The sequence below is a fragment of the Brevibacterium sp. LAARM3_SD1 genome (assembly GCF_057364765.1).
Genome location: NZ_JBNFOL010000003.1, coordinates 1 through 57671 on the forward strand (window position 1 = coordinate 1; position 57671 = coordinate 57671).

Consider the following 57671-nt stretch of genomic DNA (forward strand, 5'->3'; position numbering starts at 1 on the left):
CCAGCAACCTCGCGCGAGGTTGCTGGGCCGCCGCTCAGGTAGTAATTGAGGGCTCAGAAGAGGCCGGTGATGTTGCCGTCCTCGGTGACGTCGATCTTCAGCGCTGAGGGTTCGCGCGGCAGGCCCGGCATCGTCATGATGTCGCCGGCGATGACGACGATGAACCCGGCTCCGGCCGACAGCCGCACATCCTTGATCTCGATGACGTGGTCGGTCGGCGCCCCGCGCAGGCTCGCATCAGTCGACAGCGAGTACTGGGTCTTCGCGATGCACACGGGCGCGTCACCGTATCCTTCGTCCGTGAACTGACGCAGCTTCCGTTTCACCTTGGCCGGCAGATCGACGTCCTTGGCCTGGTAGATCCGCTGCGCGATGGTGCGGATCTTCTCCTCCAACGGCCGGTCGAGGTCATAGCTGTATCGTGCCCGCGACGCCGGATCGGCAGCAGGAGCCTCGGCATCCCCGGAGGCGGTGCCGGCGACGAAGACCGAGCCGTCATCGACAGCGGCCCCGGCATTGCCGATGCCGCCCGCAGCCTCGACGACCGCTTCGGCCAAAGCAAGAGCACCCTTGCCGCCGTCGGCCCAGTGCGTGGACTCCACAGCCGCAACCCCAAGACCATCCAGGTGGTTGATCGCCGCGGCCATCTCCTCGTCGGTGTCCGTGGGGAACCGGTTGAAGCACACGACGGGCGTCAGTCCGTAGATCTCGCGCAGGTTCCGACAGTGCAGCTCGAGATTGCTCATCCCCTCCAGCACCGCTGACACATCGGGAGAGTTCACATCCTTCACGTCGACTCCCCCGTGGTACTTCAGCGCTCGCAGAGTCGCGACGACAACCGCTGCAGAGGGCCAGATGCCGGCCGTGCGGCACTTGATGTCGAGGAACTTCTCGGCTCCGAGGTCAGCACCGAAACCGGCCTCCGTGACCACCCAGTCCCCCAGCGCCAGTCCGGCCTTGGTAGCCAAGAGACTATTGCAGCCGTGGGCGATGTTCGCGAACGGTCCGCCGTGGATGAACGCCGGCGAATGCTCCAAGGACTGCACGAGGTTCGGCGCCAGTGCGTTGCGAAGCAGCGCCGTCATCGCCCCTGCCGCCCCGATGTCCGCGACGGTGATAGGTTCGCGCCCCCTACTGTGAGCGAGCACGATCCGTCCCAGCCGTTCCTTGAGGTCGGACAACGAGGTGGCCAGGCAGAACACCGCCATGACCTCGCTGGCGACGACGATGTCGAAGGCGTCCTCGCGCGGCACTCCCCCATTGAGCCCGCCGAGCCCGACGACGACGCCGCGCAGTGCCCGGTCGTTGAGGTCGACGACGCGGCGGAGGTGGATGCGTCGCGGGTCGACGTCGAGGTCGTTGCCGAAGTGGATGTGGTTGTCGAGCATGGTCGCGGCGAGGTTGTTCGCCGCAGCGATGGCCGCGAAGTCGCCGGTGAAGTGGAGGTTGATATCTTCCATCGGCACGACTTGCGCGTATCCGCCGCCGGCTGCCCCGCCCTTCATTCCGAAGACCGGCCCCATGCTCGGCTCCCGCAGCGCGAGCACGGCCTTGCCGACCTCGGATTTCGACCGCGCGAGTTCGTTGAGTCCGTCGGCCAGGCCGATGCTCGTCGTGGTCTTTCCCTCGCCGGCCGGGGTCGGGCTCATGGCGGTGACGAGGATGAGTCGCCCGTCCGTGGCGGTTTCGGCCGCTTGGTCGAGGACGTCGATGGGCACCTTGGCCTTCGTCCATCCGTGGGGAATGATGTCCTTCGCGTCGAGACCCAGCCCAGCGGCGATGTCGACGATGGGATCGAGCTCGGCGCTGAGCGCAATATCCATATCTGTGGTCATAAGGCCATCATGCCCGTTCCGCGAGATTTTGTGACCATCACCGACCCGAGAATTCGCGCAATGTGCACTGAGTTCCGCCCACCGCAACATCGACCTCGCCGAGGCGGCCCGCCGTCACGTCCGCGACTGAGCATTCCGTCGTTCTTCCGTCGTGCCTCAGCCCGCCCAGGTGTGTCAGCGGCGAGTAGTTCCTTAAATCAGCTGGGGCTTCATTCGGTTCTGCGCGAGATTCGGTCGATCATCAGGTCGAGGAGTCCGACCGCCTGCTGGGCGTTGACTCTGTTGAGGAGCAGGTCTGTGCGAAAGCCTCCGAGCGCTGCCAGCAGCAAAGCGATTTCGTTCGGACCGGAGAATGGCAGGTGTTCGGCGAGCAGATCAGCCAGTTCCGCGTACTGGGCTCGATAGGCTGCAGCCATTGCGTTGTCGTTGATTGCCATGCTTTCGAACGCGTATGCCACCAAGGCTTCTTCTCGCCGTTCTTCGTCGAGAGGCAGGTATTCCAGCAGAATCGCACGGACGACATTCCCCGGTCGCCCCGATCCCTGGTCGCGACGAGCACGCAGACGGTCAGCTGTGCGCTTGCCATGTGCTGCCAAAACGGCCAGCAGTAGACCGTTGCGGTTACCGAAGTGATGTTGGATGGCGCCCGTGGTCGCCCCGGCCCTTTGCGCAACAGTTCGCAGGGGCATCGAAATATGGTTTCCGTCGGTGATGACTTCGGCGGCCGCCGCAATCAATCGCCCGCGGGTTCCCCCACTGTCTGTTTCCCTCATCAGCGGGTCCGATCATTGCGGTTCATGAAAAGCCCGATTTGGTGTTCGATCCAGTTCGGCTCGTCTATCAGCACGGCATGGCTTGATTGGGGAAGAACATGGACCTCGGCCTGCGGAGCAACAGCGCGCAAGGTCTCAGTTGCTTTACCCGTTGGCACCATTCCGCTCTGTCCTCCCAGAACAATCGATGTCGGGAGGGAGAGACTTTGCCATTCTGCCTTGGTCAGTCGCATCGGACGAGGTGTTCCCCATTGCTGATAGTCCGCTCGAGACGACAACAGGACTTCGAGCATCGCTGATTCGGGCAGGCTGCCCCCTCGAGTCCGCTGCAGGTAGGCGCGATAGCTCTTCTCTCCACCTATGAGCATCCGAAACATTCTCCACCAAGCCCGCAGAGGCATGGGCGTGATTGCTGCGATCGGCTCTATGGCTGTGACGCTCAAGATCCGAGTAGGCGCTTTCGCGGCATGGTTGAGAGCAAGCCATGCACCATACGAATAACCGGCGATATGAGCGCGATCTACGCCGAGTCCCGCAAGAACCTGTTCAAGCCATTCGGCAGCTTGGCTGCCGTTGTCAACGGGCCGGAGCTGGACGCTGCGTCCGGCTTCCCAAAGCGTATCGACAGCAATGATCTGCCGCTCGCGGCTCCACGATCGAACGAACTCAGCCCAGGCAGCAATCGTACTTCCGCCACCCTGGAGGAGCACCAAAGGAGGGAGAACGTCCGTCGAGCTAGCATGGCCCGCCACTGAGGCCACCGTGTGCCCAAAATCGGTTTCCACACACCGATCTGAACGGTCCGGCCAGTGTTTCATCGCAGCGTCAAAGACCTGCATGAAGTGCTTCTCAGACGCTTCAGATCGGAATCCGCCTACGCGACCACCCATAAAAGGACCATAACAGATGTTATGTGATCTGTCTCCAGCCCCAAAGGACGCCGCCCCACCTCACCCCGCATACTCCGTACACTCCCGACACCGAGTCATGAGATCGTGCCGACAACCGCGGACGTGCAGGAGGAACTTCTCCGCTGAGTCCAGCGAGGTCCGCTGCGCACGAATCGCCGACAACCTGGCAGCGATCACCTCCGCGCGCCCTTCCTCGCCGCGATGCAGAATCGCCCGGATCTCGGCGAGGCTCATGCCCACGCTCTGACACGACAGCACGACCCGGCACCGACTCAGATGCTCGGCCGAATAGTCACGATGCCCGCTCGCCGTCCGGTCAGGCACGACGACGCGTTTGTCCTCCCAGTGCCTGAGCACATGCGCGGCCGTCCCCAACTGCGCGGCCGCATCCCCGATCTTCATGACTCCATGATGACACCTTGACTTCAGGTTGACCTGAAGTTCTACCGTCGTTTCATGAGCAACCCGAACATCCGCACCAGCACGCGCCGGGTCACCTTGAGCGACGGCCGCGAGGTCGCCACCACGACCATCGAACCGTCGAATGACGGAGGCCATGACCGCCAACCCGGTGGCCGCCTCGGCGAGGTCATCATCTGCCACGGAACCCCGTGGTCAGCACGGATGTGGCTGCCGCTTGCCCACGAGCTCGCGCAGACGAATCGCGTCCGCCTCTGGGACATGCCCGGGTACGGCGAGTCGATCCCTGATCTGACCGCCACGTCGGCACAGCCGACGGACAATCCCCTCGCCGAGGCGGCTCCCGCCGTTGATCTCGTCACCCAACGTCGTCGTCTGGCTGAGCTCATCGACTACTGGAACGTGGCGAATCCCCATGTCATCGCCCATGACATCGGCGGAGCCGTCGCACTCGGTGCGCACCTGCTCGAGGGCTGCGATTTCGCGTCGTTGTATCTGCTCGACATCGTCACTCTCGACCCGTGGGGCTCACCGTTCTTCCGCCTCGTCGCCGAAAACGAAAAGGTCTTCGCCGCCCTCCCACCTCGACTTCATCGCGCCCTGGTCCGCGAATACATCGCCGGGGCGGCGGCCACACCATCTGACGAATCTCGTTCGGGCGAAGTCCGCTCGAACCTCAGCGATGACTACATCACTGAACTCAGCGCCCCCTGGCGCACCGAAGCCGGTCAAGCTGCGTTCTACCGGCAGATCGTCGCGCTGCGCCCCGAGCACACGGCGCCCGTCGTCGACCGCCTCGGTGAGGTGCGCTGCCCGGTCCGTATCGGGTGGGGTGAGGACGATCCGTGGATTCCGGTCGACCAGGCCGATCGCCTCGCCGAGGCGCTTCCCGGAAACCCGCACGTGACCCGGTTCCCGCACTCGGGCCACCTCGTCCCGCTCGAGGCGCCGCACGATCTGCTCGTCGATGTGACCGCTTGGCTCGACGTGTGAGAGTCGTGTGCGCGAAGATGGCGGTATGCGCGCATTCGACGAGCTCGTCACCGAGGCACAATCCGCCGATGTCACCGGGTGGGGGTTCGGCTGGCTCGATGGGCGCGCCACCGAGGAGCGACCGCCCTGGGGTTACGCAAGACTCCTCGCCGGGCGGCTGTCGACAGCGACCGCGGCCCTCGACATCGATACCGGCGGCGGTGAGGTCATCGACGAGGCTCCGGTACTGCCGCCGCGCATGGCGGTGACCGAGTCGTACCGCCCCAACATCGCCGTGGCCCGTCACCGGCTCGGTCCGCGTGGCGTCGATGTCGTCGAAGCCGACCCGCATCGGCTGCCGTTCGCCAACGGCAGCTTCGACCTCGTCACCTCCCGACATCCCGTGAGCCCCGCATGGTCGGAGATCGCTCGTGTGCTTGTCCCCGGCGGCACCTATCTCGCCCAGCACGTCGGTCCGGCCTCGGCGTTCGAGCTCATTGAGTTCTTCCTCGGACCGCTGCCGGAAAATCGCCGCTCACGGCACCCGCAGACCGAATCCGACGCCGCCGAGGCGGCCGGTCTCACGGTCGAAACGCTGCGCACCGCGCGCTGCCGCATGGAGTTCTTCGACGTCGGTGCGATCGTGTGGATCCTTCGCAAATGTCCGTGGTGGGTGCCCGACTTTTCGGTTGCCGACTATCTTCCGCAGCTGCGTGAACTCGATGCAACATTGCGCAACGGCGAACCCTTCATTGCCCATTCGACGCGGCACCTCATCATCTCGTCAAAGCGCTGAGGCAATTCATCGCGACAGAACGCTGAGACACCACACCGCCCGATCACATCGTCGAAGCGCCGCCCACCCGGAACCGATCCGGCACCTCACCTGAACCCGTTGCGAGGTCGGCCGCGAACTCACCGAGCAGCGGCGCGAACTTCGCCCCGTGCCCCGAACAGGCAGACACGATGACCAGGCCATCCACCTCGTCGATGACGAAATCCTCGTTCGGTGTGTTCGTGAACAGACACGTGGTCTCCGCGTACGGTTCCGGAACGAGTCCCGGCAGGTTCCGCTTCGCATAGTCGATCATTCGGGTACGCATCTCCTCGGTGATCTGTCCGTCCTGGTCGAGCGCCGAACCGATGACCTTCCCGCCGTTGAATTGCGCGAACTTCTGCCCCGCGAAGCCGGCATCCCGCCCGCCGGGCAGTCCGTAGGTGAACATCTCACCGGATTTGTGGATGAACGTCGGCCAGGGTGTGCTCGGCCGTCCGTCTGCGTCGGCATCGCGGTAGGGCATGTGGAAGGCCTGCTCCTGCCGCACTTCGAACCTCGGCAGTGCGTCGAGGAATCCTTGCGGAAGGCCAAGATCGCCGAGGAGGTCGGGCAGCCACCCGCCCGCAGCGACGATCACGCGGTCGCCCTCCACGGATTCCCCCGTCGCCGAGGTGACACGGAAGCCGCCCGCGGGTCGTCGGGCCACCTCGGTGACCGTCCAATCGGTGAGTATCCTAGCCCGCCCGGTGTCCACTGCACGGTCGAGCATGGTCGTCACCGTGGTCTCGGCATCGATGACGCCGGCGTCGGGGTGCCACAGAACTTCGGTATCGAAGGCGAACTGCGGCCACCGTTCTGCGGCCTGTGCCGGATCGAGGACTTCGTATTCGACGCCGACGGCTTCGAAGATCTCGGCGAGGAGATCCGTGTGCCTGGCGTCGCCGAAGTCGAGAGCTCCGGTGGGAGTGATCAGCTCCGTCCCCGATTTCGCCTCGAGGTCGTCCCACAGTTCACGGGCGCGCACGACGAGTTCGGTGTAGAGACGATCCGGGTAGGCGTAACGGAAGATGCGGGCCGAACCGTGAGAGCTGCCGCGGTCGTTGGCCGGGGTATGCCGCTCGAGCACGGTGACGTCCTCGCCGCGCGCGGTCAGGGAATACGCGGCTGCGGCACCGGCCAAGCCCGCTCCGATGACGATATGGTGGGTCATAGCAGTGCTCCTGTCGAGTGGGTGACGACGGTCGGCCCGGCTTCCTCGTAGCTACTTCAGCTTGAGGTCGGTCACGCAGGTGGGCCCATCGCTTCTCGTGGAGAAATCGGTCGTACCGGTCTTGCCCTCGGCGGTGACCTCGATGGTACCGGTGATGCCGGACGGCACCCAGAAGCCGACGAACCCGTTGTCGAAGGTCGTCGTCGACTCATCCACCACTGCTTCGCCCGTCTCTGAGTCTGTGATCACCACATCGACGTCCTTCTCGCTCAACTCGCCCCGACAGGTCGTGAGGCTGTGGTAGAAGCAGTCGTGCGTCTCATCGACGAAGGGAGCGATGGAGACGTAGCTCTTCCCCTCCGGCAGTGCCATCGTCGCCTCTTGCTGTCCATCGGTGAGAACAAGTTCGTCAGGCTGGACCGAGGCCATGAGGTCGGTGGGCCTCTCGTCGACAGGCAGGCGATCGAGTTGATCGATGACTCCTGTGACGTCCTCGTCGGCCAGATCGAGGTCAGCTAGCAGCGTTTCAGCCGAACCCGACTGCACTGCTGCAGACTCTCGTGATTCTGTGGATGCTTCGCTTCCCGTTCCAGAAGCAGAACACCCGGTCAGGGCAAGAACGAAGGCCGCAGCCCCCAACACGAATTGCGTCGTCTTCATATATATCCCCATGTCACTACGGATGCAGAGCACGTATGCCGTCTTGGCAATCATACCCATAAGGGGTATAGGGTGACCGTGGCGGGTCCACGAGATGGGATGCCCTGAAAGGTTCCCATCTGCCGCCGAGCGAATCCGACGCGACCGTCTCACCGAACCAGGAGACCACTCATGAAGAAGCTCAATCCAGCCGCCCGCCTCGCTGCGGTCACCGCAGCACTCGGACTGGCTCTGGCAGGCTGCTCAACTGCGAATGACGAGGGCCACGGATCGGGCGGAGAAGACTCCCACGGCAGCCACGAGTCCGCCTCGGGCGAAACTGGTGGTTCCGACGACATGGACCACAGCGAATCCGGACACGGATCAGGTGGGCACGAAGGGCATGCCGCCGATGGCGGCGACCCGCCGAAGGGAATCACGAAGGCCGCCGACCCGAAGTTCAACGTCGGCGACACAGTCGTCCTCTCCGCCGACCACATGCCAGGAATGAAGGGTGCCGAGGCAACCGTCTCCGGCGCCTTCGACACCACGACCTACTCAATCAGTTACACCCCGACCGACGGCGGCGACCCGGTCAAAGATCACAAGTGGGTCGTCCACGAAGAGCTCAAGGACCCGGGCAAGGCACCGCTGAAGAAGGGCGACAACGCCACCGTCAACGCGATCATATGCCCGGAATGAAGGGCGCCGAGGCGACCATCGACTCAGCGACGGACGAGACCGTCTACATGGTCGACATCAAGACCGATGAGATGGAGATGACGAACCACAAATGGGTCGTCGAAAGCGAGATGAAACCCGCGAAGTAACGGAGTGGTTCACCAGGTCCGACCAAATCGTGCGAGGCAGTGCCAAAGCTTCTTGCTCTGCTGCCCGTCGAGGTCCCACACCCGCCTGGCACGTGCGACATGAATGGGGAGCAACTGGGTTGAGTTCGCCAGCCTCTCGACGATCCGCTGCGCGAGCTCGACCACATCCTGGCCCCGATATTCCGGGTGCGCCGCAATTTCGGCAACCTCGGCGACATAGCCGGGGTGAGTCTCGACAACGAGGCCGCAGCGGCCGGCTCTCTCCACGACCGCATGATCGGCGAAGCTTGGATCGACCACCAATGCTTCAACATCATCGGGCACCTTCACCCCTCCGTGGATATGGGCCTCGATGTAGTGATCGAGACGGTCGACGATGCCGCATCCCTGGGCAGCAGCCTGGCCGGCAGCCCGCTCGTCACGACGATAGTCGGCAATGAGCCTCATCCGGTCAGCAACCCCGAAGAGCTCCGGCTCAAAGGTGCTGTCCGGGTAAGCGAACGTCGCTCGCGCAAGGACCTCCGGACGGAGACGCAGGTAGGCCGACCCGAACCGCGGTGCCGGCCCAAGGGGGTCGCCGTCGAGGTCAAGTGCCCCATAGACCGGTCGGTGGTGCACCTCCACATGGTCATAGGCTCCACCGAAGATTCTCTGCTCCCAGAGCCACCGGTCGCCGCCGGGGAAGGCCGTCAGACCGCCATTGCTCGTGCCTGTGGCGAACTGGGAAAGATACTGTCCCAGCTGGAGAATCGACTCGAGCACCCCAGCCTCAGAGGCGTCATCACCGGGATGGAAATGCAGTGCCACCCGCGCCCCGACCGGCAGCTCGTGCCCTGGCGCGGAACGTGCTCGGACCCAGTGAAGTGCTGTCGCGGATGGGTCCGGCTGGTTCATCAGTCCTGCTCGGGCAGCATCCCCGCGGCCTCGACAGCGCTGCGGACGATCTCCTCGAGACCGAACTCGGCCTTCCAACTGAGCAGGGCGGAGATCCGGGTGACGTCGGCGACCAGCGCCGGCGGGTCACCGGGGCGACGCTCGCCCATTTCGGGGACGATGTCACTGCCGGTCACCTCGGCGATGGTGTCGATGACTTCCTTCACCGAGGCGCCGGTTCCGGTCCCGACATTGAACACGGTCTCCGTGGTGCCGCCGGCCTTCATGTAGTCGAGGGCGGCGATATGCGCCTCGGCAAGGTCCTTGACGTGAACGTAATCGCGGATGCACGTGCCGTCGGGGGTGTCGTAGTCGTCGCCGAAGATGATCGGCGCCTTGCCCTCCTTCAGCCGCCCGAGCACGATCGGGATGAGGTTCATGACGGCGGTGTCGGCGAGTTCGCTCCAGCCGGCACCGGCGACGTTGAAGTAGCGCAGCTTCACGGCGTTGAACGTGGTGCCCCGCATCTGCGAGGCGGTGATCTGGTTGTCGATCATCCACTCGCCGATGAGCTTCGTCTGGCCGTACGGGTTGATGGGGCGGCAGTCGAGATCCTCAGGCACCATGTCGACATCGGGCATGCCGTAGGTCGCGGCTGAGGAGGAGAAGACGAGCGATTCGATGCCGGTCGCCTCGACGGCGGCGAGGATGTTCGTCAGTGCCCCGATGTTCTGCCGAAAGTACATGACTGGCTCTTCGACTGACTCACCGACCTGCTTCTTCGCGGCGAAGTGGATGATCGAGTCCACGCTGTGTTCCTTGATCGCGGACACCAGTCGTTCCTCGGCGTCGGATGCGGCCAGGTCGAGATCGACCACGGGCAGGCCTTCGACGCGAGCGTCGATGCCGGTGGAGAAGTCATCGACGACGAGCACGTCGTCGCCGCGTTCGGTGAGCAGCCGCACCACGTGCGATCCGATGTAGCCTGCCCCTCCGGTCACCAGAACTGCCATTGACCGCGTCCTCCTTCGTCTCGTCGACACGTCGGTATCAGAATACGCGTTCAGGTGTCCGAGTTCAGATTCGGCCTGAAAGCCCAGTGGGCATAGTGTCGGAATTCGCCTTCGCCCTGGCCAGACCGAAACCGGCACTGTCACAGTGGGAAAATGCACATCCTCCTCATCTGCGATCCCGGTCCCCCGAGCCGCCGTGTGGCCGCGTTCAAGGATGAGTTCGCTGAACTCCTCAAACACGATTTCGAGTCGGAAGTGACTGTCGACGTGTGCACTGAGGCGCTCCGCGTCCAAGCCGACCATCGGCTGGAGCTGTCGACTCTCGATGCGATCGTCGACCGCTACCCCGCAGCGGACCTCGTCATCATGCTCACGGCCATTCCGCGCCATACCCAGGGCAAGCCCCTCATCGCCGAGGTGCTGCCGGCGCGCAACATCGCCGTCGTCTCCAGCCCCACCCTCGGCGCCCTGACGACGAAGCGTCGGCTGCTGAAGATCTACATGAGCTGCGTCAACCAGCTCCTACCCGACGGGCATCTGCCAGCAAAGACGCACCGTCTTCCGCGCTGGGGCCGATGGTCGAGCCGCTCCGAGTCGGGCCGTCGCACCCTTCATGCTCACACCTTCACCGGCGGAACTCGACTCGTCCTGGGCATGACCATGGCCAACGAGCCGCTGCGGATGGTCCGCAGGCTCTCACGAGCCATGGCCGCAGCCGCTGCCACGGGAGCATTCGGCATCTTCTACAGCTCCATCTGGCAGATGTCCCATCACCTCTCAACCGCTCGTCTTATTTCGATCGGCGCCATCGCCATCGCAGTTATGGTCGGCTGGCTGATCACGATCAATCGGCTCTGGGATCGCCCGGTCAATGAACGCCTGGCTCAGGTCGTCTTCTACTACAACCTGTCCACCGTACTCACACTCATCATCTGCGTGACGGGCCTCTACGCTTTGCTGGTCATCGGCATCCTCGCCGGAGGGCTCATCGTCATCGACCCCGAGTTCATGGCCCAGACGATCCACCGGCCCGAAGCCCGGCTGACGAACTACCTCGACATCGCGTGGTTGAGCGCAGCGATGGGCGTCGTCGCCGGCGCACTCGGCTCAAGCTTCGACAGCGACATCGACCTGAAGAATCTCACTCACGCCCAGCGGCTGCGTTCCCGCGTCTACATCGCCCAGGACGACGAGACCGGCAGATCCTGACGGGGGTTCCGTCCCGCTCAGGTCGGCGTTATGGTGGCCACAGACTCCGGGTCAACGCGAAACCGGAGAGACTAGGAGCAAGAATCATGACACAGTCAGTGACAGTTCCCGACCCCCATGGCTCAGAGAAGACCACTCGCGAGAACGCCGAACGCGGCTTCATCGCCTCCGACGCCCTGACCAAGAACCTCCAAACGGTTCTGGTCGACTTCATCGCTCTGAGCCTGACTGCCAAGCAGGCACATTGGAATATCGTGGGCACGAACTTCCGCGACCTCCACCTCAACCTCGACGAGGTCACGGACATCGCCCGCGCAGGCAGCGATGAGATCGCTGAACGCATGCGTGCCCTCCACGCCTCTCCGGATGGTCGCCCCGCGGTGATCGCCGAACAGACAGGGCTGCCGGAGTTCCCGAACGGAGAGATCAGCACCCACGACGCCATCGACCACATGGTCGCATCGATCGAGGCAACCGTGGCGTCGATGCGCAGCACTCATGACGAGGTCGACTCGGCGGACCCGACGACCGCCGACATCTTCCACAGCTACATCGCCCAACTCGAGCAGCAGGCCTGGTTCATCAGCGCAGAGACCCGCACTCCCAAGTGAGTCGGTGCGACTGAGCAGCCACTCTGGTCTTCGGGCCGCCTCCCCGTCCTCACGGTCGGCAGGCGGCCCTTCGTCGTCGAGGCCCGGCACCGGCATCATCGCCCGTCGATGATGCCGACGAGGTGTTCGGCAATGGCCAGCGCCGAGGTGGCTCCCGGGGAGGGCGCGTTCCTGACGAACATCGTGGCTCCCGCCCGATCGATGACGAAATCATCAACGAGTGTTCCATCCCGATTCATGGCCTGCGCGCGGATTCCACGGGTGGCGCGGTGGCCGTCACCTCCGGCGAGCGAGGGGACATAGCGGGCCGCCTCGGCGACGAACTTCTCGATCGAGAGCACCCCGGGCAGCTCACGGGCAGCGGTGGCCAAATTGGCTGCTGCGAAGCGCCAGAATCCCGGGTCGGCGGCAACGGCCAGGGAGTCGGGGATGTGGAGGCCGAGACCTCGGTAGCCTTCGCGGGAGAAGGAGAGGAAGGCATTGGGCCCGATCATCAGCCCGCCGTCGATTCGTCGGGTGACGTGGACACCGAGGAAAGGATACTTCGGGTCCGGGACGGGATAGATGAGGCCGTTGACTGCGTCACTATAGGCCTCATCGAGGATGAAGTATTGGCCGAAGAACGGCACCACGGTCGGGGTGCGGCTCTCTCCGGAACGAGCGGCTAGGCGGTCGGCGTGGAGGCCAGCGCAGACGATGACGTGGTCGAATTCCTGGGCATCGACGGGGGTGCGGACGACGGCGGTGTCACGGGTGGGGCCGCCTCGGTGGTCGATGTTCTTGACCGGGGTGGAGAAGCGGACGCGGCCGCCGTGGGCGCGGAAGTCGGCTACGAGGGCGTCGGTGAGGCCGGGGTAGTCGATGATCGCGGTGTGGGGTGAGTGGAGGGCTGCGAGGCCTTCGGCGTTCGGTTCGACATCGCGCAGACCGTCGCGGTCGACCAGGGCGATGTCGGGGACCCCGTTAGCCAGGGCACGGTCGTGGATGGCGCGGAGGCGTTCGACTTCGACATCGTCAGTGGCGACGACGACCTTGCCGCATTCATCGAATGCGAAGTCATGTTCGGCGGCGAAGTCGGTGAGGAGGGAGACACCGCGGCGACAGAGCGTAGCTTTGAGGCTGCCGGGCTCGTAGTAGAGGCCGGCGTGGACGACGCCGGAGTTGTGACCGGTCTGGTGCGCGGCTGGACGGTCTTCCTTCTCGAAGAGGGTGACGTCGGCGGAGTCGTGGCGGTTGAGGATTTCGCGTGCCACTGCGGCTCCGATGATTCCCGCACCGATGACGGCCCATCGTGTCTTCTTCGCCATGTCTCAACTCCTTCGTTGATTGCCGTCTCTGCTGCGGTTGAGTCGACTTTAGGCGACGGCGAGGTGTCTTGCGCGACCCGTCCACACCGCGGGAGTCGTGACCTTGCGGGTCACCGATTGGTCACAAGTCGACCTCGAGCGCGGACTTCTGTACCCCGATCTGTGACAATAGAGTGCAGTCTCAGTGACTCGACTACGACCGTGGCACTTTTTCTGAAACACAGAATTCGCCTGGAGTCCATAAGCCTGCCGCCTGGTCGTTTATTGATCCAGGCAGGCACAATGCCGATCACGACGTATAGCCGCAACACCCACACAAATCTACCTGACCGTAACTATAACGACGAGGTAACTTTTCTTGTGATTCGCTGATTACTTTTTCATTTCTCCGTAATGTTGTGAGGGATCTGCCAGGAAACTGCCCGTTTCCGTCCAGGCCATGCTTGGAAATGATCAGGATCCGAACGATGTGGAGAACCATGAAAAGATTGAGAGGCCGGCCCGGAACCGGTCGGAAGATCGCGGTGGGGTCTGTCGCCGCGGCGACGGCAGTGGGACTGACGCTGCTGACGACCTCACCCGGTGCCGCCGATGAACAGAATCCGAACGAAGACTCAGAAGCCTATGGTCAGTTGATCAATGCCGACATTTTGACCGCTGATGCGGTTGATGCTCTCTCGGCGTACAGCAGCTCCCCGTCCAGCACGGACGCGGACAGCACTCCGATCAATGCCGAGGTGCTCCAAGCCATCGGAGTCGAGCTCCCCGGAATCGGCATCCCGCTGATCAGCAACGAGGGCGGCGACGGCCTGCTCGAACTCGGCGAAGCAGGAGCGCTCAATGCCTATGGGCATGCTCCTGCCTACAACGATGCCACGGCCAGCGCCGGCGCAGTCGGGGCAGACGGCGGGCTCAATCTCGATGACATCAACAACGGTGAGTACGGCAACGCGAAGGTCGACCTGACCTCGGTGCTCGGCCAGCTCAACCTCGACGGCGTAACCGATCAGGTCGTCGATGAGCTCAGCCTCGAGCTCGGCGCGATCGCGTCGACCGCCAACAGCAACGGCGAAGCCGATGACTCCGAGTACGCCGTCGCCGATGGCATCCTCACGGTCTCGAGCCCCGCTGTCGGCGGCCTGTCCGACGACCTCAACGAAGTCGTAGATGGTGCCGGTGGAACTCTCGAAGAGGTCATCGGCGAAGAAGGTCTGGTCAACGAACTCGCCAGCCTAGGCGTCGATGTCAACATTCCCGGAATCGCACGCGTTGCCGTCGCAGGTGACGATGCCACCGTGTCGGTGGAGGTCCGCGATGCGCTCAACAGCGTCGTCGAGAACGTCGTCAACGAGGCGCTCGAAGACGAGGCGGGCATCGTCTCGATCGACCTCGCCAACGGCGACATCAAGATCGACCTCGCGAAGATCGTCAAGGGCGGCGACGCCTCTGACCTCAACGGCCTCAACCCGAACACCCAGGTGCTGACCTCGGACACGATCTCGAAGATCACCGATGCCGTGGCCGACGCCCTTGGCGCACTCTCCGGAAAGGTCAACGAGACTCTTTCTGACGCACTCAACGACGTTCATCTCGTTATTGACCTGCCTGCAGTGGCAACCTTGGGCCCAGTAACTGTCGCACGCGGGTCGGTGAACGTCGACGCAACGCTGGGCCAGCTCGCCGGCACGGACTCCTCCGATCCGACAATCACCACTGATCTAGATATCGCTGGGCTCCCAGTTGGCGATCTCATCTCCGACCTCACTAATCCGCTGGTCAGCGAGCTGCTTGGCATCACCGAACCGCTCATCGGCGGAATCCTCGATTCCACGGCCGATGAAGTCGCTGGCGCTGTAACCGGTATCGTCGATCCGGTTCTCGATACCCTCGACCCGGTCTTCGAGGCACTCAATCAGGTCGTCGATCTCACGATCAACGAGCAGCCGACCGCGAAGGATCCGGCAGAGGAGAGCCAGGTCGAGGGCAACAACGGACCCGGCTTCACCGTCAGTGCGGTGAGCCTGGAACTGCTCCCGGCCGCCGATGCCATCGACATCAACCTGGCCTCGTCTTCGGTCCGTGCGACCGCGGACGCTCCGGACCCGGGCGATGACGACGCGAACACCAACGCAGCGGCCTCGGCATCGGCTTCGGCCGACGCCGATGGAGACAACAACCCGGCCGCCCAGGCTGCCTCCGAGGCAGCTGCTGACAACAACGCCGACAACACGGCGTCGGCAGCAGCTGACGAGAACGCCGAAGCAGCCGCCGAGTCGGCAGCGACCGAGGACGCATCCTCCGAGGCCTCCGCCGATTCGACAACGGATGAGAATGCTTCGTCGACGGCTGCTTCGCAGGCCGCCGCGCAGGCTGACAACTCCGATGACACGAACGCAGAGGCATCGACGGCCTCGGACGCCAACTCCGCAGCCGCTGCTGAGGCCGCTTCCACCGCTGATTCCTCGAACGAGGCATCCGCAGAGGCAGCAGCCGAGTCTGACGCCAGCGCAGCAGCAGATCCTGATGCCGCCAATGAGGCAGACGCGAATGCCAACGTGAACGCAGCCGCTTCGGCCTCGGCTTCGGCCAACGCCGATGACAACGGCAATGCTGTCGCAGAGGCAGCCGCCCAGGCAGCAGCCGACAACGATGCCAACAACACGGCATCGGCAGCAGCTGACGAGAACGCCGAAGCAGCCGCAGAGTCCGCCGCCAACGAAGAGGCCTCCTCGGAGACCTCAGCGGATGCGACATCGGATCCGAACGCCTCGGCACAGCAGGCAGCCAACGCCGCCGCGAACGCCGACAACTCGGACTCGACGAACGCCGATGCTTCGGCCGCCGCTGATGCCGATCCGGCAGCTGCTGCGTCCGCAGCTTCTACCGCTGATTCCTCCTCGGAAGCTTCTGCCAACGCAGCTGCTGACGCCGACGGTGCTGATGACGGAGCCGCGGCCACCGCTTCGGACGATTCCGATGCGAATGCCAATGTGAACGCTGCCGCATCGGCCTCGGCTTCGGCCAACGCCGATGACAACGGCAATGCTGTCGCAGAGGCAGCCGCCCAGGCAGCAGCCGACAACGATGCCAACAACACGGCATCGGCAGCAGCTGACGAGAACGCCGAAGCAGCCGCAGAGTCCGCCGCCAACGAAGAGGCCTCCTCGGAGACCTCAGCGGATGCGACATCGGATCCGAACGCCTCGGCACAGCAGGCAGCCAACGCCGCCGCAAACGCCGACAACTCGGATGACAGCAATGCACAGGCATCTGCCGCAGCCAACGCCAACGCCGGTGCCGCCGCTTCTGCAGCGTCGACTGCGGACTCCTCCTCCGAGGCGTCCGCTGCAGCAGCGGCAGACGGCGACGAGGCTGATGCAGCGGCTGAAGGTGCAGAGGCGAACGCCTCGGCCAACGGCGACGAAGCCAACGCATCGTCGGCAGACGACGCGAATGAGGCTTCGGCAGATTCGGATCAGGCCGCATCGGCCAACGCCGGATCGTCGGCCAACGCCGGAACCGGAGCAGACGCCTCGGCCGGTTCGAGCACGAACGCCTCGGGCAATGCCGGTGGAGACCTTCCGCGGACGGGTGCAGAAGGCATCCCGGCCATGGTCGGATTCGCCGCACTGCTCCTCGCCGGCGGTGCTGCAGCGGTGTGGGCAACCCGCCGCTACCGCGCCTCGGCAGGCAAGCACTGAGAGGTGACTCAGCTCAGCACATGAGTTGAACCGCACAAGAGCGGGGTCGGAGCAAAAGCTCCGGCCCCGCTCTTTTCGTGCGCTCAATCGGCGTATCGTTACCGTGCGGTAATCAATCGCCTCGGATCAGTCACAACGTCGTCATATTTGGAAATGTGATGCATTTCACATACTGTGTCCACCGGAGGCTCAAGTCGCTTTGTACTCTCTCGTATGCCGAGATCAACGCGTGATGGACTAAAGCTCCAGGTCAGCCACGATCCGCTAGCCTAAGCGGAAGAGCGGCATTCAGGCCCACCTCTCCGCCGAAAGTGCTGATTCAATCACAATTCACCTTGACGCGAAAGATCGCAACCTGCATTCATTCGTTATTTGTTCGTGACTCTCTCATGACCCTCGCATTATTCTCTCATCCGCTTGTATGGTGTGATGCGTTCGACGAAAACAGCACGCCTTCCAATCGTGCGCTTGGAACTGTCGGGCGTCGCAAACGAAAGTGGATAAATATGAGTAAGCTCCGTAAAGGGCACGTTCCCGTGCGCAAGGCCGCTGTCGGCACCGCCGCAGCAGCTACCGCACTGGGACTGACCGTCATGGCTACAGCTCCCGGTGCTGCAGCCGTCAACCCCGACCCGAATGAAGATGCCGAGGCATTGGGTCAGCTCGTCCAGTCGGACCTCCTCGACGAACAGCTCGTCGACGCAGCGGGAGCGTACAGCAGCTTCCCCAGCAATCCTGAAGAGGCGAAGACTCCGCTCAACGCAGAAGCCCTCAACGCAGTCGACCTCGATCTCGGCAATGGCGTTTCGCTGCCCGTCGTCAGCCAGCCCGGCGGCGACGGCCTCCTGGAGCTCGGCGAAGCCGGAGCCCTCAACTCGTACGGCTATGCCCCGTCCGCGGACAGCGCGAAGGCCAGCGCGGGTGCCGTCGGGGAAGACGGCGCCCTCAACCTCGATGACATCAACAACGGTGCGTACGGCAATGCCAACGTCAACCTCACTCAGGTCCTTTCCCAGGCGGGCCTCGACGGTGTCACCGACCAGATCGTCGACGAGCTTTCGCTCGAACTCGGCGCGGTCGCATCGACGGCAGAAGCAAAAGGATCCGATGAGGCGACCTCTGAATACGCCGTGGCCGACGGAATCCTCACAGTCTCCAGTCCGGCAGTCGGCGATCTGTCCGACTCACTGAACAAGGTCGTCGACGGTACGGGCGGCACGCTCGAAGACGTCATTGCCAAAGAAGGCCTGGCCGACAAACTCGGCAACGCCGGCATCAACGTGAAGACCGGACTTGCCGACATCGAACTCGGCGGCGAGAACACCACCGTCAACGTCGAGGCTCAGGACGCCCTCAACAGCGTCGTCGAGAACGTCGTCAACGAGAAGCTCGAAGACAAGTCGGGCATCGTCTCGATCGACCTCAAGAACGGCGACATCAAGATCGATCTCGCCAAGGTCGTCAAGGGTGAGAACGGCGAGGACCTCAACAGCCTCGATCCCAACACCCAGGTGCTGACCTCCGAGACCATCGGAAAGATCACCGACGCAGTCGCCGACGCACTCGGCAGCCTCTCCGGCAAGCTCAACGAAACCCTCAAAGATGCTCTGAACGATGTTCGCGTCGAGGTTTCGCTGCCCGCCAAGGCCACGGCAGTCGGAGTTCCCGCAGCTGACGGCAAGGTCAACATCGACGCCACCCTGGGTCAGCTCGCCGGCACCGGCGAAGGCGATCCCAAGGTCACCACCGACCTCAAGCTCGCTGGAATCGACGTCGGAGAGCTCCTGAACTCCATCACCGGACCGCTGCTTGAGAAGCTCACCGCAGTGACCAAGCCCCTCATCGGCCCGATCCTCGATGCTACGGCCGACGAGGTCTCCGGTAACGTCACCGAGATCGTCGATCCGCTGCTGTCCGACCTCGACCCAGTATTCGAAGGGCTCAACCAGGTTGTCGATCTGACGATCAATGAGCAGCCGACGAAGCGGGACCCTGCTGAAGACAGCAACGTCAAGGGCACCGACTCAGACGGCTTCACCGTCAACGCGGTCAGCCTCGAGCTCCTCCCGAACACAGGTGGAACGCAGACACAGGCAGCGAACGCTGTGGCCGACATCAACCTGGCGTCCTCCTCGGTTCGGGCGACCGCTGCCGACGATGCTCCCGGCGATGACTCGGCAACCGCAGACGCCGACGACTCGGCTTCTGCCACCGCAGACGCCGACGACTCCGCATCCGCCGATGCGAACGATGCAGCATCCGCCACCGCTGATGCCAACGATGCAGCATCCGCCTCGGCTGATGCCGATGACGCTGCTGCTGCCAATGATTCAGCGAATGCGTCCGCCGATGCTGACGACTCCGCCTCGGCAACTGCCGATGCAGACGCTTCGGCTGCCGCATCCGACGATGCGAATGCCGCTGCTTCGAGCAACGACGAGGCCAACGCCTCGGCGGATTCCGACGTCAACGCGAACGCTTCGGCTGCTGTTGACGGCGGCGGCGACCTGCCGCGTACAGGTGCCAACGGCACTCTGGCACTGGGAGGGCTTGCCGCGCTCCTCGTCGCCGGTGGTGCAGTTGCCATCTACCTGACTCGTCGTCACCGTGCAGGTCTCTGAGATCTAAGCGTGTGAACGCCGAATCGGCGGGGTCGGAGTGAGAACTCCGGCCCCGCCGTTTGCGTGCCCGCCGTCTGCGTCGACTTCGCGCCAAAGCCAGCCGGCGATGTTCGCGCGCCCTACAACCCGCGCCCGGCCTCCCACGGCTCGTCGGAGGCCCCGGTGATCAAAGCGTTGACTGACATGGCCTGCGCATCGGTGAACGAGGCGACATAGTCCACAACCGCGCGCGCCCGACCGCGCCGCACGATCCCGGCTGCACCCTCCTCCCCCAATGCCCCGGGGTTCCGTGAGTACAGGTCCGAATACTCCTGCGTGGCGGCCTCTACAGAGTCGACGAGTCGTCTGGGAATCCGCGTCGCCTCATCCGGGTCGAGCAGCCACTCGTGGAATCCTTCGACCAGGGAGGCGATGATCCGCGTCTGCCCACGCTGGTAGACGGCCAGGTCAGACCGTTCGAGCACGAATCGCGAATGCACGAATTTGAGCACCACGACATCATGCCAAGCCTCCTGGCTCAGTCGCACATGCCCGCTGCGGATATGCGGGTCCGGGTCGACGACGATCGAGGCCTGCAACCGGTCGATCCACCGTCGGGTGAATCCGGTGACCGCCCGATCCGCCTCCAGTCCCCCGTCGTAGGGAACGCCGAGCAGTCCTTCGACGAGATCCCGGTTGACTCGCTCCACCGAATCCCGGAACGCCTCCTCTGACGCGATCCACGGATCCTTCTCCTGCGTGTGTCGCCGAATCGCCTCCAACGCATGCCCCGGCCGCCGCCGATCCAGCTCAGAAGAATCGAGACCCGCCAACTCGCGATGATCGCGCATCCACCGCCCGAGCTCTGCGGATACAGCCGTGTACTGCAACACGTTCGACCGGTAGAAGTCGTCCAGGTCGTGCACCGCATACGCAATATCGTCGGCGACATCCATGACCGCACACTCGAGCGTCTGCTGATACTTCCCGATCGCCGGAAACGCCGAGAGCACGTCCGCCATCTCCTCGACCTCAGTGGCATAGGCGGAGAACTTCATCGCTCCCTCGCCGACATCGTCGCCGACCCCGCGGGGCATCCGCGCCGCCGACGACGCCCGATCGCCCGTCCATTCCCCGCGCTCCCACGGATACTTGAGCACCGCAGCTCGAACCGCACGCGTGAGATTGAGACCGCGCGCCGTCGCCTCGCAGCTGTCGAGAGCGGTGAGAATCCGAAACGTCTGCGCGTTCCCCTCGAACCCGTCGTCGAGGCGCAGCACCTGCCGCGACACCCGGTCGAGTTCCTTCTCGCCGAGGTGGCCGAACGGCGGGTGCCCCAGATCGTGGGCGCGCGCGCCTGCACGACAACAGGATCGCACCCGCCGAGGCGGCTGACCGTATCCCGGGTCGCCTCGTCCGCGTTGATCAACGTGATCGCAATCGACCGGGCCACCGCGGAGACCTTGAGCGAGTGAGTCAGCCGGTTGTGGATGACGGTGCCGGACCCGGCCTGCGGGATGACCTGGGTGACCGAGGCCAGGCGGGAGAAGAACGGGGAGAACCGGATCCGTTCGATATCGACGCGGAACTCGTCTTCTCCGGGGCGGGCCTCCTCGGCGACATTGCGATCGCGGCCCCCGGTCAAGTGAAATCTCTGGCGTTCCATCTCACCAGCCTACCGATTGGCACCGGCCCACGCGGAACGGAACACCGGCGGCAAGGCGACCGAGATCCTTCTCTATACTTTTGTAGTGGGCGAGGTCCGGAGTCTGGCTCCGACGCTTTCAGGAGGACAACACACGATGTCGGCGAAGAACAGCGCTGCGGCGCGGTGGGCAGCCACCTTGGATCACGGCAAGACCGTCGGTCTGCGCAACTCCCGCAGGAGTGCCGCCGGGCTGCTGCTCATCTGTCTCCTCTTCGTCGTCTCCGGTCTGTGGATGGCCTTCGACGACGACGGCATCTTCATCGCGATCATCGGCTGGATCACCGTCATCTTCTTCGGTTTCGGCCTGATCGTCTTCGTCGGTCGACTGTTCTCCTTCAAGCCGTCCGTCACCGTCTCCACCGTCGGCATATCGAGCCCGACGACGGCACGGGCAGGTACAGTGACCTGGGCCTCGATCCTCGAGGTGCGCACTGTCCGTCAGAATTCCAACACCTTCATCGAGATCGCCATCACCGAGGATGAGGCCATGCACCAGTCGGCCGCCGGACTCGGAGTGGCCACCGCGGTGAATGAGGACGGCAGCGAACAGCCGGTACTCTGGCTGCCGAATGGATTGAAAGCGAACTCAGAGGAGCTCGTCGCCTGGCTCGATACGGAGCGGAAAACACGTGGTTCAGCCTGAGTCTGCCGACCACCTGCTCGGCCGGCTCTACCTCACTGTGGACGCGTCCGTCGCTATCACCAATTCAGCGGTTGCCCGGGTCATCGACACATAGCGATCCACGCCTCCCTGTATCCCGGTGTCGAAGGTGTCCGGGTCCACGACAATCACCAGATCGAATTCCAACCCTTTGACCTCGGCAGGGGCCATCACACTGACTCGCTCAGCCTCCGCGAAGCTCCACGAGGCCGGTGACACTGTGATGACGCAGACCGTTCCCTCGTCGTGAGAGTCCAACCACGAGTCAACGAGTGATGGCACCTCGTCTGCCCGGCAGTATCCGACCGAACTTCCCGATTGCCGCACCGATTGCGGCACGTTCGCGTGTGGGAGGACAGCACGGATCACTGGTTCTGCCGCGGCCATGACCTCGGCGGGGGTGCGGTAGTTGATGCTGAGGCGAACTTCGCTGACGGCGAGGCCGAGCTCGCTCATCCGTTCCTGCCAGCTCTGGGCGAATCCGTGTCGCGCCTGTGCCCGATCGCCGACGATGGTGAAGCTCTTCGACGGACACCGGTCCAGGAGCATGTGCCACTGTGCATCGGTGAGCTCCTGCGCCTCGTCGACGATGATGTGGCCGAAAGGGCCGGCCAGACGATCAGCATCTGGAGTCTCCCGCCCCGAGGGGTTGTCCAGTGCGCCCCGCAGATCGTCACCCCTCAGCATCGTCATCTGCTTCAGTTCGCTGTCGTCTGCGGCGATGAGGTGCTCGACGACGTCGGCCATCCGGTCCTGTTCGGCCGCCGCTTCCGCCGCGGCTCGGCGCTTCCTGCTCAGATCGGCTGGATCGCCGATGCGGCGCCTGGCCGCGTCGATGAGCGGGACATCGGCTTTCGTCCAGGCCCTGGGGTCGGCGCGCTGAAGGCACGCTGCCTCCTCTTCGGTCAGGTCGGGAGCAGCCAGGCTCAGGTAGGCCGGAACGCTCCACAGGTCGCCGACGATGTCCAATGGGTCGAGAATCGGCCACGCGGTGCTCAGGGTCGCTCGCAGGTCGGGGTCCTGGCTGAGGAAGCGGCGCACCTCAAGAGGTTCGGCATCCTCATCGGCGTCGACGACCGCCTCGGTGAGAATCTCCACCAACTCGTCCCAGACCTGGTCTCGAGCCGCGTTGTGATCGACGTCCGCATCGACAGAGGAGAACGCCGCCGCCCAATCGCCTGGCGTGACAGTGAGGTCACCGCTGACAGTGTCGATGACCATGGCGGTGGTGGGCGGTTCCTCGTAGATGCTCACCGCCCGCTCGATGACCGCTCCGGGGTTCAGATTCTCCTTGAGGCGAGCGCTGCGATCGTCATCCTCGACGGTGGCGCCTTCCTTGACCAGGTCGTCTAGCGTGCACAGACGAACACCGTCTTCGCCGAGGCGGGGCACAACGTCATCGACATATGACAGATACGTGTGGTTGGGTCCGATGAAGAGCAGTCCTCCTCCCCTGGCGATGCCGGAGTCGCTGTAGAGAAGGTAGGCGGCGCGGTGCAGGGCGACCACGGTCTTTCCGGTTCCGGGCCCGCCGTCGACGACCATCGGGACATCGGCCGGGGCACGGATGATCGAATCCTGGTCGGCTTGGATGGTGGAGAGGACATCGTGCATCTTCGCTGACCGGCTCGTGCCCAGCGAGGCGATGAACGCCGACTGATCATCCAGAGACGCGGTGTCGTCGACGGACTCCGAGGCGAAGCTTTCGTCCCAGTAGTCCGAGATCAGGCCGTTCGCCCAGCGGTAGCGGCGCCGTGTGGACAGCCCCATCGGGGAGGCGAGGGTGGCGGCGAAGAACGGCTTGGCCATGGGTGTCCGCCAGTCGATGAGCAGGGCATGTTCGTCCTCGTCGCGCAATCCCATACGGCCGATATAGACGGTGTCTCCGGACTCGGCAAACACCATCCGACCCAGACAGACATCGAGGTCGAAGCGGCGCAGCACGTTCAGTTCGGACGACAGCCGGTGGATCGCGGTGTCCCGTTCCAGTGCCGCTTCGCCGCCACCTCCGGAAGATCGGCGGAGTTCCGCCAGGCGGGCCTCGAGCGTGGCGACTTCACGGTCGAGCTGGCGGGCGATGCGGGCGAAGTGGAGCTCGTCGGAGGCGATGAGATCTGCGGTCGTTTTGGCGGACAGTCGGGCGGTCAGGTCGAAGACAGTGGCAGGCACACAGGCTCCTTGATCGGATAGACCGGAAGAGTGAAGTCACCATTGTTCCCGCTGACCGGGGTCTTGCGGCAAGGCCCGTCCGTGGCATATTCTGATAATGGCAGGCACCCTGGTTCTCGGGTTCTCGCCCCTCAGGTGACGGGCCACATTACGGTGCTTCGTCCTTTCCTGGAAGCAATCTCGAACGGCTGCGCCCTGCGGCACGGTGTCTGACTCCTGCCGGGTCAATTGCCGATCTCCTAGACCAGGAAGTGCGGCCGGTGATCGCCAACCACAGGCCGCAGACGGCCATGATGATGCCCCCGACGAGCCCGCTACCCGATCGCAGTCCCGCCTCTCCGTCGATGAACACCTGTGTGACCCCCACGAGGACGATCACGCCGAAGACCAGAACTGCCACACCCATCATGCGCAGGATTGTCTTCGAGCGTCCGAGGACGAAGATCGCCAGGTAGGCGACGAGGACCAGGAGTGTCCCGAACCCGACGACCGTCTTGAAGATCGCATCCTCAGGGTCGTCGGCGGCGGTGACGAGGCAGTAGACGCCGATCCAGCCGATAAGGGCGCACGGCACCACGATGGTCATGATGATCGCGGAGGCCGTCTCGATTGCGGATTGAGCCCGGGCCAGTCCGGATGAGATCTGCTGGCCCCGCTCCTGGCACCGTGAGATGCGGACGTTGACGATGACTGCAGTTAGTGGCCATCCGATGAGCACGAGCACACCGAGGATATAGAGAGAGATCGCGATGGCCTCGGCGAACCCGCCGAGCAGGGCAGCACCGACGATGAGGATCATCCCCGGTGCAAGGAAAATCAAAAGGGTCTCTCTCATCCGGGCTCCTAGTCCGATGGCTCGCTTCTCGGCGAATCGCTGCGCCTTCAGTATGGCATGCAACGCCCCGTGGCCTTCCGATCCTGCGGATCCCGGATCCTTGAGACTCGTGTCACAGCATCGTATGGTGAAGATACCAGTAGGAGGTGGTCACAATGACCGGAGTCAATGAAGATTTCTACCAGCCCCAGACCCACCCCGGCGACATCATCGAAGTCGAGGACGAAGAAACCGGTGAGATGGTCAAGCACATGATCTACCTCGACGAGTTCGGCAACGGCACGAAGACCCGCCCCCTGACCGAGGACGAGCTCAAGGACCTCGACGAGGCCTGATCAACTCCCTCACCGAGGCGGCTCACCACCGGGCGCGCACGGTTTCGGTGGGGCCGTCGACCTCGGTGAAGCCGGCGTCGACGACGCTGACCTGCTGCTCGTTGGCCGCCCACGCTTCCTTCGTCGCCGTGGTCACGCGCAGGCTGAACCCCGACTCACGCCAACGATTCCGCACCTCGGCGGGCATCTGCTCGAATGCCAGCTGTGCGGCGTGACCGCACTGGGCGGCCGCCTTCCCGGTCGTCAGCGTGAGCTCGGGTGAGAGTTCGATCGACACGACCGCCGCGGCGGCGGGAACCGAGGATTCGCCCTCATCGGGGAACTCGGTGCCGCCGACCTGCAGCTTCTTCAGCTCGAGCGGCAGAGGTTCGACGGGTCCGGGGACGAACACGAATGCCTCGGCGGGGGCGAAATCGTCCGTGCCTCCGTGGGTCACACCCACACACCCGAGGGCGCGTGCGTCCTCAAGCTTCTTCCCGTCACCACGGCGCACGACCTTGCGGATGGCTCCGTCACGCCAGTATTCAACGGCCTCGTTCCATTCCCCACCCGATTGCGAGCGCGGGTCGTCGAGGAAGGTCACGACGGCGCGGGAGGTGGCCTCGAGGACGTCGATGTGGCGGGCGATGGCGGTCTTGGACCGGCGCACGACGATCGGCAGGGACCACGGGATATCGTGGTCGGTTTCGTGTCGGCGCATGTGTTCGGTCACGGGTTCGCTCCTGCAGTGTCTTCGGCGGTGAAGGACTGGTGTCACAGTCCCCTTGTCATAACAGCGACGGTCGGCGGATATTCCGGATCTTCGCAGGTGAGTCCTACCGTGGCCGCCGCCGCTGCCCTCGCTAAGCTTGGAAGCATTGCCGCCGACCAAGAATGAGGCTGATGATTCCCGGCGTGACCGTCGACCCCGCGCTCACCGATGCGCTGCTCGCCACCATCCCTGCCGACATCGTGGCGTCGATGTCGCCCCAGATGCGCGAGGTCATGGCCATCCAGGCCACCCGGGCCGACGAATGCCGCCGGGCCGGTGAGGAATTCGCCGCGGCTGCCGGAGACCTCTCCCCTGCCGCTCAATCCTTGGCAGCCCAACGCGCCGAATACCGGGCCGAGCGCACGCTGTGGAACGAAGGCGGCCCCACCATGGCCCGCACGGATGATCACCACATCCGCACCGCCGGGGTCGACGTTCCGATCCGCATCCATCGCCCCACCACCGAGGCGGTCCTGCCCGGTCTCCTGTTCCTCCACGGCGGTGGGTTCAGCCTCGGCGACCTCGATACACATGACCGGATCATGCGCTTGCTCGCCGCTGCCGGCGGTTTCGCCGTGATCGGAGTCGACTATTCGCTGTCGCCGGAGGTGAAGTTCCCGCAGGCGCTGCACGAGTGTGCCGGGGTCGTCGACCACCTCGCCCGTCACGGTGAGGAGTTCGGCATCGACGGAGAACGTCTGGCCATCTCCGGAGATTCTGCCGGGGCGGTTCTCACCCTCGGCGCAGGTCTGCTTCTGCGCGATGAACCGGAGACCATCGGGGCGAATCCCGCGAGCTTCTCGGCTCTGCGCGCCCTCCTGCCCATCTACGGCAGCCACGGTCTCATCGACTCGGCCAGTCGCAGGCTCTACGGCGGGGACTGGGACGGCATGGGCATCCACGACCTCAGCAACCTCCTCGACGACTACCTGCCGACCCCGGAGGACGAACACTCACCGCTCGTCGCACACCTCACCGCCGATCTGTCCGGTCTGCCGCCGGTATTCGTCGCCGCCGCCGGGCTCGATCCGCTGCGCGATGACAGCCGGGCATTGGCCAGGACCCTGCAGCGGGCGGGTAACGACGTCCGCTTCGAGGAGTATCCTCATGTGCTCCACTCGTTCCTCCACTTCGGTCGGATCCTCGACGACACGAATGCCGTGCTTCACAATGCCGCCGAGTTCGCAGCACGCCACCTGAGTTGATTTCGGCGGCCGTCTGCCGCGCCGGCACGGGCGAGACGGGGCTACGATCAGCCGCTTCCGAGGAAAATCCGAAGATGTACTAAAAGTGAATCACTACGGTGTTCCGATGACCAGATTGCGACGTTGGCCCTACACCTTTGCCATGGCGCTCGCCCTCCTCGTCGGAGCGGCCGCCGTGTTCTCCTCCCTCTACCTCGATCTCCCGCTGCGGGATCCCGACGGTTTCCTCGGGCCCTCGTACATCCGGCTGCCCTTGTTGGCTCTCGGATTCATCGGCGGCGGTCTGGTCGTGGAAGCGGTGAGGCGAAGCGGGTGGCGGAACCTGCCGACGACCATCGCCGACGTCGCCCGGAAAGAGTGGAACACTCACCGGCTGCTGTGCATCGGCGCCGGACTCCTGAGCTTCTACATCTGCTACGTGGCCTATCGCAATCTCAAGAGCGTGCTGCCGGTGTACCGCGAAGGCACGCTCTTCGATCGGCAGCTGTTCCGACTCGACAACTGGCTCAGCTTCGGACACACCCCGTCGGTGTTGCTGCACGATCTCCTCGGCACCGGCATCGCGGCGAACATCCTGTCCATCGTCTACCTCGCCTACCTTCCGGCCATCCCGATCACCCTCGGCGGGTTCCTCGTGCTCAACCGCAATCACAGAATCGGCGCCTGGCTCGCGACGACGTTGAGCCTCAACTGGGTTCTCGGCACGGTCAGCTACTACCTCCTGCCCTCGGTCGGACCGGTATTCAGCCATCCTGAGGCCTACCGTGCGCTTCCCGACACCGGAGTCAGTCAGCTCCAGGAATCCCTCATCGACACCCGGCTCGAGTATCTCAGCAATCCCATTGGCAGCGACTCCATCCAGGGCGTCGCCGCGTTCGCTTCGCTCCACGTCTCGGTGACCTTCGCCGCGGCTCTCTTCATGACGCTGACGAAACAGAAGCGCATCGTCCAGACGATCACGTGGGTCTTCTTCGCAGTCACCGTCGTGGCCACCCTCTACTTCGGCTGGCACTACATCCTCGACGACATCGCCGGAATCGGCATCGGATGGGCGTCGGTGGCCATCGGGGCATGGGCTACCGGGCATCGCAGACCACGCCGAAAGCCGATCGTACCCGTACCTGCCCAGTCGGAATCGACCGTGCCCGACAACGTGCCCAGTTCAATGCCCGACACCGAGGCGGCTTCCCTCGAACCGCTCGACGCCGTCCCGGACACCGCCTCGGAGCTGTCAACCGACGAACGACTCGGCCGTCCGGCTTAGCCCGGTCGGGGCCGGGCATCCCACCGGCGGATTCTGCTCGCGACCCCGCCGGCGGTATACTGAAGGTACTTGCGAACCCGTTTTCGGGTTCCCTGCGTCGTCAGGACGCCTCGTCTCTGCAGCTGGGTGAACAACCCGCGCATGTTTTTACGAAGCCGTTTTCTCTCGGCGATCGAGAGCGCCGACAGCGCTCATTCCATGACCGGAAACGGCTGCCTGCCAACTATTCACGGCACTGGCACGCCCTCCGGCACGTCGAAGGGCCATCCCATCACTACTTCACAGACACGCACCAATCCCCGCAACACCCGCACCCGCGGCAGCAACAACCGAAACACCAACACAACCAGCACCGGCAATCGCGCGAAGAAGGCCACTCAGGCACCGACCACCTTCGCCGAGCTCGGTGTCCCCCAGAAGCTGGTCGACACGCTGAGCAAGGAAGGCAAGACCCAGGCCTTCCCGATCCAGCAGGACACCCTGCCCGACACGCTGGCCGGCCGCGATGTGCTCGGCCGAGGAAAGACCGGGTCCGGCAAGACCCTGGCCTTCTCCATTCCGCTCGTCACCCGCCTGGCCGAATCCGGCAAGGGATCCCAGAAGTTCCGCCACCCGCGCGGACTCGTGCTCGCTCCCACCCGCGAGCTCGCCACGCAGATCACTGAGGTCATCGACCCGCTGGCGAAGTCCGTTGGCCTGAGGACGACGACGATCTTCGGCGGCGTCAAACAGAAGCGGCAGGAGAACGCACTCAACTCCGGCGTCGACATCGTCGTCGCCTGCCCCGGCCGCCTGGAGGACCTGCTCCAGCAGGACATTCTCACGCTTGAGAACATCGAGGTCACCATCCTCGACGAGGCCGACCACATGGCTGACCTGGGCTTCCTGCCCGGTGTCACCCGCATCCTCAAGCAGACCCCGGCCGAGGGGCAGCGGATGTTCTTCTCCGCCACGTTGGACAACGACGTCGACAAGCTCGTCCGTCGTTTCCTCCACAACGAGGTTCTGCACTCCGTGGATGAGGCGACCTCCCACGTTTCGGCCATGACCCACCACGTGTTCGAGGTGTCGGTCGACGACAAGAACGAACTCGTGCACAAGCTCGCCTCCGGCACGGGCCGCCGCATCCTCTTCACTCGCACGAAGCACCGGGCCAAGCGCTTCGCCCGCCAACTCACGGCAGCGGGCATTCCCGCCGTCGACCTGCACGGCAACCTGTCGCAGGGCGCGCGCGATCGCAACCTCGCCGCGTTCACCGATGGTGAGGCGAAGGTGCTCGTGGCCACAGACATCGCCGCCCGCGGCGTCCACGTCGACTCCGTCGAGCTCGTCGTCCACGTCGATCCCCCGACCGAGCACAAGGCGTACCTGCACCGCTCCGGTCGCACCGCACGTGCCGGCAGCGCCGGTGACGTCGTCACGGTGATGACCGCCGAAGAGCGCAAGGACACTCAGATCCTCCTGCGCAAGGCCGCCATCAAGGCGACCCCGCAGAAGGTCAACGCAGAGTCCCCCGAGGTGACCGAGCTCGTCGGTGAGATCGCCGAGTACGTCGCCCCGCAGCCGAAGGAACCCATCCAGCCGCGCAAGAAGACCGAACCGGCGAAGTCCGGTGGTCGTTCCTCACGCCGTCGCCGAGGCGGTCGCGGCGGCCGCGGCGGAAGCGCAGGCCGCGACGGCGCCGGGGAGAGCACTCGCACGAATTCGCGCAACAGCGAGTCCGGTCGCACTGGTCGGGGCGGCCGCAGCGGCGAAGGCAGTCGCCGCCGCGAGACCGGTCGAGGAGGCCGCTCGGGCAATCAGACCTCAGGAGCGCGCACCGGCCAGTCCGCCGGCCGCCGCACTGCAGACTCCCGTGGCACGAGCCCTGAGACCCGTCGCCGCAATCGCGTCCGCACCGGAGGTTCGCAGCAGGTCTACTCGACCAGCAGCTGACACCCTCACGATGTAATAACTCTCTGCATATACTACACTTTGGTGTACTGTATGCGGAGAGTTATTCTTCTACGACCGAGGGACGGGAATCAGTAGGATTGCGGCATGGAGCCATCGGAGGCCGCGGGCGCTCACGACCCGATCGCAGAGAACATGTACACCGGATCGCAGAACAGCTTTCCCGACGACCTCATCGACTCCTCCGACCTGTCGGACGCCGACCGCGAGCAGATCGCTCAGCTCATGAACGCGCTTGCCCGACTGCGCAAGGCCGAGCGCACCCTCTCCGAGGCTTCGCGCAGATTCATGAAGCTCAGCGAACAGGACATGCGTGCGCTGCACTATCTCATCGCAGCGAAGCGGCAGAACGCGGTGGTGACTCCGAAGATGCTGTCTGCCCACATGGTCATGTCGGCGGCCTCGGTGACGAAGCTGATCAATCGCCTGGAGCGGGAGGGGCATGTCATCAGGAAGCTGCATCCCAGCGATCGCCGGGCATACGCCATCGACGTCACTGCGGCGACAGCACGCTCGGCACGAGAGACTGTGGGACGTGCTCAGGCCAGACGAGTCCATGCCGCCGCCGACCTCACCAGCCGCGAACGCGATGCCGTCATCCGCTTCCTCGACGGCATGGCCGAGGAGCTGTCCCTGAGCAACGCCGACTGGGCGAAGCAGCTGTGATCGGAGGTCCCCGGTGAGCCACGACCGTGAGCACCTGACCCTCGTCTGGTTCCGCGACGACCTGCGGGTCGACGACCACGAGGCACTGACCGAAGCCCGCGCCGACGGTCAGGTCATCGGCCTCTGGATCAGAGAGTGTCGCGATGACGACGGGCTGGGCCCACGCCCGCTGGGAGGGGCAGCTCGCTGGTGGGCACACGAGTCCCTGAGAGCCCTGGAGTCAGAACTCGCGACGCTCGGGATCCCGCTGCTCTTCGCCGCAGGTTCTGCCGCAGACATCATCCCCCGAGCCGCCGCGGACCTGGAGGTCGATGCGGTCCGCTGGTCGCGCCGCTATGCACCGGCCTCCCGTGACCTCGACGCGCAGATCAAGACGCGGCTGACCGATGCCGGGTGTCCGGCGCACTCCCATTGCGGTGCGCTTCTCGTCGAGCCTTGGACGGTCAGCCCGCAGGGCGGAGACTTCTACAAGGTCTTCACCCCGTTCTTCAAAGCCGTCCGCGATTGCACAGTCGGCGACGTCCTCCCTCCGCCTGCCGAACAGAAGCCTCTGTCCGATGCGCGACGGAAATCCCTGGACGGGCACCCCTGGGTGCGCAGCCTCGAGAGTCTCGGTCTGCTCGACGGGACCGATACGGCCTCCGGCGATTTCGCTTCGGCTCGGACTCCGCAATGGTGGCGCACGACCGTGGCCGAGCACTGGAACCCCGGGTGCAGGCAGGCGGCCCGAGAGCTCGCCTGCTTGGGCGACGGGCTCGACGGCTACGCAGATTCTCACGATGTCCCCGCAGACCCTGACAGCACGTCAGGCCTGTCGCCGCGACTGCGCTTCGGCGAACTCTCCCCCCGCCAGCTGCTGGCAGCGGCCCTGGACATACCGGAGGTGAGGGACGATGATCGGCAGGCATGGATCCGCCAGCTCTACTGGCGGGAGTTCTCCTGGCACCTGACCTATCACCTGCCGGCCGTCGAATCCGAACCGATGCGACCTGAATTCTCGTCCTTCCCATATGAGGACGACCCCGAGGCACTCGAGCATTGGTGCAGCGGCACGACCGGGATCGACTTCGTCGACGCCGGCATGGCTCAGCTGTGGCAGACCGGATGGATGCACAATCGAGTGCGGATGGCCACGGCGAGCTTTCTCACGAAGAATCTGCTGATCCACTGGTGGCACGGCGAGCAGTGGTTCTGGGACACGCTGGTCGACGCCGATGAAGCCAACAACCCCGTTTCGTGGCAATGGGTGGCCGGGTGCGGAGCCGATGCGGCTCCATATTTTCGGATCTTCAATCCCGAACGCCAACGTGAGCGTTTCGATCCCGACTGCGAGTACGTGGGCAGGTGGTTGGGCCGCGGTCCGGGTGGTCTCACTCGGGCGGAGCGCTCGCAGGGTGATCGCGAGCCGATCGTCGATCTCAAGGCATCGCGCCAGGCGGCATTGGCCGCCTATGACCGGATGAAGAGTGAGGCGAAATGAGCACGACGAACGGTCGCAGGATTCTCATGGCCGGGTGCGGAGACCTGGGCACACGGCTGGGCCTGCGACTGGTCGACCAGGGGCACCGGGTGATCGGACTGCGCCGACGCGTCTCCGAACTGCCCGACGCCTTCGAGACGATTAGTATGGACCTCTCCGGATTCGGAGCTCCCGGCCGCGATAGGGTCGATGCCGCGGACCGCAGCGATCCGCGACTGGACGCACTCGATGCGGTCGTGATCACTCTGACTTCGGACGAACCGACTCGGACCGGGTACGAACGGGCCTACCTCCACGGGCTGAGAGGTCTCGCCCGCGTGCTCGGGTCACAGCCGGGCCGAGTCGTCCTGGTCTCCTCCACGCGGGTCCTTGCGGAGGACGACGCGTGTGATCACCGAAGACGCTCCACTCGCCCCAGGGTCCGGGCCGGGTGAGGTCCTCGCTGCGGCCGAGTCCGAGGCGGCCGAGCTCTTCGACCACCTCACGATCGTCCGCCCGGCTGGTATCTACGGACCTGGCCGCACCCGCCTCATCGACTCCGTGCGACGCGGCCAGCGGTTCAACCATCAGCGGTGGACGAATCGCATCCACCGAGACGACCTCGTGCGCGGCCTCGAGCGCTTGGCACTCGGCTCGGAACCGCCGGACCTGGTCCACGCTGTCGATTCGCTTCCTGCCCAGATGGGCGACGTCGCCGCCTTCATCGCCGGCCGCCTCGGCGTGCCCGTCCCCGGCCATTCCGACGACGAGAAGCCGAGCGGCAAACGAATCGACGGGTCTCGCTTCCGCTCGCTCATGGGCGAACTCGGCTACCCCACGTACCGGCACGGCTTCGCTTCGATGCTGACGGCAGCCCCCTGATCATGGACAAAACCAGGAACGTTCAGGCTCGGCGCCGCGCCTCGGCTGCGATGTTCTTCGCCATGGCGGGAAAGATGAAGCGATGAAACGGGGCGACGAGGGCCCAGTAGATGCGGCCTCGCACTCCAGTGGGGATGAAGGTCGCCGTCTGGTGATACTCACAGCCTTCGACTGAGTCTGTCAGAGCGAATTCGAGCCACGCGTGACCGGAGACCTTCATCTCGGCGCGCAGCAGAAGACGAGAGTTCGGTTCCAGCTGTTCGACTCGCCACCAGTCGACGGGATCGCCGATGCGCAGGCTGTCGGGCAGCCGTCGGCCCCGGTTGAGGCCAGCGCCTCCGACTGCTTTGTCCCAGATCCCACGAATCTTCCATGCCAGCGGCCACGAGTACCAGCCGTTGGTCCCACCGATCCCCTCGATCACAGGCCACACCTCGGCGGCGCTGACACCGCTGATCGTCGTCGACCGCTCATCGGTGAAGATGCGCCGGCCGGACCACTTCGGATCACTGGGCGACGGCTGGGCCGCCTCGTCGAGCTCTCCGGCGTCGGCGTCCCAGTTCGTATCCACGGCACCTTCGACTTCGCGGCGCAGGGCGAGTCGGACGGCGTCGGCGAACCCGATGAGCCCGGACTCGGGCGGCGGAATGACCTCATCAACCTCGTGCGACGAAGCCACCGCGTCTTCCTGCAAGGATTGGACGAGCGGCAAGGTGAGGTTGAACGGCAGCGGGGTGACCAACCCGACCCAGATGCCTGAAAGGGTCGGCGCGGGAAGAGGCAATGCGATGACGTGGCGGGGCTTGAGCCCCGCGACGGCGGCAAAGGTCCGCATCACCTCGGCATAGGTGAGGATCTGACGCGAACCGATATCGAAGGAGCGGTTGACCGGCCCCTCCACATCGGCCGCGGAGAGAAGGTAGTAGAGCGCGTCCCGAACCGACAGCGGCTCGACACGGTTGGCCACCCAGTCCGGTGCCGGCATCCAGCGCAGGGTCGTGGCGAGATGGCGGATCATCTCGAACGAGGCAGAGCCGGAGCCGATGATGATGCCGGCGTTGAAGACGATCGCGTCGACCTCGGAGTCGAGCAGAATGCGGCCGACGTTCGCCCGTGAGCGCATATGCTTTGACAGCTCACCTCCCTCCGGATGGAGCCCTCCGAGGTAGACGACGCGGCGGACGCCGGCGGACGCAGCCGCACTGGCGAAGCGCCTGGCTGCTTCGGCCTCAGCCGCCTCGAAGTCCCCACCGGACCCCATGGAATGCACCAGGTAATAGGCCGTATCGATGCCGCTGAGGCTGTCATCGAGACCGCGACCGGTGTCGAGGTCGACGGTTCTCACGTCGACGTCAGCCGCCCATGGAACCTGCTTGAGCTTCTCCGGTCGCCGCACCCCGGCCCGCACCTCGTGACCAGCCTGCAGCAGGCGAGGCACAAGGCGACCACCGATGTAGCCGGTCGCCCCGAGCACGAGGATACGGCGCGGGGTGCGGGTTCGGCGGATGACTTCGTCGCCGAGCGACTTCGGGTCGGGCGGGGTCGAGCGTTCCGTCGGGCGATTCATCGGGGGATCCTTCCGGCCTGCCGAGATCGGCTGTCACGGACCAACCATACACATCTTATTAACTCATTGGATACTATCTACCAGCAGATATTTGCGCCTCAGTCCGCCAGCGCAGCGCCGACGTCGTAGCGGAGAATCGCAGCGATGCCTTCGGACATCGGCTCATGACTGAGCCCGATCTCTGCTGAGGACAGAACAGCTTGGGCGATGATGCCTGCTTCGCCCTCTGCCGCTTCGGCGTCGTCGAGCAGCAGGGACGCCACCGCACCGCGCTCGACTGCCTTCGCGACTTCGGCGTGGCCTTCGACCGCACGGTCGTGGGCCTTGCTCTCGGCCAGCCGTTCGGAGTTCTCGGCCTCGCGCTCGCCGGCGAGTCTGGTCACGAGTGTTCGGACCGCCACATCGATCGCCTCTTCGGCACCGTCATCGTCATTGCCGCCTTCTGAGATCTCGTGAAGCAGCTCTTCGGCCCTTACGGACAGTTCGGCCTTGACGACAGTTCTGCCCTGCACTTCTCCTGCCAGGACGACGGCGTCCGGTGCATGATCGGTGATCAATCGGTCGATGAAGTCGGCGACCGCGCGCGCGTTGTCTTTGATGATCTCATCGACGCGGCGCCGGATCTGGTTGTGTGAGTAAGCTCCTCGCCGCGGCTTGTTGATGTCTTCGTCGTTGTCGCCGGTCACGTGGACCGGCTCGTTCTCGATGCGTTCGCGATCCGGGGTCACGCTCAGTTCACGGACGGCCGCACCATCCTGCCCGGCGATGACGAGAACGACGTCGAACTGTCTGGACTCCTGGCGGAGGTAGGCTCCGAGTTCGGGCACGTCTCCGTAGTGCGCCGCGTCGCCATCTCCCAACGCCGCGTCCCAATGTTCGTCCAGCAGAACTCCTTGTGAGTTCGCAACGATGGTCCGACCGTCTGTGTGCACCTCGGTGGGTTCGTCGACGAGGATGATCGCATCGATGGGCTCGAGGAGAGACTCCCCTGCCCCGCTTTCGGACAGCTGGTCTCGCAGCTCCGACCAGCGCAGGCGCAGCTGCGCGCCGGCATCGGCTGAAGGAGTACGACCCTCAAGGTAGACCGTGGCATATGGACCGCCGCTCTCGTAGACCGTGCGCAAGTGACTGTGGTTCATCCCTTGTTCCTCCTCAGCATCTGTGTTTATCTGTCCGGACCCGCGGGGACCCGCCGCGGTGTGCGCGGTCTTCTTAGCCTGGCATTGTGCGGAGACCCCTGTAAACAGTCTTGACAACCATGGGTCGGGCCTTTAGCGATACGATCTCAGGTCAACTTCGCGGACCGGCCGGAGGCCCTCCGAAGAAGGCGGTCAGCACAGGACCGACGATGCAGGCGGCGATGAGACAGACGATGCCCAATTTGTACTCCTTTCGGAACAGAGCGAGGACGCCAGACAGCGCCAGAACTCCTGCGATGACCCACAAGACGATGAGCATGATATTCTCCTTCTCTCCGCGAGGCAGGACGTCTCGCTCGTCGGTTCGCCCAACTACACAATGGTCTTCATCGTGACACCTCTCACTCCCGCTGACAACGGCCCGAGCCTGACAATGGACCCCTGCGAAGACAGACGGTCAGCTCATCGACGACTTCGCCATCGAACAGCAGGGCCCCGCTGCACTCGGCCGCAATGCACCATCGTCCAGGGGATTGTCAGGACGGCTACGGCTTCTGAAGTGACACAATGGGACCATGAACACCGAAACGATGATGCGCGCCGTCAGCCAGCAGACTTTCGGCAGCGCCGACGTTCTCGAAATCACCGAGATTCCGCGCCCGAAGCCCCGCACCAACGAAATCCTCGTGAAAGTCCACGCCGCGGGACTCAACCCGACCGATTGGAAGCACCGTTCTGGCCACGGCTTCGTCGACAAACTGCCATTAGTACTCGGCTGGGACGTCTCCGGTGTGGTCGAAGCCGTCGGTATCGGCGTCGCGACGTTCAGACCAGGCGACGAGGTGTTCGGCATGATGTCGTATCCGTTCGGACTCGGTACCCACGCCGACTACGTCGCCGCCCCGGCCAGATTCTTCGCGGCGAAACCCCGATCGGTTGACCACGTGCAGGCGGGGGCACTCCCCCTCGTCTCTCTGACCGCCTGGCAGGCGCTCGTCGACAATGCGGACTTACAGTCGGGACAGCGCGTGCTGATCCACGCAGCCGCCGGCGGCGTCGGGCACATCGCTGTGCAGATCGCGAAGGCGCGGGGCGCATACGTGATCGGAACCGCGAGCGCGGAGAAACACGGCTTCCTGCGCGAGGTCGGCGCCGATGAAGTCATCGACTACCGAACGGATGACTTCGCCGATCGAGTGCGAGACGTGGACGCGGTGCTCGATACGATCGGCGGTGACACGGCGATGCGCTCCCTGCACACGCTTCGCAAGGGCGGCTCTCTCGTCTCGCTCATCCCTGTCGGCTCCGCCGATCTCTTCCGCCAAGCAGATCAACTCGGAGTACGTGCTCTCCGGATGCTCGTCGACTCCTCGCGCAGCGCCCTGGAAACCGTCTCCGGACTCGTCGACGAGAGTGCACTGCGTGCCACAATCGCCGGGACGTTCCCTCTCACGGAGGCAGCAGAAGCCCATCGAGAAGGCGAGACCAACCACACCACCGGCAAACTCGTACTCACAATGAACGAGTAGATGAGAGGTCCTCACTGAGCTGGCAACGGGCCGACCGCGACTTCGAGCGTGACCCCGCGTCGGCTGTCTGTGAGTCACCCCTACCTGTTGAGGGGTTTGACACGGCGCCCTAACGCGAGACGCAATCTGATCAGTTCGTCAGTCGAGGAGGCGTTATGTCCGCCGAAGAACCAGGGCCAGACGTTCCCCATGAGCGTGGTCGGCCCATTCAGTGGGCGGCTCTCATCGTCACCATACTCTTCCAGGCGGCCGGAGTTCTGCTCTTCGTGCTCTTCTTTGTCGTGCTCGACCTCGTCGTTCCCGCCCGGAACGTACTCCTGGATCGACGGATAGACGGATAGACGATCATCTCCTCGGCAACCGAATGCCGCATCACCTCGGCGATGACGGTATCGGCGATGTCGCGTCGCTCGTCCAGGTCCTCGGTCCTCTCAATCCGGCGAAGCAGCTCGAGCATCTCCCTGTGGTCGGTGGTGAGCATGTCGACGACGTCCGTGCCGCCGGTGTCGATGAGAGTCATTGCGCCTTCTCCGTTGCAGGTCTCCCGATTGGTGTTTCGACACTATGGACTGGCCTGCCGACCGTCCAGAGGCCGCATCGCGAAAGGCGCATGCTGCGGTGCATCAGATTCTCACTCGCGAGCACACCTCGGCTGCGGCGGGCACGCCCGTAAGACCGGCCAGGATACGGACGAGCGAGGGCGAATACGCGCTCGCCGAAGATCGGGGGTGGCGCTTGCTGTGGCCTGCCCGGTGGCGTTGAGAGTCAGGGAGGCCACCACATGGTGGTGAGGGCCGGGATGAGTCAGACGGCAACGGCGCAGGGCCCGGCGCCTGCGCATCGGTGCCGGGCCCTGCGATCACGGGAGTCAGTAGTGTGCCGGCGGATCACTCGCGGGGAAGGATTCTTCCTCCCACTCATCGACCAATTCATCCTCGTGTTGCTTCGACGCGGAATCCGTGCCGGGCTTTTCCGCGACATCGTCTTTGGCTTCCTCGGGGACCTTTGTCGGTTCCTTCTCGTCTTCGCTGGAATCGCTCATCACGATCATCCCTTCTCTATCAAGTGTATGACCCTATGCTGACACTGTTTCAGTCGACTCGAAAGGGGTGCCGCTCGACAGGGGTCCCGCGTAGACTGATCACCCATCCGCGCTCTTCAGCGAAAGGTGAACAGAATGTCGACCGAAGGCAGCACCGAAAGCAGCACCGAAAGCAGTATGCGCAAGGCTACGGAGAGTCTCGATCACAGTGCCGGTGCCGCACCCTCGTCGGAGTACCTCGACAAGGTGGACACCGACGATTTCGGTCACTCCGACGAAACCGTTGATGATGAGAACCGCGAAGAAGATGAGAACGCCGACGATGGGGACCTGTCGAGCGATTCGCCATCGACAGATCGCTGATCGCCTTCGGGGTCACTGCGTCGCGGGGAACATGTCCTCAACGATATCGAGCAGAGCCATCGCCGCACCCCAGTCGCCGCGCACCGGCCAGCGGAACAGTTGTGAAGCCGAGCGGTTCCAGCTGCGCTGACCGGCTCTTGTCCTCTATAAGGAGGTAGGGTGTGTCCTTGCTGTCGAGTGTGAGGATGGAGATCTCACCCTCGGCGATCGAGATGTTGTCCTTCACCTCGGCGGCTCGATCCTCATCTGCGGATTCGAGCATCGGGCAGCAGAGGGCGGAAGATCGCTCGGCACAGACACTGACCGACTGCTCCTCGGCCTGCCCCAACTCGTCAAGAGCTTGAGGAGGTATTCAGTCGGCCCGCCGCGGTGAGACCGCGGCCACCCCACTCGATTCGAGCAGCCGCTGAGACAGAAAACGGACCGAGGCGACAGTGATAGCGTGGGCGAGCAAGTGAGCGTTTACATCATTATCATCATCAGAACTCTTTCGGTGGCCCACAAGACTCAGCCGCCGAAGCCGTGGTCGTGTTCGCAGCGAAAGGACAGCGATGTTAGATTCTTCTTCGCAGACGCTTCGGGTGCTCCTGGTGGCCGACCCAGGCCTGCCCAGTCGACGCGTGACATCGATCCGAGATGACTTCGAGAGCTTGCTTCAGAGGGCATACAGCGTACAGACAACCCTCAGTACGCGTACTAATGCGCTTCGCCTCACGCCTGACCAAGAGCTCGACCTCGATGCTGTCACCGAACTCCGCGAGGACTATGACGACACCGATATCCTCCTCGTCCTCACGGAGATTCCTCGGCACACCCAAGGCGATCCCCTGGTCGCCGAAATCCATGCCGACAGCAATCTGGCCATCGTCTCGTGCCCAACCTTGGGTGCCTGGGCGACGAAGAAGCGCTTACTCAAGGTCCTCATGTCGTCGATCAACAGACTCGTCCCCTGGGATCCGGCCAACGACTCACATAAGTATCTGCTGAATTGGAGCCATTGGTCGACGCGCGACGATCAGGATCACCAGACCCTGCATGCGCACACCTTCACCGGTGGGCCCAGAATGCTGCTCGGAATGACGATCGCCAACGATCCCTGGCGGACCGTGCCGAAGCTCTCTGGAGCGCTGGCGGCTGCGTCCGCGACCGGGGCCTTCGGCATCTTCTACAGCTCGATCTGGCAGATGTCGACGTTTCTGTCCACGGCCCGGCTCGTGTCGATCGGGCTGGTTGCCATCATCGTGATGGTCGGATGGTTGATCGTCAGCCACAAGCTCTGGGACAAGCCTGTCAGTGAGGGCCTCGCCACTGTCATCATGTACTACAATCTGTCGACTGTACTGACACTGCTGTTGACGGTCGTGGCCCTGTATGCGACTCTGGTGGCGCTCATTCTCCTCGGCGGCGTCGTCGTCATCGATCCTGAATTCATGACTCAGCAGATCCAGTCAGAGGCTTCATTCACGAACTACTTGGACATCGCCTGGCTGAGCGCTGCCATGGGTGTTGTGGCGGGCGGCATCGGCGCCAGTTTCGATTCGGATATGGACGTGCGAAGTCTCACCCATGGCCAGCGAATGCGCCAGCGCGTCTATGCTGAACAGCACGACGAGGACGACCGGATCGACGACACCTGAGCGATGCTCAGTCGGGGGCTGGGCGCCACCCCATCGCAGACACCCCGTCCCACCGCGCAGCCCACCCCATCAGAACTTCGGCACGTCGGCGATGAGCGCCCGCGTGTACTCGTGCGACGGATCCTCGAGCACCGAGGCAGTCGGCCCGTAGTCGACGATCTTGCCCTTGTTGAGCACGGCAAGATTGTCCGCGATGTGCCGGGAGAGTGCGATGTTGTGCGTAACGAAGAGCATCGCCAGCTGCCGCTCCTCCCGCAGGCTCCGCAGCAGGGCGACGATCGATGCCTGCACGCTGACGTCGAGCGCAGAGGTGATCTCATCACAGACCATCACCGACGGTGCGTTGACCAGGGCGCGGGCGATCGCCGCCCTCTGCCGCTCACCACCGGAGAGGTCACCGGGGCGCCGGTGGTAGAACGTCCGTCCCAGCCGCACCGAGTCGAGCGCCTCCTCGACAGCGGCCTTCCGGCTCGCGGCCGTTCCCTGACCGCTCATCTCCAATGGCACCGCCAGCGACTGACCGATGGACCGCCGCGGATTGAGCGATGAGAACGGCGACTGGAACACGTACTGGATGCCAACGCGCTCCTCGTTCGTGCGCTTGCGCGTCGACCGCGCCAGTTCCGTTCCGCGCAGCCTCACCGAGCCCTTGTAGTCGTCGTTGAGCCCGGCCACACACTGCGACAGAGTTGTCTTACCCGACCCCGATTCTCCGAGCAGCATCGTGCACTCCCCCGGCTCCAGCGTCAGGTTGATCCCGTCGAGGATCTGCGTCTTCCCGTAGGCGAGCGCCACATCTTTGACCTCGAGCAGAGGCGCAGTCACCGAGGGGGCCTCACCGCCCCCATCCCTCACCGAGGCTGCCGCTCCGTCAGCATCGGTCCGTTCCGTTTCCGAATCGCCGGACTTCTCCCCCGCCGACACGAGGATATGTGTCTTCTCATCGGCCTCGGCGACGGCTTTCGCCTCCGCGGCCCCGTCACCGATCGTCTTCCGTCCGGCGAGGTCGGGCACGGCGGCCATGAGCATCTTCGTGTACTCATGCTGCGGACGTTCGAGCACTGCCGACACCGGTCCCTCTTCGACGAGGTCGCCGCGCAGCATCACGGCCACTCGGTCGGAGATGTCCTTGATCACCGCGAGGTCGTGGGTGATGTAGAGGCCGGCGACGTTGTTCGCCACCGTCATCTGCCGGATCGTGTCGAGCACGACCGACTGCGTGGACACGTCCAGGCCGGTCGTCGGTTCGTCGAGGATGAGCACATCGGGGTACATGGCGAAGGCCATGGCGATGCCGATGCGCTGCTGCTGACCGCCGGAGAGCTGATGGGGCCAGCGTCGCTGATAGGCACGATCCCCGGGCAAGCCGACGTCAACGAGCACCTCTGCAACGCGATCAGCTCGCTCACGATCCGAGGCTCCGAAGTCGTGGATGTCGAGGACCTCCTGGATCTGCTCGCCCACACGCATTGCCGGGTTGAGCGAGAGCGCGGGATCCTGGGGGATGTACGCGATGCGGGACCCGCGCAGATCTCGCAGGGCCACCTCGTCGAGTTCGCCGACCTCGAGGTGGGTGGCGTCACCGCGCGGCCAGATGCTCACGGACCCCGACCCGAACTTCAGCCCCTCCCGGAAGTGACCCATGCAGGCCAGACCAGCCGTGGTCTTACCGGAACCCGACTCGCCGACAAGCCCGAGGATCTCTCCTCGGGACAGGGCGAAGTCGACACCGTGGAGGATCTCGTCCCCGGCGTTCGTGAGCACGCGCAGGTCGGACACGCGCAGAACGATCTTCTCGTTCGGTTCGTTCGCATCATCGTGGCGAACGGTCTCTGTCTTCGGGCTCATCATGCCTCCACGGATGTCGATGCGGTGGCTCGGGCGAAGGAGTCCGCGAGCAGGTTGGTGCCGATGGTCAGCAGCGCGATTGCAACGACCGGCAGCAGGACACCCCAGGGTTGGATGGACAGGGCGATGCGGTTCTCGTTGATCATCAGACCCCAGTCAGCCGCGGGCGGCTGCAGGCCGAGTCCGAGGAACGACAGCGAGGCGATATAGCCGATCGAGTAGGTCAGGCGCAGGCCCGCCTCCACGCTCAGCGGTCCGGTGATGTTGGGCAGCAGCTCACGGATGAGCACCTTCCACCGGGGCATCGCGTACATCTCCGCGGCCTTGATGTAGTCCTCGGTGATGACGCCCAGGGTCGCTGACCGCGCGACGCGGGCGATGCGCGGGGCGTGGGTGAGGCCGATGACGGTCACGAGCACCCACCCCTGCGGTCCGAGCACTGTGATCGCCAGGAGGGCGAACACGAGCTGCGGGATAGCGAGGATGACGTCGTTGAGCCGCATGATCACGGCGTCGAAGGTTCCTCCGACATAGGCGGCGAGCATGCCGATGATCGCGCCGACGACCATTCCGAGCGCGGTGGCGAGCACACCGTAGATTATGAGCGTCACACCGCCGGCGAGGAACCGGGAGAACACATCGCGGCCGAGGTTGTCCGATCCGAACAGACCATAGGGACTGAACGGCTTCGTGACGAACTCGGTGGCGGTGTTGCCGGTCGCCCAGGGCAGCAGCAGCGGTCCGCACAGGGCGAGCGCGACGACGACCACGGTGATGATCAGGCCGATCTTGCCCTGTTTCTGCGCGAGCACCCGCTTGTAGAAGGGAACGTAGGTGGTGGCGGATTCCTTGGGCACCTCTGCGGCATCGGTGGCCGCGGACTTGAGGTCATCAAGACTGTTGGCGTCGGTGCTCATGCTGCGCTCCTGAGTTTCGGGTTGGTGAGGATGCCGACGACATCAGCCGCCAGGTTCACCACGACGTAGACGGCGGCCACGAGCATGGAGATCGCTTGGACGACCTGCACGTCACGGTAGGTCACCGCATCAATGAGGGCTTGGCCGAGGCCGGGATAGCGGAAGAGGAACTCAACGACGACCACGCCGCCGGCCAGCCAGGCCAACTGGATCGCGACGACCTGAGCGACGGGTCCGAGTGCGTGGGGCACTGCGTGGCGCATGATCACGCGTTTCTCCGGGACGCCCTTGAGCCGCGCCATCTCGACGAACCCGGAGTCGAGGACTTCGATCATCGTCGCTCGCATCATGCGCACGATGTAGGGGGTGACGACGAGGATGAGCGTCAGGGTCGGCAGGATCAGCTGTTCCGGCCGGTTCCACACGGGTTCTCCCGGCGGGGCCAGGGTCACGGCCGGCAGGATCTGGAACACCGAGGTGGCGAAGATGGCGATGAGGCCGATGCCGATGACGAACTCGGGCATGGCCGCGAGCACGAGGCTGACCCCGGTCATCGCCTGGTCGCGGCGCTTCCCGCGGTGCAGCGCCTGAAAGACGCCGAGTCCGATGCCCAAAGGCACGGAGATGATCGCAGCCAGTCCCATGAGGATGAAGGAGGCCCCGATCCGATCGCCGAGGAGTGCGCCGACCGATCCTCCCGTCGCCGAGGAGGTTCCGAAGTCCCCGACGAAGAGCCCTCCCAGCCAGGTGAAATACCGCTGCCAGGCGGGTTGGTCGAGTCCCAGCTGTTCGTTCAGGGCCGCAATGCGCTCCGGGGTGGCCTGTTGGCCGAGGATCGCTCTAGCGGCGTCGCCGGGCAGCAGCAGGGTGGCGCCGAAGACGAGCAGCGAGACTGCGATGAGGATGAACGCGGAGAAGAGCAGCCGCTTACCGATGACTTTTCCGAACATGTCAGACCTCTCCGATCCATACGCGGTCGAATCTCCAACCGCTCAGCGGACGTCCTGTGGAGTTGGGGACGAGCCCTCCGACGTATTTCTGGAAGGCGTCGACCTGGTTGGCGAAGCCCCACACGATGTATCCGCCTTCGTCGTAGAGCATCTTCTGCAGCTCGTGCTCCAGGTCCCGGCGCTTCTCGGGCTCCGGAATCGCACGGGCCTTGTCGAAGACCTTGTTGAACTGCGGGTCGTCCCAGTGGGTTTCGTTGAAGGGCGATTCGGACAGGGAACAGGAGATGACCTGCGGCATGAAGTCGCGGGTGTACCAGAAGTCCTGGGCGAAATCCCATTTGAGGTAGCCGTCGCCGAAGAACGTGGTGGCGTCGACCTTGCGGATCTTGACCCTGATTCCGGCGTCAGCGGCTTGCTGGGCGAAGACCTGGGCGGCTTCGACGGCTCCGGATTGGATGGGAGCAGTGACGAGCTCGACGTCGAGTCCGTCAGGATAACCCGCCTCGGCGAGGAGCTTCTTCGCTTTGTCCAGATCCTGTTTGCGCTGCGGAAACTTCGGGTAGTTCTCACTCAACGGCCCGAACATGTCGTTGCCCACGGTGCCATAGCCCGAGAGCACCTGTTCGATCATCTGTTCGCGGTCGACGACGAGCCGGAAGGCCTGTCGAACCCTGACGTCGTCGAAGGGCTTCTTGTCCACTCGCATGGTGAAGGGCAGCCACATGCCGGTCTTCGAGTTGAGGATGGACATGCGCTCATCGGCCGCGATGACTTCGACGAGGGCCAGCGGGATGCCGGCGATCGCATCGACCTGGGTGGACAGGAGGGCGTTGATGAGAGCGTCGTCGTCGTTGAAGTTCAGCACCTCCACCTCGTCGAGGTACATCTTGTCGAAGTCGAAGTAGTGCTCGTTGGGCACAAGCACGGTCGACTGGGCAGCGGTGAAGGATTTGAGTTTGAATGGTCCCGAGCACACCGGGTTCTCCGGATCGTAGCCGACAGGGACGATGGCGGCGGTGTATTCGGCGACGGCGTCCTTGAACAGGCCGTTGGGTTCGTTGAGGCGGAATTCGACGGTGCGATCGTCCTTGGCGACGACTTTCTCCAGCATGGAGAAGTTCGCTGCCGCGGTCTTCGGGTCGTCGGGGTCGTTGATCCGCTCGAAGGTGAAGACGACGTCTTCGGAGGTGATCGGTTTGCCGTCGGAGAACTTGATGCCCTCCTTCAGCGTGCACGTCCACACGGTGGAGTCGGAGTTGGCTTTGATCGATTCGGCCAGCAGCGGTACGACCTGGGAGTCGTCGTCCCAACCGTAGAGGGCGTTGTAGAGGTTGACGGCACGGCAGACATCGCCGTTGTTGACCGGGATGTGGGCGTCGACGGTGTCCGCGGAGTTGCCTCCGGTGACGCCGACCCGCAGGCTTCCGCCCTTGACGGGGTCTCCGGCGTCGGCGGCGCCGACTTCCCCGCCGCCGCAGGCGCTCAAGCCCGCGACGCCGGCGACGGCAAGGCCTGCCCCCAGCGCTTGTCTTCGGTTCGGTGTGTTCATGTGCCTTCTTCCTGGGACGTCGGTTCGGGCCGGCTACCTGAGGCGACCCGGTCTGACTTCGGGATCGGACTGCCAAAAGAGCGCGTATCGTCGCTGAGGACGTGGGCGGCGAGGTAGTTCTCGAGCATGGTCAGCGCTTCGTCATCGGTGATGGGCATGTGTTCGGTGGTGCGGGCCACGCCGAGGCCGTCGATGAAGATCGACAGGGATTTGACCATGAGTGCGGTATCGCCGGAGCGGATCCTGCCGGATCGTTGGCCGCCGTCGATGACGGTGGTGATCATGTCCATCCATTCGCCGTAGACGGCGGTGAGGTTCGCGCGGGCGCTTTCGTCGGTGGCCGCACGGGCCCAGCACTGGAGCCAGATCGACCACACTCTTCGGATCTTCGGGTCGACTCCGGCATGGATGCGTGCGAAGTGGCGGAGCACGCCGATGGGGTCGGAGGAGTCGTTGAGGCGGCGGGTCTCGGCGATGACATCGAGGGAGTGCCGTAGGGCTGCCTGCAGCAGCTGGTCTTTCGTCCGGAAGTGGTAGTTCACCGCCGAGGCGCTCACCCCGGCCGCGTCCGCGACATCCTCGGTGCGGACCTTGTCAATGCCGAGATCGGCATAGAGCCGCCAGGCGGCCGCGATGATCTTCAGACGGTTGCGGGTACCCTTCGACATCCACTCGGGCACCGGTGTCCGCGGCGGCGTCTCGGCGGCCGGCATCGGACCGGCGGTGTGATCCTCACCCGGATCAGCGGGCACGACCGGAAGGTCAGCGACGATGCTTCGCCGAGGCGGCCGTGTCGTTCTCCCGGTCGTGAGCCAGTCCGTGGTGACCTCGGTGAGTTCGGCGATGAGCGAGATCTCTTCGACCCTGAACTTCCGTGTCCCGGCCAGAGATTTGGAGAGTTTGCTGGCGTCGAGCCCGATGTGTCGGGCGACTTCGCTGTGGTTGATTCCCGCGCCTTTGATGGCGGTGCGGACACGGCTGACCAGCGTCGTCTCTGTGCTGTCAGCACCGTTGCCTGTCGTAACCACCACTCAAGTCTGCACAGAAGTTGCGATTTTGGCAAGACTTACTGGGGTTTTAGGTAGTAGATCGTGATGCTCGGGCGAGTCAACGATGAGCACTTCGCAGACAGCAACCTTGAGGTTCGTCAGCACGTTGATAGCCATTCTTCGGGCAGAGACGATAGAGTCGCACTCAATGAACCTTGGCGGTATCCCCTTCTCACTGCAGCCCATCCCCTGATTCCGGTATAACGCAAGGAGGCGTTACCAGAATGTGGTACTCACCGTCGTCGGTGCGTTCGTTCCTCGCCGACAGGTTGACGCCTGATCGCAAAGCCTGGTTCTCTCGAACGCGCCATGGTGAACAGCCCTGGCAGAAATCGGTTGCTCTCAGACATCGCGCGTCGACCGCGAACGGCTCTTCGACGAGACTGCGGGTCTACGACGCCCGTGACGAGCAGATTCAGGCGCTCTCGGCGGTGCGCTCCGCATTAGCCGGCGCCGGCATCGAATTCGCGGAGCTCCCCCGGCTGAGCCACTTCCGCCCGACGCTGGTCGTCGATGCGGGGAATACTGATGCAGTCGTTGCTGCCTTGTCGGATCTTCCCAACGAGGGAGGCGTTGAGACGGACGGGGATGAAACCTGGTCGGTCCGGTTTCGCAATGTCCGAGGTGCGAGGTTGAGTCGGAGAACTGCGCGCGAACGCCCGGCCAGGCTCGGCAGCGTGACATGCCTGCGCCGTCTCCGCGCCGGCAACGGCAGAGAACTCACCACTTCGGCGCTGGCCATCACTGTCGAATTGTGGAAGCAGGTGAACGAGAATGTGCCCCGGGCCGACGGAGCCTGTCACCTGCCCGGAACCCTGGTCCGGCGCCAGAACGATCACTCCCTCACCGTCGACTACATCGAACCGACGGCCTGGTACGCCGCCGTCACCAATGACAATCGGCTCAGGCTGCCTGCACCGCATCTTCGAGTGCTCAGCGAACCCGTCGACGCCGTCTACACCTGGGTAGACGGCGCCGACCCCGAATGGCGAGCGCGAATGCAAGCCACTCGAGACGGCGTCGATCTGAGAACGAACGCGCCGAGCTCCGTCTCCGACTCTCGGTTCACGTCCCGCGATGAGCTGCGATTCTCTCTGCGTTCGCTCGAATACTACGCATCATGGGTGCGAAAGATCTTCATCGTCACGGACCGTCAGGTTCCATCGTGGTTGGACACCGACGATCCGAAGATCACTGTGGTCGACCACAGGGACATCTTCTCCGATCCCAGCGTGCTTCCCGTCTTCAATTCGCACGCCATCGAATCGCAGCTGCATCACATCCCAGGACTGGCCGACCACTACCTCTACCTCAATGACGACTGCTTCTTCCTCCGCCCGACAGGTCCGGAACTGTTCTTCACCGCCAATGGCCTGACCCGACACTTTCCCTCGACCGTGCCTATCGATATCGGCAGTTGGACTCCTCGCGATCTCCCCATCATCTCGGCGGCGAAACGAGGGAGGGACTACGTTCTCGAGAAGTACGGTCACACCATCACTCACCGGTTCAAACACACGCCGCACCCACAGCTGAGACCGGTTCTCGAGGCGATGGAGTCCGAAGAACCCGATCTGTTCGCCGCTGTCGCTGCGTCGCCATTTCGTTCCCCGGAAGATGTGTCCATTCCGTCGTCCCTGCACCACTTCGATGCGTTTGCGCGAGGAATGTCGGTGGAAGGACGCATCGGCTATCAGTTCGTCGATCTCGCCGAGGAGGACCTCGAGCTGCGGCTGCTCCGAGCAGCCCGGCGCACCGATCTGGATGTCCTCTGTCTCAATGAGACCGACCTGCCGGAGGACTCCGTCGAGAAGGTCGATCGGCTCGTGTCTCGCTTTCTCCACGACCGCTTCCCGGTGCCGTCGAGGTTCGAAAACGACCAGGGCTCGCACACGTCCGATCCTTGACGCTGCGGCTCGGCCGCAACCTCACCTGGAGCGGCGCCGACCGAGCATTCTCTTCACACCGAGCGGAAGTCCCAGCAGCTTGTTGAGTCTCCGGTCAGTCCGATTCGCCGTGGCACGGACCTCTGCTGCCGATGCCTGCGATCTCTTCAGAGAGGCTTCGGTCGTCGACAGTCGTTTCTCGAGATCGCGAATGCGCTTCTCGAGCTCGGCGGCTCCGCCTGACCCGGTCCCGGTCTTCAGCGCCTTCTGGGTCTTCTTGAGGGCAAGGTAGCGCTGCTGGAGCACCGAGGCCATGCGGACGAACTCAGGCGGAGTGTCCTGCCACAGACTCGTCTGCGGTTCGGGGAACTCTACGGCGACGAGTCGGCGATTGTAATCGGCCAGGGCCTTTTCCTGTCCGGGCTCGTAGATATGCGAGAACCCGTTGTCATGGATGAAGTCAGCGAGCCGGTCGAATCGTTCTGCGTGGCCCCGGTTGAATTCGGAGAAGTCGGCCCTCTCATAGAGTTCGGCAACCGTCTCCGGTGCTTCTTCCGCGGTCAGGTCGATGGCCGGCACGCCATGGTATCTCGACAGCTCGAGCGTCCGACCGTCATGGGCGAGGACGATGCCGGGCGTACCGGCGAGGATTCCTGCGACATTTCCGTGGATTCGGGGGCCGAAGGAAAAACGCTGCTCACCCATCCGGCGCATCCACTCCGGTGCGTCCAGCTGGAACTGGGCCTTCTTCTCCATGAACTGCGGATGGCTCCGATCCAGCGGCAGACTCCGATCATGACCCTGATAGGGACCAGTGCCCCACAGCATGAATTCCAGAGTGGCGAGATCCTGCGGCATGTACGTGGCATCGTAGTTCGACTCTGCGTCAAGGATGAGGTCAGCGCCGAAGGGGTTGTTCGTCTGCAGGTTGTAGGCGATGGCCGCCCCGGAGGGCAGTTCGTCGGGTTTGTCCACCCGGTGCCCCCGACCGTTCATCGTCATCGATGGGCAACCGACCACGATGACGTCCTTGAACCCGAGGGATCTGAGGTACTCCGCGGTCAGCTCTCCCCGCACAGTCAACGCGCTGGACTTCTCCAGCACCGCCTCGGCGAAGCGCCTGACCGTCGGTTCGATCTTCTTCAGTGCGGCAGGATCACCGTCGAGCGGAAGCTGGGCTCCTCCGGAGAGCATCAGGAAAGGGATCGTCAGCTTTTCGATGAAATCAGTGGTGCGCGCCAGTTCCGCTTCGAACCCTGGGCGGAAGGCGTTGGCCAGCGGCAGAATGAATCCGTCGTATTCGTCGTTGACTTTCGCCGCCATGGCTCCGTTGATCTTGTAGCGATTCGCGTCGACCACGGTGCCTGCTGTCGAAAACAGTTTGTGTGCGGCCATGCCGAAGATCAGATTGCCGTTGTTTCGCCCGATTGTATTGCGATCGAGCGTATCGAAGCCGTCGAAGACCTCGAACGGGGTCTTGCCCAGCCGCATCAGAAATCGCTTACTCATGTGCACGCCACCATTGATCGTCGATTCAGAGTTGCCTTTGCCGCCCCTCGGGGCACACCCTAGTCTCTGCCGATGGTTCGGGCCACCGTGGACGAACCTCAGAGTTCCCGCCTTGCGGTTGACGGCAGTCGGCATCGCCTCCTGCTGCATGGGTCGATGTGGACCTAGACTGGGACTGTGTGGACCACACCCGACAACGATGTTTTGGAGGAATCCACAGTGGAGTTCAAGAACCTCGTCGCCCGATCGGCGATCAGAGTTCTGGGCACAGCCAGACGAACACTCAAGAAGGCAACTCGTGCCACGGCACGAACTTCCGCTCCCGGATCAGCACGTACTGCCGGACTTGCCTCGCTCGACCTCGTTCAGGCCCAGAACCTGCTCCACATCGACCTCTCATCGGACTCAGCTGTCGTCCCGAGCGGACTGTGGGTGGAACATGACGACGATCTGCACCGCATCGGCTCGTTGGAGGAGTTTGACTCCGCTGCCACCGAGGCGAATGGCGCAGCTGTTCGCACCGCAGCTATCGACCTCGACTCTCTCATCGAGAATCTGTCCGATTGGACCTCGCTGCCGCAACCCGATGCCGTCAGCGACGAAACAGCCGGATTCGTCCTCCGTCTCTATGTCGAGTATGACGACTTCGACGTGGATGAGATGCCGAATTCCTACCTCGAGGCCACACACGACGGCACAGCTGTCGCCCTGGTCCGACTCGGTCGGGCCGCAAGCACCCGCACTGAGAACTTCGCCTACCGCCATGTCGGCGGTCACGAATGCTATCCGCTGATCAATCGCAATGGTCACCTTGCCATCGAGGTGGATCGTCCTCACCGTCCGTTTGCCGACGTGCGGAACGAAGGGCTGACGATCAGAGACGGCATGCTCGAACTTCAGGGCCGGATCATCGCGCGGGGAACCGCATACTCAGGCGGAACGCTCGTCGTGGTGGGCCGAACCTCTGGATTCCGTGCCACCGCAGAGGTCGATCTCGCCCCCAGTGACGAGCTGTCAGAACGACGCTACGGACTCAACTACTACAGGTTCTCCGCGACTCTCGATTTCAATGGGCTCATCGACGAGATCAGCGACGACAACGCGGACCTGTACCTCGACCTCGATCCGGTCCTCGGCGATGAGACCAAGCGTGCCCGCGTGGGAAAGAGCCGATACCTGGTTCGCTTCGGCACCACCGGCAGCACGGTGACTTCCGGCGACAAGACCGTTTCCATCATTCCGTACTACACGTTCAAGGCGAAGTATCCTTCGCTTCACCTCGAGACGTTCGATACCTCGGCGTACGACTATATGCAGCGCCTGGTTGCGAATCGGCGTTCCTGGAACCCGCCGAAACCGTCTGATCGCAAACCCGTCTGGCTGATCGGCGAACTGCCGTATAAGGCGCAGGACAACGGACTCCAGTTCTTCCGGTATATGCGAGACGAACATCCCGAAGTCGATGCCTACTATGTCATCGAGCCGGACTCTCCCGAACGGGTCAATCTCGACGGTTACGACAATGTCATCGACTTCCGTTCTCGTGACCATATCCAGGTGGCGCTTGCGGCTGACAAGATCGTCGGGACCCACCACCCCGACTTCCTCTACCCGACACGAGAGCCTCAATTCGAGAGAGAGTTACGGGCCGAAAAGATCTTCCTTCAGCATGGAGTCACCGCCGCCAAGTGGATGGTTCCCAACTATGGACGATACGTCCGCGGATTCGATGTCGATCTCATCACTGTCTGCTCCGAACGAGAAAAGGAATTCTTCGTCAAGGACTTCGGCTACGCCCCTGAGCAGGTGGCAGTGACCGGTTTTGCCCGTTTCGATGCTCTGTTGGCGGACGACGTCGACGTCGACCCCGGCCAGCTGATGATCATGCCGACCTGGCGTCCGTGGCTGCAGGACCCAGAGCATTTCGTCGAGTCCGACTACTTTCAGAGATGGAAGTCTCTGCTCACCAGTGACCGGCTGCGCTCGCTGATCGAGAAGCACGATCTCACACCGATCTTCTGCCTGCACCCGAACATGCAGCAATTCAGCTCGCACTTCGATGGCCTGGGAATCAGAGTCGTCGTCCAAGGTGAGATCGATGTCCAGCTGCTGCTCAAACAGAGTTCGATGCTCGTCACCGACTACTCGAGTGTCGCTTTCGACTTCGCATTCCTCCACAAACCCGTCGTCTACTATCAATTCGACGACCACCGCTTCGCCCAGCCGCATGCTGACCCCGCAGCAGAATTCCCCGGGCCTGTCGTCGCCGAGGAGGATCGGGTCCTCGATGCGATCGAAACGGCGTATGAGGCCGGTGGAGCAATGGCCCCGGACTTCCGCAGACGGGCTGACAGGTTCTTGGCCCACAGAGACACTGCCAGCCGAGAGCGCATCTTCGAAGCGATTCAGAATTCGTCGAAGCCCGACGTCACCATGGCCGACAGGATCCAAAGTGAGACGGCCCAGTCCGTCTACCGCGTCGCACGGAGAAACAGGTACTACCTGCCGGTGATGAAGAGACTCTATAAGCTGATGCGTCTGGCTCCGCTCGATGAGCAGACCATCGTCTTCGAGACCGGGCAGGGGAAGCAGTACGCCGACAGTCCGCGCGCAATCCACGAGGAACTCATCAGACAGGGAGACACACGCCGCAAGGTGTGGATCTACCACAAGCGCCTACCCGTGACCGACCGGCACACGACGGTGGTCAAACGTCACTCCCCCGCATTCTTCTGGCATCTCGCCACAGCGAAGTATTGGATCAACAACCACAATTTCCCCAACTACATTCACCGCAGAGATCAGGGCACGTACATCCAGACTTGGCACGGGACTCCGCTGAAGCGGATGTTCCTCGACCAGGACAATTTCTATGGCCGCGACCCCGGGTATGTCGACAGGGTCAAAGAAGCGTCGGCACAGTGGAATGCCCTGGTGTCTCCGTCGCCCTACGCCACGAAAGCGATGCGATCGTCCTATGGATACACAGGAGAGGTCTATGAGCTCGGGTATCCCAGGAACGACGTCTTGAGGGGCCCGGACACTGATGAGATCCGGACCGGCGTCCGTCGTCGTCTCTCGATACCTCGCGAGCGCACCGTCGTGCTCTATGCTCCGACCTTCCGCGATGACCAGCCCACCACCCGAGGTCGCTTTGCATTTCAATGGCCGTTCGAACCGGAGGACTTCGCCGAACGTTTCGGCGACGACGTCACTCTCCTAGTACGAACCCACTTCCTCATCAATACGAAGCTCGAAATACCGGAGGAGCTCAAGTCCCGCATCATCGATGTCAGCGGATTCCCGGACATCAACGAGCTCTTCCTGGCCAGCGACATGCTGGTCACCGACTACTCGTCCTCGTTCTTCGACTATTCGGTCCTCGAGCGCCCCATCATCTTCTTTGCCTATGATCTCGAGAATTACCGGGACAACCTGCGAGGTTTCTATCTCGACTACGAAACTGAGCTGCCTGGACCGGTGACCACAACGACTGCTGGTCTGTTCGACGAAATCGACAGAGCATCCTCGGTGACGGAAGAGGACCGACAACGGTTGCGGTCGTTCGCGAAACAGTACGCCCCCAACGACGACGGACACGCGGCGGCGCGAGTCATTGATCGGCTTCTGTAGAACAGCAAGAAAACGGCTCGGGCACGAGATGGAGGAACGATGTTCTCACGGCGCAGGAAGTACCTGCCGGAGGCGAATGTCTACGGACTCATCGGCGGAATCCCCAAGACTTTCGGCGGCAGAACCGGTGTGTGCCTGCAGCGAGCTGATGCCTTTGCAGAGCTCGACGGTCGGCACGTCGAGATCCTGACACTCTCCCCACGCAACGACGCCCCAGAAGCCCTGACTGCTCGATTGCGCGGCGAGGGAAGAATCGGCAAGAAGGTCACTATCCGCAGTGTTTGGGCTGACCTGCAGCGAGCCTCGCCACACGACTTGGCCCAGATCGCGTCTCATTCGTCCGAGGCGATCACCGTCAACACCGCTGAGCTTCCCGACTTCGACGGAACTCGCGAGATCAAAGAACTGGACGATTCGGGGAGAACCTTACGCTCCGATCGCTTCCGAGAGGACGGATCACGGTTCTTCAGCTACCGCCTCGGCGACGGGGACGACGCGAAGAGCGCCGTTCTCTTCGACACTCGCGGTCGGCCCATCGCCCATTGGACTGAACAGCACGAGCTCTATTTCGCATGGTTTGACTGGCTGATCGGCTCGGAGCAGGCGATCATCATCAACGACGGCCCTCCTCTGGCCCGCTACCTGCACAAGTACCAGCGTGAGAACGTCGTCCTGGTACAGACCATTCACAGCAAGCATTCCGCCGACCCGACCAAGCGCTCCGAAAGGCTGGGGTGGACGTATACGCCGGCGCTGAAGAATGTCGATCAGTTCGATCTCTTCGCCGTACTCACTCAGTCACAGCACTCCGACCTCACCGATCTGAACTACATCATGGACAATGCGGCCGTCCTTCCGAATATGACGGCCGCAACGCCGATGCGACGCATCAGATCCCGACCACCGGGCGCGGGCGTGATGCTTGCCCGAACCACGTTCCTCAAACGCATCGACCACGCCATCACTGCCGTGCACAAGGCAAGGCAAGCGGGTACGGACGCGACGCTTGATATCTACGGGGTGGCGGACGAAGCGCAGGAGTCGCTGGAGACACTCGTCGCGGATTTGGACACCCATGGCGCCATTGCCCTCAGAGGATTCGACCCGCGTGCCAAGCGGAAGTTCGAGACTGCATCGTTCACTCTTCTCACCAGCGAATACGAGGGCCAGCCCTTGGTTCTTCTGGAGAGCATGGCTGCCGGGTGCATCCCCATCTCCTACAACATCAGGTACGGTCCCGCAGACATCATCACCGACGGTGTCGACGGCTTCCTAGTCCCCGATGGTGATGTCGATGCCATGGCCCGCCGAATCAATGACCTCCACACCATGGACGAGCAGAAGCTGGTGCAGATGAGGCAGGCCGCGATCCGGCGCGTCGGTGACTTCTCTCCGGAAAAGATCACTCAGCTGTGGGGGGCCGCGCTGACCAGTGCAGTGTCGAACAAACGCCGACCAGCCGAAATCGTCGGGGAGGCACGACTGTCGAGCATCAGCATCGAAGGCAGCGTGATCTCCATTGGTGTGACTCTCAGCGGCGCCGCTGCGTCGGATCCCGATTGGGCTCTGCTGCGATGGACCGAACGAAAGGGAGGACGCTTCGGGCGGTTGCCTGCTCGACTTGAGCAGGCCGACGGCGAGATTCAGGTCGTCACGAAAGCTCACGCGGATGACTTCGCTGCAGTCGATCACGGTCACATCGATTTCTGGATCGATCTGAGGGTCGCCGGCCTTCCCTGCAGACTCCGCGTGAAAGGAGCCGGCGAGGTCGAACCTCAGCCACTGGGACACTTCGAGGTGTACCCGACGAGGTTCGGCAGCCTCAGCCTCCGGTTTCCGGCTCTCGATTGAGGGAACGAGGAACGGTTGAGCGACAGGCGTCGTCCACTCTGAGCAGATTTCGCCACGACAGCCCGAGTGCCCCAGGAACCGGTCACAGAGACGCTACAATTGCTATTTGATTTGTCTTAACTGCATGGGAAATTTCGGTAAACATTGATGATGCGCGTGTCAGAAACTCTGCAACTTGTCGGCAGAATTGCTCAGAAGATGAGCGACTCCGCTGAAACGGTTCGCCACCGCTCGAAATTGCGAGCACTACCGAAGTTCCAACCCGATCCAGGGGAGACAGTCGACGTGCTGCTCAACTTTCCGGGCGAAATCGTCAATGTGTACCAGATCAGACAATGGTATGGCCCCTTAGAGCATCTGGCGAAGACTCACAGCGTCGCCATCCTCTGCTATCAGCCGACAACTGCTGAGCTCGTGGCGCAAGAAACTGACTTGAAGGTCATTTTGACCCCCAGCTACACCGATCTTCGTGAGGTCGAGCATGACCTGAAACCGAAGGTTATCCTCTACCCCAACCAGAACTACGCGAACTACAGAATCTTGGGGCTCACCGGGGCCGAACATGTATTCATCTGCCATGGTGAATCTGACAAGATCTATATGGCATCCAATTGGGTGAAGATCTTCAACTATTTCTTCGTCGCAGGTGACGCCTCACGCGATCGGCTGAGGAAGCACGTCCGCAATTATGATGTCGATGCGCGCACGATTGCCATCGGCCGCCCACAGATCGATGTCGCACACACCGCTCCGATCAACAAGCAACCGGACCGCGTCACCGTTCTCTATTCTCCGACGTGGGAAGGCGGACGACGGACGATGAGGTACGGCTCCGTCGCGTCGCACGGCGTGGACATCGTCTCTTCGGTGTTAGCGGATGACCGTTACAGGCTTATCTATCGCCCTCACCCACGGACGGGTATCCATGAAGCCGAGTTCGCCTCGGCCGACTTCCAGATTCGAGAACTAATCTCTCGCGCGAATGGATCTACAGACAACCTTCATTTCGTCGATGACACCCCTTTCGGATGGCAGCTGGATGTCGCCGACGTGATGATCACCGATATCTCGGCGGTGGCATACGACTGGCTGACCACGGCGAAGCCTCTTCTCGTCACTCAGCCTGTGGAGCTGGAAGCCGTCATGCCTCAAGAGGGCTTCATGGCTGAGCTGCCTCTGCTCGAAGCACGTGACGCCAAAGATTCCGCAACTATCCTCGACAGCCTCCTCCGCGACGAAGACGCGAAGACTCGAATGACAACCTGGGCGGACTATCACTATGGCGACCGGACACCGGGAAGCTCTCTTGACCGTTTTGCAAAAGCAGTCCAACTGGTACTCGATGAACATGATGCGGCCGTCCCAGAGGCGGATTTCGAGACAGCGCCCCGAAAGCTTCACGGCTCGCCCCACCGAGAGACCCCGCTCCTGTGGCACCCGCGCCGTTCGCTGGCGCAGGCCGCTCAGGGCCTCACATTCGCCCAGCGAAGCATCGACTTCGCGACCACAGGAATCGCCAATATGGCAGCGCAGTCGCGAGCCGAGTCGCAGACCGTCGGTACATCAACATCAGCTCTGAAAAACCGAACCGCCGAGATCCTCGTATCAACGATGGCAGGCCCTCACGACATC

At 63.5% G+C, this 57671-nt stretch carries 50 protein-coding genes (1 of these 50 running past the window's edge); 24 read left to right on the plus strand and 26 right to left on the minus strand.

Annotated features, from left to right (window positions below; genetic code table 11):
• Positions 1–53: 53 nt before the first annotated feature.
• From AC2W7L_RS01985 to AC2W7L_RS02000, 4 genes are all read right to left on the minus strand, one after another.
• On the minus strand, positions 54–1835 hold the full coding sequence (locus AC2W7L_RS01985) for a formate--tetrahydrofolate ligase (protein WP_486003039.1): 1782 nt from the start codon (positions 1833–1835) through the stop codon (positions 54–56).
• A 209-nt stretch (positions 1836–2044) separates the two neighbouring features.
• Positions 2045–2608 (minus strand): TetR/AcrR family transcriptional regulator, encoded by a 564-nt coding sequence (locus AC2W7L_RS01990; protein ID WP_486003040.1) that lies wholly within the window; start codon positions 2606–2608, stop codon positions 2045–2047.
• The gene (locus AC2W7L_RS01995) at positions 2608–3447 is read right to left on the minus strand and encodes an alpha/beta fold hydrolase (RefSeq protein WP_486003041.1); all 840 of its coding nucleotides are present in this window, start codon (positions 3445–3447) and stop codon (positions 2608–2610) included. The genes AC2W7L_RS01990 and AC2W7L_RS01995 overlap by 1 nt, the downstream gene beginning before the upstream one ends.
• Positions 3448–3558: 111 nt before the next feature.
• A complete protein-coding gene (locus AC2W7L_RS02000; RefSeq protein WP_486003042.1) occupies positions 3559–3921 on the minus strand; it encodes a MerR family transcriptional regulator in 363 nt (120 codons plus the stop codon).
• 54 nt (positions 3922–3975) lie between these two features.
• Between AC2W7L_RS02000 and AC2W7L_RS02005 the strand changes: the two genes are divergently transcribed.
• On the plus strand, positions 3976–4932 hold the full coding sequence (locus AC2W7L_RS02005; RefSeq protein WP_486003043.1) for an alpha/beta fold hydrolase: 957 nt from the start codon (positions 3976–3978) through the stop codon (positions 4930–4932).
• 25 nt (positions 4933–4957) lie between these two features.
• Positions 4958–5707 (plus strand): class I SAM-dependent methyltransferase, encoded by a 750-nt coding sequence (locus AC2W7L_RS02010; protein WP_486003044.1) that lies wholly within the window; start codon positions 4958–4960, stop codon positions 5705–5707.
• Positions 5708–5750: 43 nt separating this feature from the next.
• Here the strand turns inward: AC2W7L_RS02010 and AC2W7L_RS02015 are convergent, their stop codons facing one another.
• A complete protein-coding gene (locus tag AC2W7L_RS02015; protein WP_486003045.1) occupies positions 5751–6899 on the minus strand; it encodes an FAD-dependent oxidoreductase in 1149 nt (382 codons plus the stop codon).
• Between the two features lie 51 nt (positions 6900–6950).
• Positions 6951–7559: a CueP family metal-binding protein gene (locus tag AC2W7L_RS02020; RefSeq protein ID WP_486003046.1), complete on the minus strand. Its 609-nt coding sequence runs from the start codon at positions 7557–7559 to the stop codon at positions 6951–6953.
• Positions 7560–7730: 171 nt separating this feature from the next.
• On the opposite strand from AC2W7L_RS02020, the gene AC2W7L_RS02025 reads away from it, so the two are divergent.
• Positions 7731–8240 carry a YdhK family protein gene (locus tag AC2W7L_RS02025; RefSeq protein ID WP_486003047.1) on the plus strand — a complete coding sequence of 170 codons (510 nt, stop codon included), beginning with the start codon at positions 7731–7733 and terminating at the stop codon, positions 8238–8240.
• On the plus strand, positions 8228–8368 hold the full coding sequence (locus AC2W7L_RS02030; protein ID WP_486003048.1) for a DUF1541 domain-containing protein: 141 nt from the start codon (positions 8228–8230) through the stop codon (positions 8366–8368). Before AC2W7L_RS02025 ends, AC2W7L_RS02030 begins: the two co-directional genes overlap by 13 nt.
• A gap of 9 nt (positions 8369–8377) precedes the next feature.
• Here AC2W7L_RS02030 and AC2W7L_RS02035 read toward each other — a convergent pair whose 3' ends face one another.
• Together AC2W7L_RS02035 and galE are read right to left on the minus strand one after the other, a co-directional pair.
• Positions 8378–9175 carry a DUF3626 domain-containing protein gene (locus AC2W7L_RS02035; RefSeq protein WP_486003049.1) on the minus strand — a complete coding sequence of 266 codons (798 nt, stop codon included), beginning with the start codon at positions 9173–9175 and terminating at the stop codon, positions 8378–8380.
• Between the two features lie 86 nt (positions 9176–9261).
• Positions 9262–10254 carry a UDP-glucose 4-epimerase GalE gene (gene galE / locus AC2W7L_RS02040; RefSeq protein ID WP_486003050.1) on the minus strand — a complete coding sequence of 331 codons (993 nt, stop codon included), beginning with the start codon at positions 10252–10254 and terminating at the stop codon, positions 9262–9264.
• Positions 10255–10407: 153 nt separating this feature from the next.
• Here galE and AC2W7L_RS02045 point away from each other — a divergent pair, with 153 nt between their 5' ends.
• Together AC2W7L_RS02045 and AC2W7L_RS02050 are read left to right on the plus strand one after the other, a co-directional pair.
• Positions 10408–11463: a hypothetical protein gene (locus tag AC2W7L_RS02045; RefSeq protein ID WP_486003051.1), complete on the plus strand. Its 1056-nt coding sequence runs from the start codon at positions 10408–10410 to the stop codon at positions 11461–11463.
• Between the two features lie 86 nt (positions 11464–11549).
• Positions 11550–12074, plus strand: a complete 525-nt coding sequence (locus AC2W7L_RS02050; protein ID WP_486003052.1) for a Dps family protein — start codon at positions 11550–11552, stop codon at positions 12072–12074.
• A gap of 95 nt (positions 12075–12169) precedes the next feature.
• Here AC2W7L_RS02050 and lhgO read toward each other — a convergent pair whose 3' ends face one another.
• Entirely contained in the window at positions 12170–13381 is a 1212-nt protein-coding gene (gene lhgO / locus AC2W7L_RS02055; RefSeq protein ID WP_486003053.1) for an L-2-hydroxyglutarate oxidase, read from the minus strand.
• Positions 13382–13860: 479 nt separating this feature from the next.
• Here lhgO and AC2W7L_RS02060 point away from each other — a divergent pair, with 479 nt between their 5' ends.
• Together AC2W7L_RS02060 and AC2W7L_RS02065 are read left to right on the plus strand one after the other, a co-directional pair.
• The gene (locus tag AC2W7L_RS02060; RefSeq protein ID WP_486003054.1) at positions 13861–17082 is read left to right on the plus strand and encodes a choice-of-anchor G family protein; all 3222 of its coding nucleotides are present in this window, start codon (positions 13861–13863) and stop codon (positions 17080–17082) included.
• Between the two features lie 506 nt (positions 17083–17588).
• A complete protein-coding gene (locus AC2W7L_RS02065; protein WP_486003055.1) occupies positions 17589–19703 on the plus strand; it encodes a choice-of-anchor G family protein in 2115 nt (704 codons plus the stop codon).
• Positions 19704–19822: 119 nt separating this feature from the next.
• On the opposite strand, the gene AC2W7L_RS02070 is transcribed toward AC2W7L_RS02065, so the two are convergent.
• Positions 19823–20740: a hypothetical protein gene (locus AC2W7L_RS02070; protein WP_486003056.1), complete on the minus strand. Its 918-nt coding sequence runs from the start codon at positions 20738–20740 to the stop codon at positions 19823–19825.
• Positions 20737–21348 (minus strand): hypothetical protein, encoded by a 612-nt coding sequence (locus tag AC2W7L_RS02075; RefSeq protein ID WP_486003057.1) that lies wholly within the window; start codon positions 21346–21348, stop codon positions 20737–20739. Before AC2W7L_RS02075 ends, AC2W7L_RS02070 begins: the two co-directional genes overlap by 4 nt.
• A 136-nt stretch (positions 21349–21484) precedes the next feature.
• Between AC2W7L_RS02075 and AC2W7L_RS02080 the strand changes: the two genes are divergently transcribed.
• Positions 21485–22033 (plus strand): STM3941 family protein, encoded by a 549-nt coding sequence (locus AC2W7L_RS02080; protein ID WP_486003058.1) that lies wholly within the window; start codon positions 21485–21487, stop codon positions 22031–22033.
• A gap of 27 nt (positions 22034–22060) precedes the next feature.
• Here AC2W7L_RS02080 and helR read toward each other — a convergent pair whose 3' ends face one another.
• A complete protein-coding gene (gene helR / locus AC2W7L_RS02085) occupies positions 22061–24220 on the minus strand; it encodes an RNA polymerase recycling motor ATPase HelR (RefSeq protein ID WP_486003059.1) in 2160 nt (719 codons plus the stop codon).
• A 148-nt stretch (positions 24221–24368) separates the two neighbouring features.
• Positions 24369–25055, minus strand: coding sequence for a hypothetical protein (locus AC2W7L_RS02090; RefSeq protein WP_486003060.1), 687 nt, complete (start codon positions 25053–25055; stop codon positions 24369–24371).
• A 155-nt stretch (positions 25056–25210) separates the two neighbouring features.
• On the opposite strand from AC2W7L_RS02090, the gene AC2W7L_RS02095 reads away from it, so the two are divergent.
• Positions 25211–25390 (plus strand): hypothetical protein, encoded by a 180-nt coding sequence (locus AC2W7L_RS02095; protein ID WP_486003061.1) that lies wholly within the window; start codon positions 25211–25213, stop codon positions 25388–25390.
• Between the two features lie 22 nt (positions 25391–25412).
• Here AC2W7L_RS02095 and AC2W7L_RS02100 read toward each other — a convergent pair whose 3' ends face one another.
• The gene (locus AC2W7L_RS02100) at positions 25413–26102 is read right to left on the minus strand and encodes a peptidyl-tRNA hydrolase (protein WP_486003062.1); all 690 of its coding nucleotides are present in this window, start codon (positions 26100–26102) and stop codon (positions 25413–25415) included.
• Positions 26103–26272: 170 nt separating this feature from the next.
• Between AC2W7L_RS02100 and AC2W7L_RS02105 the strand changes: the two genes are divergently transcribed.
• From AC2W7L_RS02105 to AC2W7L_RS02135, 7 genes are all read left to right on the plus strand, one after another.
• Positions 26273–27346, plus strand: a complete 1074-nt coding sequence (locus AC2W7L_RS02105) for an alpha/beta hydrolase fold domain-containing protein (protein ID WP_486003063.1) — start codon at positions 26273–26275, stop codon at positions 27344–27346.
• A 106-nt stretch (positions 27347–27452) separates the two neighbouring features.
• Positions 27453–28610 carry a phosphatase PAP2 family protein gene (locus tag AC2W7L_RS02110; protein WP_486003064.1) on the plus strand — a complete coding sequence of 386 codons (1158 nt, stop codon included), beginning with the start codon at positions 27453–27455 and terminating at the stop codon, positions 28608–28610.
• A 198-nt stretch (positions 28611–28808) separates the two neighbouring features.
• Positions 28809–30545, plus strand: coding sequence for a DEAD/DEAH box helicase (locus tag AC2W7L_RS02115; RefSeq protein ID WP_486003065.1), 1737 nt, complete (start codon positions 28809–28811; stop codon positions 30543–30545).
• 105 nt (positions 30546–30650) lie between these two features.
• Complete coding sequence (locus AC2W7L_RS02120; RefSeq protein WP_486003066.1) at positions 30651–31229, plus strand: MarR family winged helix-turn-helix transcriptional regulator; 579 nt, start codon at positions 30651–30653, stop codon at positions 31227–31229.
• A gap of 13 nt (positions 31230–31242) precedes the next feature.
• Entirely contained in the window at positions 31243–32709 is a 1467-nt protein-coding gene (locus AC2W7L_RS02125) for a cryptochrome/photolyase family protein (protein ID WP_486003067.1), read from the plus strand.
• Entirely contained in the window at positions 32706–33143 is a 438-nt protein-coding gene (locus tag AC2W7L_RS02130; RefSeq protein WP_486003068.1) for a Rossmann-fold NAD(P)-binding domain-containing protein, read from the plus strand. The genes AC2W7L_RS02125 and AC2W7L_RS02130 overlap by 4 nt, the downstream gene beginning before the upstream one ends.
• Entirely contained in the window at positions 33097–33570 is a 474-nt protein-coding gene (locus AC2W7L_RS02135) for a Rossmann-fold NAD(P)-binding domain-containing protein (protein WP_486003069.1), read from the plus strand. The genes AC2W7L_RS02130 and AC2W7L_RS02135 overlap by 47 nt, the downstream gene beginning before the upstream one ends.
• 22 nt (positions 33571–33592) lie before the next feature.
• Here AC2W7L_RS02135 and AC2W7L_RS02140 read toward each other — a convergent pair whose 3' ends face one another.
• The 3 genes from AC2W7L_RS02140 to AC2W7L_RS02150 all read right to left on the minus strand — a co-directional run bounded on the left by AC2W7L_RS02140 (position 33593) and on the right by AC2W7L_RS02150 (position 36595).
• Positions 33593–35137, minus strand: coding sequence for an SDR family oxidoreductase (locus tag AC2W7L_RS02140; protein WP_486003070.1), 1545 nt, complete (start codon positions 35135–35137; stop codon positions 33593–33595).
• Positions 35138–35235: 98 nt separating this feature from the next.
• Positions 35236–36276 (minus strand): baeRF2 domain-containing protein, encoded by a 1041-nt coding sequence (locus tag AC2W7L_RS02145; RefSeq protein ID WP_486003071.1) that lies wholly within the window; start codon positions 36274–36276, stop codon positions 35236–35238.
• 151 nt (positions 36277–36427) lie between these two features.
• A complete protein-coding gene (locus AC2W7L_RS02150; RefSeq protein WP_162835618.1) occupies positions 36428–36595 on the minus strand; it encodes a GPGG-motif small membrane protein in 168 nt (55 codons plus the stop codon).
• A 256-nt stretch (positions 36596–36851) separates the two neighbouring features.
• On the opposite strand from AC2W7L_RS02150, the gene AC2W7L_RS02155 reads away from it, so the two are divergent.
• Complete coding sequence (locus tag AC2W7L_RS02155; protein ID WP_486003072.1) at positions 36852–37805, plus strand: NADP-dependent oxidoreductase; 954 nt, start codon at positions 36852–36854, stop codon at positions 37803–37805.
• A gap of 208 nt (positions 37806–38013) precedes the next feature.
• Here the strand turns inward: AC2W7L_RS02155 and AC2W7L_RS02160 are convergent, their stop codons facing one another.
• Together AC2W7L_RS02160 and AC2W7L_RS02165 are read right to left on the minus strand one after the other, a co-directional pair.
• The gene (locus AC2W7L_RS02160; RefSeq protein ID WP_486003073.1) at positions 38014–38325 is read right to left on the minus strand and encodes a hemerythrin domain-containing protein; all 312 of its coding nucleotides are present in this window, start codon (positions 38323–38325) and stop codon (positions 38014–38016) included.
• A 348-nt stretch (positions 38326–38673) separates the two neighbouring features.
• Positions 38674–38847: a hypothetical protein gene (locus AC2W7L_RS02165; RefSeq protein WP_193627342.1), complete on the minus strand. Its 174-nt coding sequence runs from the start codon at positions 38845–38847 to the stop codon at positions 38674–38676.
• Between the two features lie 135 nt (positions 38848–38982).
• Between AC2W7L_RS02165 and AC2W7L_RS02170 the strand changes: the two genes are divergently transcribed.
• Positions 38983–39210 carry a hypothetical protein gene (locus tag AC2W7L_RS02170; RefSeq protein ID WP_486003074.1) on the plus strand — a complete coding sequence of 76 codons (228 nt, stop codon included), beginning with the start codon at positions 38983–38985 and terminating at the stop codon, positions 39208–39210.
• A gap of 37 nt (positions 39211–39247) precedes the next feature.
• Here AC2W7L_RS02170 and AC2W7L_RS02175 read toward each other — a convergent pair whose 3' ends face one another.
• Positions 39248–39472 (minus strand): hypothetical protein, encoded by a 225-nt coding sequence (locus AC2W7L_RS02175; RefSeq protein WP_486003075.1) that lies wholly within the window; start codon positions 39470–39472, stop codon positions 39248–39250.
• Positions 39473–39830: 358 nt separating this feature from the next.
• Between AC2W7L_RS02175 and AC2W7L_RS02180 the strand changes: the two genes are divergently transcribed.
• A complete protein-coding gene (locus AC2W7L_RS02180) occupies positions 39831–40847 on the plus strand; it encodes a hypothetical protein (RefSeq protein WP_486003076.1) in 1017 nt (338 codons plus the stop codon).
• 69 nt (positions 40848–40916) lie between these two features.
• Here the strand turns inward: AC2W7L_RS02180 and AC2W7L_RS02185 are convergent, their stop codons facing one another.
• The 5 genes from AC2W7L_RS02185 to AC2W7L_RS02205 are packed head-to-tail and all read right to left on the minus strand — an operon-like array spanning position 40917 to position 47139.
• On the minus strand, positions 40917–42695 hold the full coding sequence (locus AC2W7L_RS02185) for an ABC transporter ATP-binding protein (RefSeq protein WP_486003077.1): 1779 nt from the start codon (positions 42693–42695) through the stop codon (positions 40917–40919).
• Positions 42695–43612 (minus strand): ABC transporter permease, encoded by a 918-nt coding sequence (locus AC2W7L_RS02190; protein ID WP_486003078.1) that lies wholly within the window; start codon positions 43610–43612, stop codon positions 42695–42697. The genes AC2W7L_RS02185 and AC2W7L_RS02190 overlap by 1 nt, the downstream gene beginning before the upstream one ends.
• Entirely contained in the window at positions 43609–44562 is a 954-nt protein-coding gene (locus tag AC2W7L_RS02195) for an ABC transporter permease (RefSeq protein ID WP_172170636.1), read from the minus strand. Before AC2W7L_RS02195 ends, AC2W7L_RS02190 begins: the two co-directional genes overlap by 4 nt.
• A gap of 1 nt (position 44563) precedes the next feature.
• On the minus strand, positions 44564–46111 hold the full coding sequence (locus AC2W7L_RS02200; protein ID WP_486003079.1) for an ABC transporter substrate-binding protein: 1548 nt from the start codon (positions 46109–46111) through the stop codon (positions 44564–44566).
• Positions 46108–47139, minus strand: a complete 1032-nt coding sequence (locus AC2W7L_RS02205) for a TetR/AcrR family transcriptional regulator (RefSeq protein ID WP_486003080.1) — start codon at positions 47137–47139, stop codon at positions 46108–46110. The genes AC2W7L_RS02200 and AC2W7L_RS02205 overlap by 4 nt, the downstream gene beginning before the upstream one ends.
• A 698-nt stretch (positions 47140–47837) precedes the next feature.
• On the opposite strand from AC2W7L_RS02205, the gene AC2W7L_RS02210 reads away from it, so the two are divergent.
• On the plus strand, positions 47838–49067 hold the full coding sequence (locus AC2W7L_RS02210; protein WP_486003081.1) for a stealth family protein: 1230 nt from the start codon (positions 47838–47840) through the stop codon (positions 49065–49067).
• Positions 49068–49088: 21 nt separating this feature from the next.
• Here the strand turns inward: AC2W7L_RS02210 and AC2W7L_RS02215 are convergent, their stop codons facing one another.
• Positions 49089–50555: a polysaccharide pyruvyl transferase family protein gene (locus AC2W7L_RS02215; RefSeq protein ID WP_486003082.1), complete on the minus strand. Its 1467-nt coding sequence runs from the start codon at positions 50553–50555 to the stop codon at positions 49089–49091.
• Positions 50556–50732: 177 nt separating this feature from the next.
• Between AC2W7L_RS02215 and AC2W7L_RS02220 the strand changes: the two genes are divergently transcribed.
• The 3 genes from AC2W7L_RS02220 to AC2W7L_RS02230 form a co-directional block, all read left to right on the plus strand.
• The gene (locus AC2W7L_RS02220) at positions 50733–54188 is read left to right on the plus strand and encodes a CDP-glycerol glycerophosphotransferase family protein (protein ID WP_486003083.1); all 3456 of its coding nucleotides are present in this window, start codon (positions 50733–50735) and stop codon (positions 54186–54188) included.
• 39 nt (positions 54189–54227) lie between these two features.
• Positions 54228–56039 (plus strand): glycosyltransferase, encoded by a 1812-nt coding sequence (locus AC2W7L_RS02225; RefSeq protein ID WP_486003084.1) that lies wholly within the window; start codon positions 54228–54230, stop codon positions 56037–56039.
• A gap of 156 nt (positions 56040–56195) precedes the next feature.
• Positions 56196–57671, plus strand: partial view of a CDP-glycerol glycerophosphotransferase family protein gene (locus AC2W7L_RS02230; RefSeq protein WP_486003085.1) — the 5' portion only. Its footprint extends 465 nt past the window's final position; the window shows 1476 of its 1941 coding nt (coding positions 1–1476); the start codon lies at positions 56196–56198; the stop codon falls past the right edge of the window.

Bases quoted from the DNA above. Each gene is read 5' to 3' on its own strand.
- AC2W7L_RS02170 (WP_486003074.1), top strand. From the start codon at position 38,983: ATGTCGACCGAAGGCAGCACCGAAAGCAGCACCGAAAGCAGTATGCGC.
- AC2W7L_RS02015 (WP_486003045.1), bottom strand. From the start codon at position 6,899: ATGACCCACCATATCGTCATCGGAGCGGGCTTGGCCGGTGCCGCAGCC.
- AC2W7L_RS02185 (WP_486003077.1), bottom strand. From the start codon at position 42,695: ATGAGCCCGAAGACAGAGACCGTTCGCCACGATGATGCGAACGAACCG.
- AC2W7L_RS02000 (WP_486003042.1), bottom strand. From the start codon at position 3,921: ATGAAGATCGGGGATGCGGCCGCGCAGTTGGGGACGGCCGCGCATGTG.
- AC2W7L_RS02215 (WP_486003082.1), bottom strand. From the start codon at position 50,555: ATGAGTAAGCGATTTCTGATGCGGCTGGGCAAGACCCCGTTCGAGGTC.
- AC2W7L_RS02095 (WP_486003061.1), top strand. From the start codon at position 25,211: ATGACCGGAGTCAATGAAGATTTCTACCAGCCCCAGACCCACCCCGGC.
- AC2W7L_RS02030 (WP_486003048.1), top strand. From the start codon at position 8,228: ATGCCCGGAATGAAGGGCGCCGAGGCGACCATCGACTCAGCGACGGAC.
- AC2W7L_RS02155 (WP_486003072.1), top strand. From the start codon at position 36,852: ATGAACACCGAAACGATGATGCGCGCCGTCAGCCAGCAGACTTTCGGC.
- lhgO (WP_486003053.1), bottom strand. From the start codon at position 13,381: ATGGCGAAGAAGACACGATGGGCCGTCATCGGTGCGGGAATCATCGGA.
- AC2W7L_RS02050 (WP_486003052.1), top strand. From the start codon at position 11,550: ATGACACAGTCAGTGACAGTTCCCGACCCCCATGGCTCAGAGAAGACC.
- AC2W7L_RS02225 (WP_486003084.1), top strand. From the start codon at position 54,228: ATGTTCTCACGGCGCAGGAAGTACCTGCCGGAGGCGAATGTCTACGGA.
- AC2W7L_RS02160 (WP_486003073.1), bottom strand. From the start codon at position 38,325: ATGACTCTCATCGACACCGGCGGCACGGACGTCGTCGACATGCTCACC.
- AC2W7L_RS02190 (WP_486003078.1), bottom strand. From the start codon at position 43,612: ATGAGCACCGACGCCAACAGTCTTGATGACCTCAAGTCCGCGGCCACC.
- AC2W7L_RS02150 (WP_162835618.1), bottom strand. From the start codon at position 36,595: ATGCTCATCGTCTTGTGGGTCATCGCAGGAGTTCTGGCGCTGTCTGGC.
- AC2W7L_RS02110 (WP_486003064.1), top strand. From the start codon at position 27,453: ATGACCAGATTGCGACGTTGGCCCTACACCTTTGCCATGGCGCTCGCC.
- AC2W7L_RS02070 (WP_486003056.1), bottom strand. From the start codon at position 20,740: ATGAAGTTCTCCGCCTATGCCACTGAGGTCGAGGAGATGGCGGACGTG.
- AC2W7L_RS02075 (WP_486003057.1), bottom strand. From the start codon at position 21,348: ATGGAACGCCAGAGATTTCACTTGACCGGGGGCCGCGATCGCAATGTC.
- AC2W7L_RS02090 (WP_486003060.1), bottom strand. From the start codon at position 25,055: ATGAGAGAGACCCTTTTGATTTTCCTTGCACCGGGGATGATCCTCATC.
- AC2W7L_RS02145 (WP_486003071.1), bottom strand. From the start codon at position 36,276: ATGAACCACAGTCACTTGCGCACGGTCTACGAGAGCGGCGGTCCATAT.
- AC2W7L_RS02080 (WP_486003058.1), top strand. From the start codon at position 21,485: ATGTCGGCGAAGAACAGCGCTGCGGCGCGGTGGGCAGCCACCTTGGAT.
- AC2W7L_RS02175 (WP_486003075.1), bottom strand. From the start codon at position 39,472: ATGCTCGAATCCGCAGATGAGGATCGAGCCGCCGAGGTGAAGGACAAC.
- AC2W7L_RS02195 (WP_172170636.1), bottom strand. From the start codon at position 44,562: ATGTTCGGAAAAGTCATCGGTAAGCGGCTGCTCTTCTCCGCGTTCATC.
- AC2W7L_RS02165 (WP_193627342.1), bottom strand. From the start codon at position 38,847: ATGAGCGATTCCAGCGAAGACGAGAAGGAACCGACAAAGGTCCCCGAG.
- AC2W7L_RS01990 (WP_486003040.1), bottom strand. From the start codon at position 2,608: ATGAGGGAAACAGACAGTGGGGGAACCCGCGGGCGATTGATTGCGGCG.
- AC2W7L_RS02020 (WP_486003046.1), bottom strand. From the start codon at position 7,559: ATGAAGACGACGCAATTCGTGTTGGGGGCTGCGGCCTTCGTTCTTGCC.
- galE (WP_486003050.1), bottom strand. From the start codon at position 10,254: ATGGCAGTTCTGGTGACCGGAGGGGCAGGCTACATCGGATCGCACGTG.
- AC2W7L_RS02065 (WP_486003055.1), top strand. From the start codon at position 17,589: ATGAGTAAGCTCCGTAAAGGGCACGTTCCCGTGCGCAAGGCCGCTGTC.
- AC2W7L_RS02115 (WP_486003065.1), top strand. From the start codon at position 28,809: ATGACCGGAAACGGCTGCCTGCCAACTATTCACGGCACTGGCACGCCC.
- AC2W7L_RS02105 (WP_486003063.1), top strand. From the start codon at position 26,273: ATGATTCCCGGCGTGACCGTCGACCCCGCGCTCACCGATGCGCTGCTC.
- AC2W7L_RS02010 (WP_486003044.1), top strand. From the start codon at position 4,958: ATGCGCGCATTCGACGAGCTCGTCACCGAGGCACAATCCGCCGATGTC.
- AC2W7L_RS02140 (WP_486003070.1), bottom strand. From the start codon at position 35,137: ATGAATCGCCCGACGGAACGCTCGACCCCGCCCGACCCGAAGTCGCTC.
- AC2W7L_RS02005 (WP_486003043.1), top strand. From the start codon at position 3,976: ATGAGCAACCCGAACATCCGCACCAGCACGCGCCGGGTCACCTTGAGC.
- AC2W7L_RS02130 (WP_486003068.1), top strand. From the start codon at position 32,706: ATGAGCACGACGAACGGTCGCAGGATTCTCATGGCCGGGTGCGGAGAC.
- AC2W7L_RS02045 (WP_486003051.1), top strand. From the start codon at position 10,408: ATGCACATCCTCCTCATCTGCGATCCCGGTCCCCCGAGCCGCCGTGTG.
- AC2W7L_RS01995 (WP_486003041.1), bottom strand. From the start codon at position 3,447: ATGCAGGTCTTTGACGCTGCGATGAAACACTGGCCGGACCGTTCAGAT.
- AC2W7L_RS02120 (WP_486003066.1), top strand. From the start codon at position 30,651: ATGGAGCCATCGGAGGCCGCGGGCGCTCACGACCCGATCGCAGAGAAC.
- AC2W7L_RS01985 (WP_486003039.1), bottom strand. From the start codon at position 1,835: ATGACCACAGATATGGATATTGCGCTCAGCGCCGAGCTCGATCCCATC.
- AC2W7L_RS02025 (WP_486003047.1), top strand. From the start codon at position 7,731: ATGAAGAAGCTCAATCCAGCCGCCCGCCTCGCTGCGGTCACCGCAGCA.
- AC2W7L_RS02060 (WP_486003054.1), top strand. From the start codon at position 13,861: ATGAAAAGATTGAGAGGCCGGCCCGGAACCGGTCGGAAGATCGCGGTG.
- AC2W7L_RS02200 (WP_486003079.1), bottom strand. From the start codon at position 46,111: ATGAACACACCGAACCGAAGACAAGCGCTGGGGGCAGGCCTTGCCGTC.